Genomic DNA, 57,206 nt, shown 5'->3' on the forward strand with positions numbered 1-57,206 from the left:
AGACCATCCAGCCGCAGAGCAGCACCAGGACGGAGCCGGCGATCAGGAGCGCAGCCGCCGCCGGCCCAGCGCGCGGAGGATCGCGGCGGGCAGCGTGCGGCGCACGTAGCGGCGCTCGGTGGACAGCGCCGACCGGCTGCCCGCGTAGCGGGCGACGACGGCCTTGGAGCGGCCTTCCGCGTAGCAGCGGGAGCTGAAGTAGCGCCAGGTGGTGCGGGCCGGCGGGACGTGCTGGCGGACGACGGCGGCGGGCTCGTAGCGCAGCTCGGTGCCGGGGTGCCGGGCGGTGAGCCGCAGGCAGAGCTCGGTCTCCTCGCAGCCGAACGGGCTGGTGCCGATCCGGCCGAGGTCGCCGCGGAAGCCGCCGGCGGCGACCACCGCGGCCCGGCGGAAGGACATGTTGGCGCCGATGAAGTTGCGCACCGTGCCGGTGCTCCCGGCGGCCCCGGGGTAGGAGCAGCCGACCACCCAGTCGTACTCGGGCGGGAACCAGCCGGGCCGGCCGGTCTCCCACCAGGAGTCGACCCGGCCGCCGACGCCGAGCACCCGCGGGTCGCGGAAGCCGGCCAGCAGCCGTTCGGTCCAGTCGGGTTCGGCCACCGCGTCGTCGTCCAGGAAGGCGACCACCTCGCCGCGGGCGAGCGTGACCCCGGTGTTGCGGGCGCCGGAGACGCCCGGGCGTTCGGGGCTCTCGACCAGCCGCAGGCCGGGGCGGGCGGCCAGCCGGGCCGTCAGGGCGGGGCAGTGGTCGACCACCACGACGGTCTCGTCGGGCTGCCGGCGCTGGGCGCGGATCGAGTCGAGGGCGGCGCACAGGTCGTCCCAGCGGTCGAGGGTGTAACTGCAGACGACGACGGACAGGGTGGGCCCGGGGCCCGGTGCGGTGACGGGTCCGGCGTTCGGCACGGTGTTCATCACGATCTCCGATCGGACGACGGCAGCCAGCGCGGGAGGGCGACCAGCAGCGGGAGGGCGAGGACCGTCGCGGCGAGCAGCCACGCCAGCCCGACCCCGGTGAGGCCGAACACGGGCAGCAGTCCGGCGACGAGCGCGATCACGAGGACGGCGTAGACGAGTTGGAGCCCGATCATCCAGCCCAGGGCGCGGCGCACCCGGGCGACGTCGGTGGCCAGGCTCAGCACGACGGTGGGCAGGGCGGAGAGGGCCATCAGCCGCAGCACGGTGGTGCCGTGCTCGGCGTAGCCGGGCCCGAACAGGCGCAGCATCCAGGGGGCGAAGGCCACGATCACGGCCACCGCCGCGAGGACGAGCAGTCCGGTGTGCCACATCATCCGGCGGGCGTGTTCGGCGAGCCGTTCGGGTGCCCGGGCGGCCTCGACCACCAGCGAGCTGCCCATGCTGTAGGCGGCCATGTAGAGGCTGTCGGCGATCACCCAGGCGAGCGAGTAGTAGGCGTTCTGCTCCGCGCCGAGCACGGCAAGCACCATGAGCGGTACGACGCTGCAGGCGGCGATGCCGGAGATGTTGCCCAGGTAGTCCGCGACGGCGTAGCCGGCCACCCGCGGCGGGGCGGACGCGGTGGCGCCGGCCGCCCGCTGGTGGGCCGGGATCGCCCGGCGGAAGAGCACGACGTTGGTGAGCAGGACGGTGATGAGCAAGGCCGCCGCCCAGGAGACCAGGATCCCGGTGCCGACCGCGAGGACCGCGCAGACCGCCAGCGCGCCCGCCTTCGCCAGGGCGAACAGCGCGTTCTCGCCGAGCACCCAGCCGGTGCGCCGCAGTCCGGTCAGCGCGCCGTCCTGGAGGACGAAGAGCGAGTAGCCGGCCGTGACCACCACGAAGGCGACCGCCACCACCGGCTGCCGCAGGTAGCCGAGGCTCGGGGAGATCCACGGGATCAGCAGCAGGAAGAGCACCGCGGCGAACGCGCTGGCGGCGATGCTCGCCGCGTAGCAGCGGGCCACCAGCCGCCGGGTGTGCTGCCCGGCGCCGGGGATGAAGCGCACCAGGACGCTGCTGAGGTTGAACCGGCCGACCGCGGAGAGCAGCCCGGCGGCGGAGACGGCGGCGTAGCTGAGGCCGACCGTCTCGGCGCTGTACCAGCGGGTGGCGAACAGCCAGAAGATCGCGCCGAGCGCGGCCGCCACCATCGAACTCGCCAGCAGGATGTGGCCGTTGCGCAGCAGCGGTTCCCCGGCCAGCCGGGCCCGGCCGGCCCGGGCGCGGGCCCGCAGCAGGTCGCGGTAGGAGCACTGGCAGGGCAGCGGGCGCGGGCAGGAGCAGGGCCGGGCGGGCGCGGCCGAACGCGTGCTGAGCGACTGCATCACGACCAGTCCTCCGCCCGGAACCGGCGGTCCTGCCGCCGGCTGACCAGGTAGCTGAACGGTCCGCGCAGCAGGCCGCGCAGTTCGAGCCGGCCGAGCCGGGCCAGTCCCGGATCGCCGTCGCGCCCGCCCCGCCCGGGGCCGGCCGGGGCGGGCGCGACGGCCCGGCGCAGGGCGTACCGGGTGCCGGCCGGGAGGCGGCGCAGCAGCTCGGCCAGCAGGCCGGGGCGCTGCGAGACGGCGGCGGTCAGATAGGCGCCGAGGCCGGTGCCGAAGCCCTGGATCTGGGCGTCCAGCTCGGCCATGGTGCGCCGGTGGCGGTGCCAGACGACGGCGTCCGGCCGGTACGCGAGGGTGTGACCGGCGACCAGGACGCGCAGGAAGGCGAGCAGGTCCTCGCCGCCGCGGGTCGGCGTACCGGCGCCGGTCGCCGGGTCGAAGCCGCCGAGGTCGCGGATCACGGTGGTGCGGAAGGCCATGTTGGCGCCGGTGCCGAAGCGGCCGGCGGCGAAGGGGAAGAGCGGGTCGCGGCCGGCCGTGCGCGTCGACCAGTCCCGGGGGGCGAAGCCCTTGCCGAAGCCGCAGTACCGCTCGAAGACGGCCTGGGCCTCGGTGTCGAGTTCGGCGGGCACCACGAGACCGGTGACGCAGGAGACCCGGGGGTCGGCCCGGAAGGCCCCGGCGAGGGCGCTCACCCAGCCGGGGTCGGCCAGCGCGTCGTCGTCGGTGAAGGCCACGTACTCGCCCCGGGCGCCGGACAGGCCGCGGTTGCGGGCCCGGGCCAGGCCCGGCACCGGCTCGCGCAGGTACCGCAGCCGGTCCGGCCCGAGCGTGCGGATCAGGCGTTCGGTGGCGTCGTCCTCGGGGGCGTTGTCGACCACCAGGAACTCGGTGGCCGGGTAGTCGGTGCGCAGCAGTGCGCTCAGGCTGTCGCCGAGCAGGGTGGGCCGCCCGCGGGTGCAGACGATGACGCTGACCAGGGGTGCGCGGGCGCCGGGGGGCGGCGGGGCGGGGGCCGCCGGCCCGGTGTCGAGGTGGCGTTCGGCCGCCTCGACGAGCCGGCGGCGCAGCCGCCCGGCGTCCGGGCCGGCGTCCGGGCCCGCGCCACCGTCGGGACCTGGCCGGTCGGCGTCGACGGCGACCAGGCCGAGCGGTCGGCCGGCCCGGCGGACCAGGGCCACCACGGGCCCCTGCGGGCGGACCGGGGCCGTGAAGCCGGGCCGCCACGGCCCACCGGGCCGGTCGAGATCGAGTTCCACCACCTGGGCGGGCGCCCGCAGGACGGTGGTCATGACGCACCTCCGGTGCGCAGGCTCCGCTGGCGCCACACGCTGATCAGATAGCCGAACGGCCCGACCAGCAGCCCGCGGAACTCGCGGCGCCCCAGCCGCAGCAGCGCGGCCTCGCCCTCGGCCGGGCCGCAGCGGGCCCGGTGCCGGCGCACCCGCTGCCAGCGGCGCAGACCGGAGGGGACGCGCCGGACGAGCGTGGTGAGCAGCCCGGGCCGGTGGGCGACGGCGGCGGTCAGGTAGGCGCCGAAGCCGACGCCGAAGTTGAAGACCTGCCGGGTCAGCGCGTCGCCGGTGCGCGGGTGGCGGTGCCAGACGATGGCGTCCGGCTGGTAGGCGACGGTGTGGCCGGCGTCGAGCATCTGGAAGAAGGCCAGCAGTTCCTCGCCGCCGCGGGCGGGCGTACCGGCGCCGGTCGCCGGGTCGAAGCCGCCGATGCCGCGCAGCAGGGCGGTCCGGAAGGCCATGTTCGCCCCGGAGCCGAACCGGCCGACCGAGAACCGCATCAGCGGGTCGTCCGGGCGGTCGCGCAGCGACCAGTCGCGGGCCGCGAAGCCGCGGGAGTAGCCGCCGTACTGTTCGAGGGCGGCCTGGGCCGGGGTGTCGAGTTCGGCGGGCAGCACGAGGCCGGTGACGCAGCCGATCCGGTCGTCCGCGCCGAACGCCCCGGCCAGCGCGCCGACCCAGCCGGTGTCGATGATCAGGTCGTCGTCGGCGAACGCCACCACCTCGCCGTGCACCGCGGCCAGGCCGCGGTTGCGGGCCCGGGCCAGGCCCGGCACCGGCTCGCGCAGGTACCGGACGCGGTCCCGGTACCGCGTGGCGACGAGGCGTTCGGTGGCGTCGCTCCGCGGGGCGTTGTCGACCACCAGGACCTCCACGTGCGGATAGCCGGTCCGCAGGAGCGAGTCGAGGCAGCTCCGCAGCTGCTCGGTCCGGTCGCGCGTGCAGACCACCACGCTGACCGTGACCGGGCCCGCGGGCACCCGGGCGCGGCCGACCCGACCGGGACGCGCCGCGGGTGTCGCGGTGGACAGGGCGGGAACCGGGAGTTCCCGGTGGGCGACGTCGACCAGCGCCCGGCGCAGCGCGGCACTGTCGCCCGCTGTTCCGGTGGCCGTGACCAAGCCGAGCGGGTGTCCGTGCAGCCGCACCAACGCCAACACGCGGCCGACCGGGTCGGCGGTGCCGAGACCACCGGGCGAGCGCAGCTCGCTCGGATCGTCCAGGTCAAGGTCGACGACGCGGACGGGGGTGTAGAGCGAGTCGCGGGCGGCGGAGCGCGGGCAGGCAGCTGCGGTGCGCCGGTCGGAGCCATTCATCGTTGCTCCCCCGCGGAGGCTGCCGCCGAGGACCGGGCGCCGGGACGCTCGGTGATCAGGGTCCTCAGCACCCGGCGGCCGTCGGAGACGGCGTGCAGGTGGGATCGACCGCTGCGGCGGGGGAGTTCCAGGCTCGGCACCTCGGCCATCCGCAGTCCGGAGCGCAGCGCGTGCGCGATCATCTCGGCCTCGATCTCGAAGCCGGAGGAGCGCAGGTCGAGCGCGTCCAGGAAGGAGCGGCGGAAGGCGCAGTAGCCGTAGCACAAGTCGGTGAGGCTCGCGTCGTAGAGGCGGTTGACCACGGCGAGCAGCGCGCGGTTCCCGAAGGAGCGGACCTTGGTGAGGTCCAGCGAGCCGCCGCCGGCGATGCACCGGGAGCCCTTGACGAAGTCGAAGCCGTGGTCGAGGAAGTGGAGGAAGTGCGGGATCTCGCCGGGCCACATCGAGCCGTCGGCGTCCATCATGACGATGTACTCGCCACTGGCGGCGGCGAAGCCGGTGCGCAGCGCGTTGCCCTTGCCGGGCCCGCTCTGCTGGACGCTGCGGACGGTCGGCAGGCAGTGCCGGGCCATCGGGACGGTCGCGTCGTCGGAGGAGCCGTCGACCAGGATGACCTCGTCCACGCAGCGCGGGATCTGCTCGAACACCCAGGGGATGTTGCGGGCCTCGTTCTGGGCGGGGACGACCAGGGTGACGCTGTGCCGACTGGCGACGCCGTCCCCGGCCCGGCGCATCGGCCGACGGTCCGTGGCCCGGTCCTCGGCGCGGCGCATCGGCCGTCGGGGGGCGGCCCGGTCCTCGGCCCGGCGCTGCGGCCGGCCGTCGTGGTCCGGGGACGGAACGACGTGGGGGGGCAGGGTGGTGCTCATCGGGGGCGGCCTCTCGGAGGGAGGAGGCGGCGGGCGGCGCCGGGCACGGCGCGGCCCCTGTGACGGGGCGGGCCCGGTGCGCGACGCGGGGTGCGCGGGGCGGGGCCCCGGAGGGAAGTCCCCGGGGGGACTGCCGAAACGGTGGGGAGCGGCTAAGGGCGGCCCGGTCGGGGGTGCGCCGCCGGCTCCCGGGCGCCGAGGCGCCGGTCTGTCGAACTGGCCGAATGTGCTTCCCGCACCGGAGTGCGGGGTGTGCCAGGGCCTCATCGTGCCCAGGTGACCGCCGTCACGTCAAGTAGTTTGTCCGGATTTTGCCTGGTTCGACCGGGCGGATTTCACCTGGCCCGTCGGGCCGAGGCGCTCGCCCGGTCCGTCCGGCGGTGCCGGCGGCACCCGCCCGGGCCGGCCGGTCAGCCGACCGGCCGGCCGCCCGGCTCCTCGGCGATCCGGCGGGCGATCTCGGCCGGTCGCACCGGCCGCCCGAAGTGCCAGCCCTGCGCCCAGTCGCAGCCGATGCCGCGCAGCCGCTCGGCGTCCCGGAGGGTCTCCACGCCTTCGGCCGTGACCGTCAGGCCCAGCGCGTGCGACATCGACACCAGGCCGCTGACGATCCGCCAGCCGGTGGCCGCGTCCTTGGCCGGGTCGTGCAGGTCGCCGACGAAGGAGCCGGCGATCTTCAGCCCGGAGACCGGCAGGTCACGCAGGTAGGCGAGGTTGGACCAGCCGGTGCCGAAGTCGTCCACGGCGAGCGAGACGCCCTGGTCGACCAGCCCGTGCAGGGTGCGCAGCGCCTCGTCCTCCGGGCCGACCACGGTGGACTCGGTGATCTCCAGCTGGAGCCGGGCCGGGTCCAGCCCGGTGGAGTCGAGGATCCGGCCGAGATCGGTCACCAGTGCGGCGCTACGGGCCTGACGGACCGCCAGGTTGACGTTCAGCTGGGGCGCGTCGTCGCCGAACCGCTTGATCCAGTCGGCCGCCTGGCCGCAGGCCTGCTCCAGCACCCAGCGGCCGAGCGGCATGATCAGGCCGGTCTCCTCGGCGGTGGTGACGAACTCGTCCGGGCCCAGCACGCCCAGCTGCGGGTGGCGCCAGCGCACCAGCGCCTCGACGGCGGCGAGCCGGCCGTCGGCCAGCGCGTACAGGGGCTGGTAGTCGATGAAGAACTCGCCGCGGTCGAGGGCGGCCGGCATCCGGACCGAGACCGCGTAGCGGCTGACCGCGCGGGCGTTCTCCTTGGGGTCGAAGAGCGTCCAGCGGCCGCGGCCGGCCTCCTTCGCCCGGTATAGCGTCAGATCGGCGGCGCGGACCGCGGCGCCCGGCGTGGTGGTCGAGATGCGCCGCTCCAGCACGCCCACGCTGGCCCCGACGGCGAGCTTGTGATCGCCGATCAGGACCGGCCCGGCGAGCGCCTTCAGCACCGTCTTGGCGGCGGCGACGGCCTCCTGCTCGCCGCGGCAGTTCTCCAGCAGGACGACGAACTCGTCGCCGCCGAGGCGGGCCACCAGGTGGCCGAGGGGGGTGAGGGCGGCCTTCAGCCGGGCGGCGACAGCGGCCAGCAGCTGGTCACCGGTGTCGTGGCCGAGGCTGTCGTTGACCACCTTGAAGCCGTCGAGGTCGACGTAGCAGAGGCCGAAGCGGGCGCCCGGGTCCGGCTCCTCGAAGAGCTTCTCCAGCCGCTCGAAGAAGGCGGCCCGGTTGGGCAGTCCGGTCAGCGGGTCGTGGGTGGCCTGGTGGCGCAGCCGCTCCTGGAGCCGGTAGCGGTCGGTGATGTCCTCCAGCATGGCCACCTGGTACTGCGGCCGGCCGTCGTCGTCCCGGATCAGCGAGACCGTGAGGTGGGTCCAGACCACCTCGCCGTCGTGCCGGTAGTACGGCTTGTCGACCTGGAAGTAGTCCCGCTTGCCGCTGATCAGCTCCTCGTACGCCTCCCAGACGCCGGGGGTGTCCTCGGGGTGCACGAGGTCGCCGACCCGGCGGCCCCGCATGTCCTCCGGCGCGGCCCCGAACAGCTCCTGGAGCGCCTTGTTCACCGCGAGGATGTTGCCCTCGGTGTCGCCGATGCCGATGCCGATCGCCGCGCTCTCGAACAGCGCGCGGAACCGCGCCTCGGAGGCGCGCAGCGCCCGCTCGGCCTCCCGCCGGGCGCTGTCGGCGGCGGTCCGGATGGCCTCCTGCTCGCGCAGGGTCCGCTCGCGCAGGGCGGCCGCCCAGCCGGCCGCGAAGGCCCCGCAGAGCGCGGGCCCGCGGTCGTCGGCCGCGGGGTGCTCCTGGAGCAGTTCGAGGGCCCGGGCCAGCACCACCGGGTCGGTGAAGTGGGCGTCGACGAGTTCGGCGCCCGCCCGGGCGGCCAGCCCCGGGTCGAACGGCTCGCCCAGCTGGGCGCGGTGGAGCAGCGCGGCGGTCCGGGAGACCAGCCTGCCGAGCAGGCCGGGGTGGACCGCCGTGCCGTGGTCGCCGGAGAGCAGCCGCGCCCAGTCCTCGTGGAACCGATCGGCGCTGCCGGGTGCCGGCGCTTCGTTCACCGGCGGAACCCCACGCCCGCCATCCCGGTCATCCGCTCGGGGTGCCGGCCGACCGCCTCCGGCTGCTCGGGGCGCCACTCGGGGAGGTAGACCACACCGGGCTCGACCAGCTCGAACCCCGCGAACATCGCGGTGATCTGCTCGCGGGTGCGCATGGTCAGCGGGGTGGGCGTCATCCGGTACAGCTTCTGGTGGTCCTCGGCCTGGTCGGGCCGGCCCTCCAGGGAAGCGTGCGAGAGGATCAGCGCGCTGCCCGGCGGGAGCGCCTCGCGCAGCACCTCCAGCAGCTTCCACGGATCCTCGGAGTCGCTGACGAAGTGCATGACGGCGACCAGCAGCACGGCCACCGGCTCAGCGGGCGCGAGCAGCGCGGTCACCTCGGGGCGGCCCAGCAGGTCGTCGATGTCCCGGACGTCGGCCTGGACGACGGAGCAGCCCTCGTCCTCCGCCAGCAGCAGCCGGCTGTGCGCGACGGCGACCGGGTCGCGGTCGATGTACACCACCTCGGCCTCGGGGCGGATCGCCCGGGCGATCTCGTGCACGGTGCCGAAGGTCGGGATGCCGGAGCCGATGTCCAGGAAGCGGGTGATGCCCTGCTCGGCGGCGAACTGCACGCCGCGGCGCAGGAAGGCCCGGTTGGAGCGCATGATCTGCGGCAGCTCCGGCCAGAGCGCGATCGCCTGGCGGGCCATCTCCCGGTCCACCTCGAAGTTATGCGAACCGCCGAGGTAGTAGTCGTAGACCCGGGCGGCGTTCGGTTTGTCCAGGTCCGTACCTTCCGGTACCCAGTTCGGTCGCCGCATCCTCGGGACTCCTTCATTCCGGTTCCGGTGAACCAGTCGTCCCGTGGGACTGCTGGTTCTGATGAGACTACAAGCACACAAGATCCTCCTCTGCACGCCGAACGCGTGCAAGCGGAGTCGCCCCGTCCTGCCGAGGACGCGCCCCGGCCGGAGAATGGACCCGATGGCCGGACGGATCGAGGACTACGCCCTGATCGGCGACCTGCAGACCGCCGCGCTGGTCGGGCGGGACGGGTCGGTCGACTGGCTCTGCCTACCCCGGTTCGACTCCCCCAGCTGCTTCGCCGGCCTGCTCGGCGACCGGCAGCACGGCGCCTGGCGGCTCGCCCCGGCCGGCGGCGCGCGGTGCTCCGCGCGCCGCTACCGGGGCGACAGCCTCGTCCTGGAGAGCGACTGGCACACCGCCGACGGCACCGTCCGGGTGACCGACTTCATGCCCCAGCGCGGCCGGGGCGGGCAGCGCTCCCCGCAGCTGATCCGGATCGTGGAGGGCGTCGAGGGCAGCGTCCCGGTCCGCGGCGAGCTGCGGCTGCGGTTCAACTACGGCCGGATCGAGCCGTGGGTGCGCCGCACCGGCCGGCACCGGGTCGCCGTCGCCGGGCCCGACTCCGCCTGGCTGCGGGTGCCGCCCGAGGTCCACACCTACGGGGTGGACGGCGTCACCGTCTCCGACTTCACCGTCACCGCCGGCAGCCGGGTGCCCTTCGTCCTCACCTGGCAGCCCTCCCACCTGCCCACCTCCCCGCGCACCGACCCGGAGGAGGCCCTGCTCGCCACGCTGCGCGACTGGCAGCACTGGGCGGCCGGCTGCCGCTACCGGGGCGAGTGGCGGGAGGCCGTGCTGCGCTCGCTGCTCACCCTCAAGGCACTCGCCTACGCGCCCACCGGCGGGATCGTCGCCGCGCCCACCGCCGCACTGCCCGAGCGGATCGGCGGCACCCGCAACTGGGACTACCGCTTCTGCTGGCTGCGCGACTCCTCGATGACGCTCTCGGCGCTGCTCCGCGGCGGCTTCCGCGACGAGGCCGCCGCCTGGCGCCGCTGGCTGCTGCGCGCCATCGCCGGCGACCCGGGCGACCTGCAGACCGTCTACGGCGTCGCCGGGGAGCGCGTCCTCGGCGAGATCTCCGCCGACTGGCTGCCCGGCTACGAGGGCTCCCGGCCGGTCCGGTTCGGCAACGCCGCCGTCGACCAGCTCCAACTCGACGTCTACGGCGAGGTGGTGGACACCCTGCACCTGGCGCTGCTGGCCGGCCTGCCGATGGAGCGGCACGTCTGGACGCTGTTACGGACCCTGATGGCCTACCTGGAGCAGCACTGGCGCGAACCCGACGAGGGCCTCTGGGAGGTGCGCGGCGAGCGGCGCCACTTCGTCCACTCCAAGGTGATGTCCTGGGTCGCCGCCGACCGCGCGGTGCGGATGGCCGAGGCCACCGGGCTGCCCGCGCCGGTGGCCCGCTGGCGGGCGATGCGCGACGCCGTGCACGCCGACGTCTGCGAGCACGGCTACGACCGGCGGCGCGGCGTCTTCGTCCAGCACTACGGCGGGCAGGGCCTGGACGCGGCCACGCTGTTCGTCGTCAAGTGCGGCTTCCTGCCGCCGGACGACCCGCGCGTGGTCCGCACCGTGGACGCCGTCCGGGACGGCCTGGACCACGGCGGCCTCGTCCTGCGCTACCGGACGCACCGGCACACCGACGGCCTGCCCGGCGGCGAGGGCGCCTTCCTGGCCTGCTCGTTCTGGCTCGCCGACGCGCTCGTCGCCACCGGGCGGCGGGCCGAGGCCCGCGACCTGTTCGCCCGGGTGGTCGGGCTCGCCAACGACCTCGGCCTGCTCTCCGAGCAGTGGGACCCGCGCGCCCGCCGCCAACTCGGCAACACCCCGCAGGCGTTCACCCACGTCGCCCTGGTCAACACCGCCTTCGAACTGTCCGAGCCCGCCTAGGGCGCCCCCGGGGCCGGGGAACCGGTCAGCGGGGGTCCGCCCCCCGGGGCCGGGCGGACCCCCTAGAGTTCGGCCGTGGACCTCAACCACTACCGGTTCCGCGACGTGTGGCGGCTGGCCGCGCCGCCGGCCGCGGTGTACGCCGCGCTGGAGGACGTCCCGGGCTACCCCCTCTGGTGGCCCGAGATCCGCGCGGTGCGGCGGTTCGGCCCGGACGACGGCGAGGCGGTGGTGCGGGCGCTGCTGCCGTACCGGCTGGTGATCGGGCTGACCGTGGTGCGGCGCGACCCGGTGGCCGGCGTCCTGGAGGTCGCGATGCGGGGCGACCTGGTCGGCTGGTCCCGCTGGACGGTCGGGGCGGACGGCACCGGCGCCCGCGCCCTGTTCGAGGAGGACGCCCGGCCCGGGCGCCCGCTGCTCCGGCGCCTCGCCGTGCCGCTGCACCCGGTGTTCCGCGCCAACCACGCCGTCATGATGCGCCGCGGCCGCCGCGGCCTGGCCGCCCACCTGGCCCGCCGGGACCCGGGCGGCCGGCCGGGCGGCGCACCGGCCGACCGCCCGGCGTGACACCTAGACCCGGTCGGTGCGGCCGAACAGCCAGCCGCGCAGCAGCCGGGTGACCACCGGCAGGGCCGCGTACGTCATCAGCGCGCTGATCAGCGGTGCGGTGACCAGGGCGCGGACCGCCACCGGCAGGCCGGCCAGATGCGGGGTGAGCAGCAGCCCGGAGGTGACGGTGAGCGGCGCGATCGCCACCGTGGAGGCGACCGCCATCCGCCAGCGCACCGGCGGGCGGCCCTTCGCCGCCGACCGGGTGGTGGCGAACCAGCCCTCCATGCCGAGGATCTCGTGCCGGTGCACCTCGTGGTGGTGCCCGTCCGCCGCGGCGAAGCAGGCCGCCCGGGCCGGCGAGGCCTGCCAGGAACGGAACGCCCCGCCGTCACGGAAGTGCAGCAGCAGGTGCCAGGGGTCGTCCGGCCCGGCCGGGCGCAGCAGCCCGGTGCCGAGGTTGCCCTCGTGCCCGGCGGCCGCGGCGAGGATCCCCTTCGCCCACCGCTCGAACGCCTCCTCGTGGCCGGGCTCGACCCGCCGGGCCACGAACAGCGTGACCTCGTCGTCCGGCCCGCCCCGGTCCGCCGCCGGGGGCGCCGCCCGGCCCGCCCGTCCTCGCAGTCCCACCAGTCCCATCGGTCCCGCCCTTTCCGGGTCTCCCCGTGCGTCCCCGGTCGCAGCCGTCCCGCAGCGTAGGGCCCCGCCGGGCGGCCGCGCCCCTGCCGACCGCTCCTCGGGACGCGGGCCGGTGCCGGCGGCGGCCCGCCCGCGCCCTGGTGACCCGGCCCGCCCGGGCGGTTAGCGTGGCCCGGGACCGACCCCCACCGCCGCCCGGGAGGCGCCCGCCATGACGACCCCGTCGGACGACCCCGGCCACACCCCGGGCCACTCCCCCGACCGGCTCTTCGGGCGGGCCTTCGACCGGACCGGTACCGGGAGCAGCAAGTGGGCGCGGACGGCCGGCGCGGCCGGCGTGATCGCGATGGGGCTGGCCGACATGGACCTGCCCGGCCCGCCGGCCGTCGCGGCGGCGCTGGGCCGGCGCGCGCGGCACCCGGCGTACGGGTACACGGTGTGCGACCCGGCCGGCCGGGAGCTGGTGGCCCGCTGGTACCGGGACCGGCACGGGGTGGAGATCGACCCGGCGTGGGTGCTGCTGCTGCCGTTCGGACCGCGCACCGCCGTCCGGCTGCTGCTGGAGGCGGTGCGACCGACCGGGCCGGTGCTGTTCCCGGCGCCGGAGTGGGGCGGCTTCGCCCAGGTCTGCCGGGCCGCCGGACTGGCCCACCGGGAGCTGCCGCTGGCCCGGGACGCCGCCGGCTACCGGCTGCCGCTGGACGCCTTCGCCGGGCACCGGGCCGGGGCGGTGCTGCTGAGCAGCCCGCACAACCCGTCCGGCCGGGTCTGGACCGCCGCGGAGGTCCGCGCCCTGGCCGAGGCGGCGGCCCGGGGCGGCGGGGTACTGCTCTCGGACGAGGTGCACGGCGACCTCACCCACCCGGGCCACCGCCACCCGGTGGCCGTCGCGGTCGCGGGCCCCTACCGGGAGCGGACCGTCACCCTCAACTCGGTCGGCAAGACCTTCAACACCTCCGGCATCCCCAGCTGCTTCGCGCTCGTGCCGGACGCGGCGCTGCGCGAGCGGCTCACCGGGGTGATGGCGGGGTACGGCCTGTGGGAGGGCGGGCTGCTGGAGCAGGTGGTGCAGGAGGCGGCGCTGCGCGACGGCGGCCCGTGGCTGGACGCGCTGCTGGACCACCTGGCCGCCGCCCGGGACCGGCTGACCGGCGTGCTCGGAGAGGCCGTCCGCTCCGCGCCGGAGGCCTCCTACCTGCTCTGGCTGGACGCCGCCGCGCTCGGCCTGCCACCCGTGGGGGCCCGGGCGGCGCTGCTGGAGCGGTGCGGCCTGGAGGCCTCCGACGGCGCCGACTTCGGCCCCGGCGGCGAGGGCTCGCTGCGGCTGAACTACGCCCTGCCGGAGCCCGCGCTGGCGGCGGCCGTGGGCCGGCTGGAACGGCTCCGAAATCCCGCTATCACCCGATTGCACCGCCTCTGACCTGCGACGACATCTCTTCACCAGATGTTTGCGGAGCGCCCCGGCATGGTCCGTAGCAGACTGGGCAGGGTAGACCGGGCCGCAATCGTGATCCCGAGGATGGTGAGTCCGGTGATACCCGTTCGCCCGACCAGCCCGACCAGCCCGACCGACCGCCAGGGCACCGATCCGCCCACCGGGAGCGTCACCCCGCTCACCGAGTCGACGGCGCGCCGCCACATGGCCGGCGTCTGCTTCAAGATCGGGCCGCCCCGGCTGGTCGGCGTGGAGGTCGAGTGGTTCGTCCACGACGACCGATGTCCGACCGGCCCCGTGCTACCGGAGCGGCTGCACGCCGCACTGGAGTCACTGCCGCTGGGCGGCGCCGACGGGACGGTCCTGCCGTCCGGTGCCCGCCTCACCCTCGAACCCGGTGGACAGGTCGAGCTCAGCTCCCCGCCCGCCGACGGCATCGTCGCCTGCGTCGACGACACCCGCCGTGATCTCGCCACCCTGCGGGCCGCCTTCGCGGCCCAGGGTCTGCGGCTCACCGGCACCGGTACCGACCCCCTGGCCCGCCCCCGCACGATGGTGCTGGACCACCCGCGCTATCTCGCGATGGAACGGTTCTTCGACTCGGCCGGGCCCTGGGGCCGGATCATGATGACCGGCACCGCCTCCGTGCAGGTCTGCCTGGACGCGGGGGCCGCCGACGGCCCGCACGCGCTCGACCGGCGCTGGCGCCTGACCCACCAGCTCGGTCCGGTCCTGGTCGCCGCCTTCGCGAACTCCCCCCTGCTGGACGGGAAGCCCACCGGGCACCGGTCCACCCGGCAGATCGTCTGGTCCCGGATGGACCCCACCCGCACGCTCGCCCCGGCGCCCGACCACGGCGATCCGCGCGAGGCCTGGACCAGGTACGTGCTGGACGCCGAGGTGCTCTGCATCCGCCGCCCCGACGGCCTGCCGTGGACGGCGCCGGCCGGCCTGACCTTCCTCGACTGGCTGCGCGGCGGCGGCGAACGCCCGCCGACCCTCGCCGATCTGGACTACCACCGCACCACGCTGTTCCCGCCGGTCCGCCCGCACGGCCACCTGGAGCTGCGGATGATCGACGCCCAGCCGGGCGACGGCTGGATCGTCCCCGCGGCCCTGGTGACCGCGCTGCTGGACGACCCGAAGGCCGCCGACGCGGCGCTGGCCGCGCTGGAGCCGCTGGAGAGCGCCACCGGGCCGCTCCCGCCGCGCAGCGACGCCTGGCGCCGGGCCGCCACCCTGGCGGTCGCCGATCCCGCGCTGCGCCGCGCCACCCTCGCCTGCTTCGCCGCCGCCGACGCCGCGCTGGGACGCCTGCCCGGCGCCGAGCGACTGCGCACCGCCGTCGCCGAGTTCGCCGAGCGCTACCCCGCGCGCGGCCGCTGCCCGGCCGACGACCAGCTGGACGCCCTGCGCTCCGGCACCCGACGCACTCCCCCGGAGGAGGCCGCACCATGATCGACGACGCCCGCCCGACCGGCTCCCGCACCACCGGGGCGACCGGCCCCGGGTCTCCGCCCGCGGCCTCCCCCGCCCCGCCGGCCGGCCCGTCCCCCGAGGGCCTTCCCCCGGCGGCCCTGCGCGAGGCGATCGCCACCGAGCTGCTGGCCGCCCGGACCCGCACCGCCGCGCTGACCGACTGCGTCGAGGACCACGACCTCACCGCCCAGCACTCCCCGCTGATGTCCCCGCTGGTCTGGGACCTCGCGCACATCGGCAACCAGGAGGAGCTCTGGCTGCTGCGCAACATCGGCGGCCGGGAGCCGATGCGCCCGGAGATCGACCCGCTCTACGACGCCTTCGAGCACCCGCGCGCCGAACGCCCCAGCCTGCCGCTGCTGCCGCCGGCCGAGGCGCGCGCCTACGCGCACGAAGTCCGCGGCCGGGTGCTCGACCTGCTGGAGGCCAGCCCGCTGGAGGGCGCTCCGCTGCTCGACGCCGGCTTCGCCTTCGGCATGATCGCCCAGCACGAGCAGCAGCACGACGAGACCATGCTGGTCACCCACCAGCTGCGCCGCGGCGAGCCCGCGCTGGCCGCTCCCCCGCCGCCGCCCGCACCGGCGGACGCGGCGGCGCTGCCCGCCGACGTGCTCGTCCCCGCGGGCCCGTTCACCATGGGGACGGACACCGAGCCGTGGGCGCTGGACAACGAGCGCCCGGCGCACCGGATCGACCTGCCGGCCTTCCGGCTGGACACCACGCCGGTCACCAACGGCGCCTATCTGCGGTTCATCGCCGACGGCGGCTACGACGACCCGCGCTGGTGGACGGCCGAGGGCTGGGAGCACCGGCAGCGGGCCGGGCTGACCGCCCCGCTGTTCTGGCACCGCGAGGGCACCCAGTGGCTGCGGCGCCGTTTCGGCACGGTCGAGCCCGTCCCCGAGGACGAGCCGGTGCTGCACGTCAGCTGGTACGAGGCGGACGCCTACGCCCGCTGGGCGGGGCGGCGGCTGCCGACCGAGGCGGAGTGGGAGAAGGCCGCCCGGCACGACCCGGCCACCGACCGCTCCCGCCGCTACCCGTGGGGCGACGGCCCGCCCGCCCCGGAGCACGCCAACCTCGGCCAGCGCCATCTGCGCCCGGCCCCGGCCGGCAGCTACCCGGCCGGCGAGTCCCCCTACGGCGTACGGCAGTTGATGGGCGACGTGTGGGAGTGGACGGCCAGTGACCTCCACCCCTACCCCGGCTTCCGGGCCTGGCCGTACCGGGAGTACTCGGAGGTCTTCTTCGGGCCCGAGTACAAGGTGCTGCGCGGCGGCTGCTTCGCGGTCGCGCCGGTGGCCTGCCGCGGCACGTTCCGCAACTGGGACTACCCGGTCCGGCGGCAGATCTTCGCCGGGTTCCGCACCGCGGCCGACGTGGCGGCCGGCTGATGTGCCGCCACCTCGCCTACCTCGGCGCACCGGTGACGCCCGGGGAGCTGCTGGTGGAGCCGCCGTTCGGGCTCTACCGGCAGTCCTGGGCCCCCCGGGCGCAGCAGTACGGCACGGTCAACGCCGACGGCTTCGGCCTCGGCTGGTACGCGGACGGCGACCCGACCCCGGCCCGCTACCGGCGGGCGGGACCGATCTGGGCGGACGCCTCCTTCGCCGACCTCGCCCGGGTGATCCGCACCCGGGCGCTGGTGGCGGCCGTCCGCTCGGCCACCGAGGGCTGCGCGGCGGGCGAGGACGCGGCCGCGCCGTTCGCCGCCGGGCCCTGGCTGTTCAGCCACAACGGCGCGGTGGCCGGCTGGCCGGACAAGCTGGACGCGCCGGCCGGGCGGCTCTCCCCGGCCGAGCTGCTGGAGCTGCCGGCCCGGACGGACTCGGCGCTGCTCTGGGGCCTCGCGCTGCACCGGCTGCGCGCGGGCGCGGGCCTCGGCGATGCCCTGGCCGGCGCCGTCGCGGACGTGACCGCGCACACCACCGGCCGGCTCAACCTGCTGCTGACCGACGGCCGGGCGATCGCCGCCACCGCCTGGGGCGACACGTTGCACCACCGGAGCCTGCCGGGTGCGGGCGTCCTGGTGGCCTCCGAGCCCTACGACGACCACCCGGACTGGACCGTCGTCCCGGACCGCTCGCTGCTGCTGGCCGGCCCGGACGGTGTCGTGGTCCGCCCGCTCTGAAATCTCCCTCGCTCCTCTCACCTTCACTTTTTGAACAGAGGATCCATCTGTCATGAGCATCTTTGATCTCACCCGACTGCTGCCCGCCGACCACTTCAGCACCGCGCTGCGGCACGACGTGCGCGAGGGGCTGACCGCCGATCCCAAGTGGCTGCCGCCGAAGTGGTTCTACGACGCCCGGGGCAGCGAGCTGTTCGAGGAGATCACCCGGCTGCCCGAGTACTACCCGACCCGCGCCGAACGGGCCATCCTCACCGCCCGGGCCGGCGAGATCGCCGCCGCCACCCGGGCCCGCACGCTGGTGGAGCTGGGCTCGGGCTCCTCGGAGAAGACCAGGCTGCTGCTGAACGCGCTGCGCGACCTCGGCACGCTGGACAGCTACGTCCCGGTGGACGTCAGCGAGAGCGCCCTGACCGGTGCGGGCGAGGCGCTGGCCCTGGACTTCCCCGGGCTGTCCGTGCACGCGGTGCTCGCCGACTTCACCGCCCGGCTCGGCCTGCCGCCGGAGGGCGGGCCGCGCCTGGTCGCCTTCCTCGGCGGCACCCTCGGCAACCTGCTCCCCGCCGAGCGGGCGGTCTTCCTGCGCCGCCTGCGGGCCGCGCTCGACCCCGGTGACTTCCTGCTGCTCGGCACCGACCTGGTCAAGGACCCGCAGGTGCTGGTGGCCGCCTACGACGACGCGGCGGGGGTGACGGCGGAGTTCAACCGGAACGTGCTCAACGTGCTGAACCGGGAGCTGTCCGCCGACTTCGACCCGAGCGCGTTCGAGCACGTGGCGCTCTGGGACCGGGAGCGGGAGTGGATCGAGATGCGGCTGCGCTCGCTGCAGGAGCAGACCGTGAAGATCCCCGCGCTGGACCTGCCGATCCACTTCGAGAAGGGCGAGGAGCTGCGCACCGAGGTGTCGGCCAAGTTCCGCCGGGAGCGGGTGGCCGAGGAGCTGGCGGCGGCCGGCCTGCGGCTGAGCCACTGGTGGACGGACGAGGAGGGCCGGTTCGGGCTGTCCCTGGCCTCGCCGGTGGCCGAACAGGTTTGACAGTTCACTTTACTAATAGGCAAGGGGACTTGTCGGGCATCCCACGTACAACACTTGAACATTGACGGGTTACGATCGCGGCTACCAAGCTCAGCGTTGAGTATCAGGAGTCAAGATCGTGAGCGTCACCCAGCAGCCCTCGGAGCCCGTGGCGGCGGAGGTTCGACCCTCCGACCGCCTCGGCTTCGTCGTGTTCATCACCGCCGCCGCGGCCCTCGGCGGGTTCCTGTTCGGCTACGACAGCTCCGTGATCAACGGCGCCGTCTCCGGCATCCAGGAGAAGTTCGGCGTCGGGGACGGCGTCACCGGTCTGATCGTCTCGTCCGCGCTGCTGGGCTCGGCGGTGGGCGCCGCGCTGGCCGGCCGCTTCGCCGACCGGTACGGCCGGATCAAGGTGATGAAGGCGGGCGCGCTGCTCTTCGCGGTGAGCGCGGTCGGCTCGATGCTGCCGTTCGCCGCCTGGGACCTCGCCGGCTGGCGGGTCCTCGGCGGCGCGGCCATCGGCATCGCCTCGGTGATCGCCCCGACCTACATCGCCGAGGTCGCGCCGACCCGCTACCGGGGCCGGCTGGCCTCCTTCCAGCAGGCCGCGATCGTCCTCGGCATCGCGATCTCGCAGCTGGTCAACTGGGTCCTGGCGGACGCCGCCGGCGGTGACACCCGCGGCCGGCTGCTCGGCCTGGAGGCCTGGCAGTGGATGCTCGGCATCTGCGTCGTGCCGGCCGCCGTCTACTTCGTACTCGCCTCGATGATCCCCGAGTCCCCGCGCTACCTGATCTCGGCCGGCCGGCTGGACGAGGCCCGCACGGTGCTCACCGAGGTCGAGGGCGAGGGCTCCGACACCGACGCGCGGATCGCCGAGATCCAGGGCCTGATCGCCTCCGACCACCGGCCGCGCTTCGGCGACCTGCTCGGCGGTCGGTTCGGCCTGCTGCCGATCGTCTGGGTCGGCATCGGCCTCTCGGTCTTCCAGCAGCTGGTCGGCATCAACGTGATCTTCTACTACTCGTCGATCCTCTGGCAGTCCGTCGGCATCGACCAGAGCAACTCGCTGCTGATCAGCTTCATCGGCTCGGTCATCAACATCCTCGGCACCGTGGTCGCGATCCTGCTGGTGGACCGGATCGGCCGCAAGCCGCTCGCCCTGATCGGCTCGGCCGGGATGGCCGTCGCGCTGGCCGCCTGCGGCTGGGCGTTCTCCTCGGCCACCGGCACCGGCGACGACGTCGCCCTGCCCGACCTCCAGGGCACCGTCGCGCTGATCTCCGCCAACGCCTTCGTGCTCTTCTTCGCGATGTCCTGGGGCGTGGTGGTCTGGGTGATGCTCGGCGAGATGTTCCCCAACCGGATCCGGGCCGCCGCGCTCTCCGTCGCCGCCTCGGCGCAGTGGATCGCCAACTGGGCGATCACCGTGTCGTTCCCCTCGCTCTCGCGCTGGAACCTGTCGGCGACCTACCTGGTCTACGCGGGCTTCGCGGCCCTGTCGCTGGTCTTCGTGGCGAAGTACATGAAGGAGACCAAGGGCGTCCGCCTGGAGGACATGGGCTGATCCGACTGTCGGACCTTCGGCCCCCGCACCCTAGCGCTCCCGGCGCGGGTGCGGGGGCCGAATCGTTCACTCTCTGCGGCGGGGCGCCTACCTCCGGTACTCCTGTTCGGCAGGAGGGATGTGTCCTTGATCTTCAACCGGCTTCGCACCCGCAGCACCCGCCCGACCCGTCGCCCCGCACCGGCTCCGACGCCGGCCGCGGCACCGGCGCCGAGCGGCGGCTGCCCGTTCGCCCACGCCCACCCGGCCGCCGAGCCGCCGCACGGGCCCGACCCCCTGCCCACCACCGTGCACGGCACCGGCGTCCGGTACCTCGTCGACCCGGGGCGCGCCGAGGCCGGGCGGACCACCCCGGGGCGGCCCACCGTGGCCGAACGCACCACCGGCACCGATCCGTTCGCCGGTCTCCGCACCGAGCCGGGCATCGAGCCGTTCGGCGAGACGTTCACCGAGGCGTTCACCGGACCCTCGGCCGAGCCGTTCGCCGAGCCCTTCACCGACCCCGACGCGGCCGCCGACTTCGTCCGCCAGTTCCACCGCGAGCAGCCCGGCACCGGCGACCCGACCGGGCGGGTGCTGGCGGTCCTGGACGAGATCGACCGCACCGGCACCTACCAGCACACCCCCGCCGAACTCGCCTACGGCGCCCGGCTCGCCTGGCGCAACGCGGCCCGCTGCATCGGCCGGCTGTACTGGCGCAGCCTGGTGGTGCGCGACCTGCGGCACCTGGCCTCGGCCGACGACATCGCCACCGAGTGCTTCGAGCACCTGCGGGTGGCCTCCAACGGCGGCCGGATCCGCCCGGTGATCTCGGTGTTCGCCCCCGACCGGCCCGGCCGCCCGGCCGCCCGCATCCTCAACCAGCAGCTGGTCCGCTACGCCGGCCGGCCCACCGGGCACGGCTTCGTCGGGGACCCGGCGGGCGCGCGGCTGGCGGCCCGCGCCCGGGACCTCGGCTGGAAGTGCGGCGAGGAGCGCTTCGAGGTGCTGCCGCTACTGGTGCAGGAGCGGCCCGGTGCCCGCCCCGAGTGGTACGAACTGCCGGACGACACCACCCCCGAGGTCGAGCTCAGCCACCCCGACCTCCCGTGGTTCGCCGAGCTCGGCCTGCGCTGGTACACGGTGCCCGCGATCAGCGACATGACGCTGGAGATCGGCGGCGTGCGCTACCCCACCGCCCCGTTCAACGGCTGGTACATGGGCACCGAGATCGGCGCCCGCAACCTGGCCGACGCCGACCGGTACGACATGCTGGCGACCGTCGCCGACCGGCTCGGCCTGGACACCTCCAGCGACCGCACGCTCTGGCGCGACCGCGCGCTGGTGGAACTCAACGTCGCGGTGCTGCACTCGTTCCAGGAGGCCGGGGTGACGATCGCCGACCACCACACCGAGTCGGAGCGGTTCCTGAAGCACATCGCCCAGGAGAAGCGGCTCGGGCGGCCCACCCCCGCCGACTGGAGCTGGATCGTGCCGCCGGTCTCCGGCGGGCTGACCCCGGTCTACCACCGCTACTACGACCCGGTGGACCCGTCACTGCGCCCCGCCTTCGTGGTGCGCGAGCCCTGGTGAGGCCGCGGCGCCGCCCCGTCGACCGTCCGCTCGTACCGGAGCAGCAGCCCGTCGAGCAGCGCTTCGAGACCGGTCTCGAAGGCGCCCTCGTCGATCGCGCCCCGGTGTTCGGCCAGCCGGTGGGCCTCGCCGAGGTGCGGGTAGTCGGCGGCGTCGTACAGCCCGGCGTCCTCGGGGAAGCCCGCCGCGAAGGAGGCCAGCGCCGAGCCGGTGACGAAGTACCGCATCAGCGCGCCGATCCGGGTGGCCTGCCCGCGCGGCCAGCCGGCCTCGACCAGGCAGCCGAAGACGGCGTCGGCCAGCCGCAGCGCGTTCGGGCGGCGGCCGGGGCCCTGGGCCAGCACCGGGACGATGTTGGGGTGCGCGGCCAGCGCGGCGCGGTAGGAGCGGGCCCAGTCGCGCAGCGCCCGCGGCCACGGCGCGCCGGCGGTGAACATCGACAGGTCGACCTCCCCCATCACGCTGTCCACCACCGCGTCCAGCAGCTCGTCCTTGGTCGCGACGTGGTTGTAGAGCGACGGCCCGCTGACCGACAGCTCGGTGGCCAGGCGGCGGGTGGAGAGGGCGTCCAGCCCCTCGGCGTCGATCAGCCGCAGCGCGGTGGCGACGATGAGCTCGCGGCTGAGCAGGGGTGTGCGCGGGCGGGCCATCGTCGCGGTTCCTCCGGTCGAGTGGGGTGAGGACCGATTCTGGCAGGCGCCTCTTCCCAGCGCGGCCCGGTCGGGGCTACAGTCCCGGTAAAACTTGCACCGCTAGTTTACCGGAGCCCGACGAGGTGGCGCGATGAATCTGGAGCTGACCGAGGAGCAGGCCGCCCTCCGGGACCTCGCGGCGGCCTTCACCGACCGCGAGATCGTCCCGCACGCGGCCGCCTGGGACCGGGCCGAGTCCGTCGACCGCGCGGTCATCGGCAAGCTCGCCGGCATCGGCCTGCTCGGCCTCACCATCCCCGAGGAGTACGGCGGCAGCGGCGGCGACCACCTCGCGTACTGCCTGGCCCTGGAGGAGCTGGGCCGGGGCGACTCCGCCGTGCGCGGCATCGTCTCGGTCTCGCTCGGCCTGGTCGCCAAGTCGGTGAACGGCTACGGCACCGAGGAGCAGAAGCGGCACTGGCTTCCCCGGCTCACCTCCGGCGAGTCGCTCGGCTGCTTCGCCCTCACCGAACCCGGCACCGGCTCGGACGCCGCCAACCTGACCACCCGGGCGGTCCGGGACGGCGACGACTGGCTGATCAGCGGCGCCAAGATGTTCATCACCAACGGGACGTGGGCCGATGTCGCGCTGGTCTTCGCCCGCACGGGCGGACCGGGCCACCGGGGCATCACCGCCTTCCTCGTCCCCACCGACCTGCCCGGCTTCACCCGCACCGAGATCCACGGCAAGCTCGGCCTGCGCGGCCAGGCCACCGCCGAACTCGCCTTCGACGCCGTCCGCGTCCCCGACCGGGCCCGGCTGGGCGAGCTCGGCAAGGGCTTCACGGTGGCGATGGCCGCCCTGGCCAAGGGCCGGATGTCGGTGGCGGCCGGCTGCGTCGGCATCGCCCGGGCCTGCCTGGAGGCCGCCGTCCACTACGCCGGCGAGCGCGAGCAGTTCGGCCGGCCGATCGCCTCGCACCAGCTGGTCCAGGAGCTGCTCGCCGGCATCGCCGTGGACGTCGAGGCCGCCCGGCTGCTCACCTGGAAGGTCGCCGACCACATCGAGCGCGGCCTGTCGTTCGCCACCGAGTCCTCCGTCGCCAAGCTCTACGCGAGCGAGGCCGCCGTCCGGGCCGCCAACAACGCGCTCCAGGTCTTCGGCGGCTACGGGTTCATCGACGAGTACCCGGTCGGCAAGTACCTGCGCGACGCGCGGGTGATGACCCTCTACGAGGGCACCAGCCAGATCCACAAGCTGCTCATCGGGCGTTCGCTCACCGGCGTCAACGCCTTCTGACCGCCACTCACCGGACAACCCCACCGGATAAGGAGCCCGACGACGTGCGTCCTGTCTACTTCGCCGCAGCCCGCCGCACACCCATCGGCCGACTGCGCGGAGCGCTCGCCACGGTCCGCCCGGACGACCTCTCGGCCACCGTGCTGCGCGCCCTGCTCGCCGATGTCCCCACCCTCGACCCGGCCCGGATCGACGACGTCTACTGGGGCGCCGCGAACCAGGCCGGCGAGGACAACCGCAACGCCGCCCGGATGGCCGTGCTGCTCGCCGGCCTGCCCGACAGCGTCCCCGGCGCCACCGTCAACCGGCTCTGCGCCTCCGGCCTGGAGGCCGTCACCCAGGCCGCCCGGGCGATCGGCTCGGGCGAGGCCGACGTGGTGCTGGCCGGCGGCTGCGAGTCGATGACCCGCGCCCCCTTCGTCCTCCCCCGGCCCGACGAGGCACTGCCGCACCGGATCGAGACCTTCGACACCCGGCTCGGCTGGCGGCTCACCAACCCGCGGATGGCCGAGCTGCACGGCGTGCTCTCGATGGGCGAGACCGCCGAGGAGGTCGCCGCCCGCCACGGCATCACCCGGGAGCGCCAGGACGCCTTCGCGCTCCGCAGCCACCGGCTGGCCGCCGCCGCCCGCAAGGACGGCCACTTCGACGCCGAACTGGTCCCGGTCGAGCGGCCGGACGGCGTGACCGTCCACCAGGACGAGAGCATCCGGGAGGACACCGGCCCGGAGAAGCTCGCCCGGCTGAAGCCGGCCTTCCGCGCGGGCGGCACGGTGACGGCGGGCAACGCCTCGCCGATGAACGACGGGGCGGCCGGCCTGGTGCTGGTCAGCGAGGAGGTCCTGGGCGAGCTGGGCCTGCGGCCGCTCGGCCGGTACGTGGCCGGCGCCTCGGCCGGGGTGCACCCGGACGTGATGGGCATCGGCCCGGTGCCCGCCACCCGCAAGGCGCTCGCCCGGGTCGGCTGGTCCGTCGCCGACCTGGAGGAGGCCGAGCTCAACGAGGCCTTCGCCGCGCAGGTGCTCGCCAGCGTCGACCAGTTGGGCCTCGACCCCGAGCTGGTCAACCCGACCGGTGGGGCGATCGCGCTCGGCCACCCGCTGGGCGGCTCCGGCGCGCGGATCCTCACCACCCTGCTGCACCGGATGCGCCGCAACGGCACCCGGCGCGGGCTGGCCACCATGTGTGTCGGAGTCGGCCAGGGCAGCGCCGTCCTGGTCGAATCCCCCTGAGCGCCGGCCGCCGTCCCGTCCTCCGGATCGAGGCCGACCGCGAGGCCGACCTCACGGTCGCAGGCGCAGTCGCAGTCGCAGTTCCCGTCGCAGCCGAAGTCGAAGTCGAAGTCGAAGGAGTTGTCGTGACCCGTTTCGCAGGAAAGGTCGCCGTCGTCACCGGTGCGGCCCAGGGCATCGGCGCGGCCACCGCGCGGCTGCTGGCCGAGGAGGGGGCCGCCGTCGCGGTGGTCGACCTGACCGCCGAGCGGGCCGCCGGCACGGTCGAGGAGATCACCGCCAAGGGCGGCACCGCACGGGCGTACGGCTGCGACGTGGCCGACTACGACGCGGTGGAGGCGGTCTTCGCCGAGGTCGCCGGGGACTTCGGCGGGGTGCACATCCTGGTGAACAACGCCGGGATCACCCGGGACAACCTCTTCTTCAAGATGACCAGGCCCGACTGGGACGCGGTGCTGACGGTCAATCTGACCAGCGCCTACAACTGCAGCCACGTGGCGCAGAAGTACATGACGGCCCAGAAGTACGGCAAGATCGTCTCGCTCAGCTCGCGCTCGGCGCTCGGCAACCGGGGCCAGGCCAACTACGCCGCCGCCAAGGCGGGCATCCAGGGCCTGACCGCCACGCTGGCGATCGAGCTGGGTCCGTTCAACATCAACGTCAACGCCGTCGCCCCCGGCTACATCGCCACCGCGATGACCGCCGCCACCGCCGAGCGGGTCGGCGCGACGGCCGAGGACCACCAGGCGGAGGTCTCCGCCCGGACGCCGCTGCGGCGGGTCGGCCGGCCGGAGGAGATCGCCTCGGTGGTCGCCTTCCTCGCCAGCGAGGACGCCTCCTACGTCAGCGGGCAGACGCTGTACGTCAACGGTGGGGCACGCTGAGATCTTCTGACGTTTCGTCAGATAGCCGTCCCGGGTGGTGGGTTACCTTCACCTGGGACGGCCTTTACCCTTTCCGGTGGCCTGCGCGAGCATGCCGACGGGTACGGAATGACTATGGCATGATCATGCTGCTGTCGATGGGATGGCCGGACCGCCCCGACCGGTCCAGGTCGGGCCCTGCGTCCCAAGGAGTCCCATGGGCAGCCCCGCCACCCTCCGCCGTGCCCTGGCCCTGCTCGCCGTGGGGGCCACCGCCCTGACGGCCGGCACGCTCGGCGTCCCGGCCGTCCACCCGGCGGCCGCCGCCGGCCTCGCGGGCGTCCACGTCCGCCCCGCCTCGACGGGCCACATCAGCGCCGTCGGCCGGGACGCGCCCCTGCCCACCTCCCAGTGCGTCAGCCAGATCGGCATCCACTGCTACTCCCCGCTCCAGTACCGGACCGCCTACAACCTCGACCCGCTGTACCGCGAGGGCATCACCGGCAAGGGCCGCACGATCGTCATCGTCGACTCCTTCGGCTCCCCGACCATCCAGCACGACCTGGAGGTCTTCGACAAGCAGTGGGGCATCCCGGACACCCAGGTCGAGGTGGTCAAGTGGGGCGACGTCCCGGTCTTCGACCCGACCAACCCCGATCACACCGGCTGGGCCGGCGAGAGCACCCTCGACGTCGAGTACGCCCACGCCGTCGCCCCCGGCGCGCACATCATCCTGGTCGAGACCGGCGTCTCCGAGACCGAGGGGACGACCGGGCTGCCCGAGATGATGGACGCCGAGAAGGCCCTCATCAAGTCCGGCCGCGCCGATGTGATCTCGCAGAGCTTCGGCGCCACCGAGAACACCTTCCCCGGCTTCGACAAGGGCGACTTCAGCTCGCTCACCGGCCTGCGGTACGCCTTCCAGGAGGCCGCCGCGCACGACGTGACCGTACTCGCCGCCTCCGGCGACACCGGCGCCACCGACTACCAGGCCAACGGCGAGGACCTCTACCCGGGCAGGGTCAACTCCTGGCCCTCCGCCGACCCGCTGGTCACCTCCGTCGGCGGCACCCGGCTCAGCCTGGACGACGCGGGCCGGCGGACCGCCCCCGACCAGGTCTGGCACGACAACTGGGGCGCGGGCGGCGGCGGGACCTCCGCCGTCTTCGCCCGCCCCTGGTACCAGGCCGGCGTCGCCCGCGTCACCGGCAACCACCGCGGCACGCCCGACCTCAGCATGAGCGCGGCGGTCGACGGCGCGGCCTGGACGTACGAGTCCTACGACCCGGCGACGGCCGGCTGGCACATCACCGGCGGCACCAGCGAAGCGACCCCGATCTTCTCCGGCGTCGTCGCGCTCGCCGACCAGCTCGCCGGGCGCCGGCTCGGCCAGCTCAACGGGCGGCTCTACGGGCTCGCCCTGCTCCCGCAGCAGTGGAGCGGCCTGGTCGACGTGACGGCGGGCGACAACTCCTGGGACACGGTGACGGGTTACCGGGCCGCCAAGGGCTACGACCTCGCCAGCGGGCTCGGCACCATCGACGCCGCCAGGTTCGTGCACGCCCTCGCCGGCCGGTAGCGCCGGTCCGGGAGCCGGGAGCCGGGTGCGGCGGAGCGGGCGGCCGGGTGGGCCGCCCGCTCCGCCGTGCCGGGACATCGGTGCGGCGGTGCGTCTGGGCGCCGACTCAGGCGGGGTCGGGGCGGGGGGCGGCGAGCTGGGCCAGGTGGCGTTCGGCGGCGCGCAGCTTGCGCCCGTCGGGGCCCGGGAGGTGGGCCCGCATCTCGATGATCTCGGGGGCGATCCGGATCGCCTCCGCGCGGTCCGCGATCGCCCGCCAGCAGGCCTCGGCGTTGGTGGCCGCCTGCTGGGTCTCCGGGTAGTCCGGGCCCTGGGAGCGCAGCAGCGTCAGGGCCACCTCGCGGTAGATGTCCGCCGCCTCGACCGACTTCCCGGCCAGCCGGCAGACGTGCGCGCGGACCTGCCGCACCTGGAGCACGGGCGCGGAGACGGCGCCGTGCTCGGCGATCGCCTCCAGTTCCAGGGCGAAGGCGAGGTCGGTGGCGGCGGCGTGGTCCCCGGCGTCGGCGCTGCGAACGATGCGGCCGATCACCTCGCGGTAGTCGTCGCGGGGGCGGGGCGCCTCGGGGGCGGGGGCTTCGGGGGCGGGGGCGGGCTCGGGAGCCGGTTCGGGCTCGGGCGCAGCGGCGGGCTCCGGCTCGGGCGCGGCGTCCTTCGGCTGCGCCGCCGCGGGTCCGTCCGCCGGCGGCACCTCGGCCGGCCCGCGGTCCGCGGGCACCGCGTCGGCGGGTGCAGCGTCGGCGGGTGCAGCGTCAACGGGTGCCGCCTGCGCGGCCGCCTCGTCCGCCGGGCGCGCGTCCGTGGACGGCGCCTTGCCCAGGGTCACGCCCGACGTCACCGGCGGGCGCCAGGCGTAGGCCTTCAGCAGGTCGACCGGCCGCGCCGGGGGCGGGGGCGTCGGCGGCACGCCGGGCTTCAGCAGGTTCACCGGTCCGTCGGACGGCGCCACCGCGGCAGGTCTCAGCGGCACGGGCGCGGGTGCCGAGCCGGGCGCGGGTGCCGAGCCGGGTGCCGGGAAGACCGGTGCGGCGGCCTTGTCGAGGGTCACGGCGGGCCGGGCGGCCGGGGCGGCGTCGCGCTGGACCGGCGGACGGGGCAGCAGCGCGGCGGGGCGCGGGCCCTCGTACGGGACGGCCTCCGGCAGCACGCCGTCCGTCCGCCGGGCGGTGTTGCGGAAGAACGGCCGGTTCGGCGCGTGGGTGGCGAGGATGACCACGTCCGGGCGCAGTACCGAGTACACCTGCTGGCGCAGTTGTTCGGGCGCGAGGACGGCCTCGCCGCCCGGACGTCCGCCGTGCAGGGCCTCGATCAGCGCGCGGGTGAAGGTGCCGATCTGCTCCGGGTCCGGGCTGACCACCGCCCAGAGCGGAAGGCCGTCGGCGAGCGGCGAGACGGTGCCCTGGAGGTAGGGCCAGGCGTTCTGATCGGCGCTCAGGTCGGCGATCACGAGTGTCTGCCAGTCGGCGGGCCGGTGACGCAGCTCGGCGGCGACGGACTGCCAGGCGATGCCGTCCTGGCGGATGCTCCCCGACTTCGAGTCCCGCAGGGTGAGGTGGAGTTGGCCGCCGCGCTTGTCGGCGAGCAGGTGGCCGCCGAGGTGCACGAGCAGCGGACCGGGGTGCCGGGCGGCGGCGCGCAGGTGGGCGAGCACGGTGTGCGGGTCGCTCGCGCCGGGGAGGTGGACGGCGTCCACCGCGTCGGCCGCGAGGAGCACCTGGGGCGAGACGGCGGCGAGCATCGCGGAGAGGACGGGCGCCTGGGCGGGTCCGCCGCGCCCCCAGGTACGGCGGCCGGCGTTGCCGTAGCCGCCCTCGACCACCAGGATCCGCCCGCGCGGCGCGGACCCGAGACCGCCCGGTCCGGCGCCGAAGCCGTGGGCGGGGGCCGTGCCGTGCGCGGGGGTGGTGCCGTGCGCCGGGGTGCCGCCCGGGACGGTGAACGGCAGCGGGGTGGCGGTGGACGGTGCGGCGGGCGGCGGGGCGACGACGGACATCCCGGTCATGGTCCAGCCGGTGGGCGGCGCCATCGGCGCGGCCGGGGCCGGGACGGGCGGCTCGTACAGGGCCGGAGCCGGGACGGACACCGGCGCGGCGGTCTGCACGGCGGCCGGGACGGCCGCGGGCGGCTCGTAGAGGGCCGCGGGACCGGGCGGGTGCTCCTCGTACGGATTGCGCGGCGGCCACGGCGGTACGGCATCCCCGGGGCCCTGGTCCGCACCGGGATCGGGGCCTCCCGGGACAGCTGTCGACTCCGCCATCTCTGGTCACCGCCCCGCCCCGCCGCTGAGCGGCGTCTGCTGCCCTTGCCCGTGGCGCCTGCGACCACGTCCGTCAGCGCCACCCTACGAGATCCCGGCACACCCGAGCCAGGCCGGGTGGGCGATCACCGCCGCGCCGCCGGGGCCCGCCGCGTCGCCGCTGCTCAGCCACCGCGCCCGGGCGTCCGCCGGGCGGGCCCGCACGCACGTACGCGCCCGAACGGCCGTGGGCGGACGGCACGGTCGGCGCTCCGCCCGCCGCGCGGGCGGCCCTGCGCCCCGGGGCTTCTGACGGCCGGTGACCGCAGGGCCGCCGCCCCTGACGCGGACCGCCGCAGGTCGGCGGGCTGCCCTTCCGACCCCGTGATCCGACCCCATCGTGCAACGGGCCGCCCCGGTGACGGGGCGTCCGCCCCGGCGAAGCCGCGGGCCTCAGGCCGGGCCCGCGGCGACGCAGAACTCGTTGCCCTCCGGGTCGGCCATCACCACGTGGTGCCCGTCGAACTCCGCGAGGACGCTCCCGCCCGCCCGCACCAGCCGCCCGGCCTCCGCCCGGATCCGGGCCCACCGCTCCTCGGGGCTGCCGTGCCCCGGGACCCGGACGTCGACGTGGAGCCGGTTCTTCGCGGTCTTGGGCTCGGGGACCTTGAGCAGCGTGAGCCGGGGGCCGACCCCGTCGGGGTCGCAGAGCCAGGCCCCGTCGTCCTCGGACTCGTCCTCCGGCAGTTCGAACTGCGCGAGCCACTCCGCCCTGGTCGCGAAGGGGGCGGGCGGCGGCTCGTCGACGTAGCCCAGCGCCGTCTTCCAGAAGGCGGCGAGGAGCTGAGCGTCCCCGCAATCGAGGGTCAGGTCGATTCTGGCTGCCATGACAGGACCGTACCGCCCGCCACCGACACCGGCAGGCGCACCGGCCCGCGCCCGTCACCGGCACCGGCACCGGCCGTCACGGGATCACGGGACCGGGAGCCCCGGCGGCACGGCTGTTCCGTGCCGCCCGGGGCACCGGCGGCCTCAGGCCCCCGAGAGCAGGTCCCGCAGCAGGGCGACGGTGTCGGCGTCGAGGTCCCGGCCGGTGCGCCGGCTCAGTGCGTCCAACCGGTTGACGGCGCGCAGGAGCTGGTCCCGGGCGCCGGCGGAGGCGTAGGCGTAGAAGAGGTCGCGGTGCAGGAGTTCGACGTCCGGGGCGACGGCGAGGCCGCGGAAGACGGCGGCCTCGGCACTGCGGTGGTCGCCGTACTGGAGGCGGCGGGCGGCGAGTTCGTGGGCGGTGTCGACGATCGCCGCGATCATGTCCTGCCGCTCGGCCTCGGCCCAGCCGTAGGCGGCGGGCGGGGCCTCCGCGAACGGCGCCCCCCGGACCAGGGCGAGCGCGTGGGCGAGCGCCGCGTCCGCGGTGGCACTGGTGCTGCGCATGCCGCGCCGGTACAGGCCGCGGAACTCGTCCCAGTCACAGGTGACGGTCGGGGCGAAGGCGTAGCCGTCGGTGGTGTCGGTGGGCAGGAAGGCCCGGCCCTCCGCCGAGGAGCCGAACCAGGCGGCCAGATCGGCGAGTTTGCCGGGCAGCGGGCTCTTCGCGTCGGCGACGGTGGGGTGGGTGTCCAGGTGGGCCGCGCCCGGGTGGAGGTCGTGGTCGAGCGCGGCGTGGTCGGCGCCGGAGCGCAGCGCCAGGTAGGCGGCGAGCTCGGTGAGCCGGGGCAGGTTCGCGGGCTCGACCGTGCCGGCGGCGCCGGCCACGTCCACCGGGCCGAGCAGCCGGATCCGCGGGGCGGTGCGGACGGCGTGCGCCTCCGGGGAGCGGAGGATGGCGAGCAGGTCGTCGCTGTCGCTGCGCACCGGGGTGGTGCGCGCCACCGGGGCGGGCTCCGGCTCGACGTCGGGCTCCGGGGCCGGCTCCGGGCGGCCCGGGACCCTGGGGGCGCCGCCGCTGGGCGCCGGCGCGGGTTCGTGCGTCGGGACCGGTTCCGGCACCGGCGCGGGCTCCGCGGCCGGCTCCGGCCCGGGAGCCGCCGGCGGCACCGGCTGGACCGGGACGACCGCCTCGACGGCCCGGGTCTCGGCCGCGGTCGGCAGCCGGAGGTTCTGGGTGGTGTCGTCGGCGTCCCCCTCGGGGGCCTCGCCCTCCTCGGCGACCGCCGGGGTGGGCGGCAGCGCGGGCGGCGCCGCCGACAACGCGGCCGGGCTGCTCGCCTGCCGGCCGAGGCCGTTGACGAGGAAGCGGGACCCCGGTCCACCGGCGGCGGGCGCGGCCGGGTCGGTGCCGGCGAACGGGCTGGCACCGGTGCCGATCACCCGGGCGAGCAACCGCGGACCGGCCGCTTCGGTGCCGTCGGACCGGGCGGCGGAAGCGCTGTCAAAGCCGCCGCCGAGCGACCCGCCGAGGGCACCGTCCCCGAACGGCGCCGAGGCCCCGACCGCCGCCAGTACCGGTACGGGCGCCGGGAGTTCGGCCGGTTCGAGGTCGATGCCGGGGCCGTCGAGCGTCCAGGCGGGGGCGGGGTGCTGGGTGGTGTCGTCGGCGGCCCGGAGCAGCTCGGAGACCTGCTCGTACTGCCCGTCGCTGAGGCGCTGGAGTTCCACCGTGACGTGCAGGCCGGGAATGGTGGCCTGGCCGGTGGCGGGCAGCGTCCAGCGGGCGACCGGGCCGGTGCCGCGCTCGGGCGCGCGGGTGACCACGGCGACGCAGGTCCGCGGCCGGGCGTCGAGCAGGCGGCCGAGCTCGGCCGGGACGTCGCCGCCGGGCTGCTGGGCGCAGAGCACGATCTCCGGCACCCACGACTCGTCGGCCAGGCCGCGGCTGCGGGCGTCCCGCGGGCTGGCGGCCTCGGCGGCGACCAGCGTGGCGCGGGCCTTGGCGGTGCGCGGGCCGAGCGCGCCGAGCGCCGCCTCCAGCGTGGCGTGCCGGTGGATCCGCTCGGCGGCCGGCCCGCTGATCGGCAACTCCTCGGCGAGGTCGACCAGGTGCAGGTGGAGACGGTCGGCGAGCGGGCTGTGGGCCAGCTCGATGGCCAGGGTGCGCAGCACGTCCCGGGCGTCGTCCGGGTGGCCGGAGAGGTGGAGCAGCCGGACGGTCTCCAGGTCGGCGAGGACGACCGAGCCGTCCGGTGCGCCGCCGAGGGTGACCAGGGCCGGGTAGGGCGAGGCGGTCTTGCGCGCCTGGGAGGGCGAGAGGAGTTCGCCGGAGTCGTCCGCGCACCACCAGACGTTGGGGGCGTGCGCGGCCCGGAACGGCGCGATCGGGGCGGCCGGCCCGGAGAGGTGCAGTTCGACCGTGTGGCCGGGGGTGATCCGGGCCGCGACGATGGCGGGCAGGCGCTTGCCGCCGCGCACGGTGTTGCGCGCCATGGTGCGCAGGGCGCGGTCGAGCAGGTCCAGGCCGCGGTCGTCCTGGCGGACCCTCAGTTCGGCCTCGAACGCGGCGGCGGGGGCGGCCGGGAGCGCGATGCGGTGGCGCGGCCGGCGGGCGCGCAGCTGCGTGCCGCGCTTGTGGGCGACGGTGCCGACCATCATCGCGGCCAGCAGCACGCCGACGGTGGAGGCGGTGAGGGCGACGGTGTAGTCGTCGCCCTGGGCCTGTTCGGCGTGCGCGGCCGGGGCCTGGGCGTCGGCGGGCACCGGTGCCGGGGTGGAGGGCGCCGACGGGGCCGGAGCCTGTGGGGCCGGAGCCTGCGAGGCGGGCGCCTGGTCGGCCGGGGCGGGGGCCTGCGGAGCCGGGGCGGGCGCCTGGTCGGCCGGGGCGGGAGCCGGGGTCGGCGCCGGTACGGGCGCGGGAGCCGGGGCCGGAGCACCGGGCAGCGTCAGCACCATCCCCGGCACGACCACGTCCGGATCGGTCAGCCGTTCACCGTCCGGCGCCTGGGCGCCCTGGTTGGCCTCGAACAGCTTCGGCCAGGCCTCGGCGTCCCCCAACTCCCGCTCGGCGATGGCCGACAGGCTGTCACCGGCCGCCACCGTGACGGTGCCGCGGCCGCTCCCGGCGCTCCCGTCCGTGCCCGTCTGCGGCGCGCTCGGCGCCGACGGCACGGGCGCGGGCGCCGGGGCGGGCGCCTTGGCCTCGTCGGCCTTGGCATCGCCGGGCATCAGCAGCTCCCAGCCGGGCTGGATGGGCCGCTCGGCGTCGAAGCGCAGACCCGAATCCCCCATCGTCCGGCCGTCGTTGAGCTTGGCGATCTCCACCCACCGCTCCCCCGAGCCCAGTTGGCGCTCGGCGATGGACCAGAGGCTGTCGGCCGGCCGGCTGTCCCGGACGGTGTAGGTGGGCTGCTGGTCGGCGGCGGGGGCGAGCGCGGGCGCGGCCTGGGCCGCGGGCAGCGCGGCCCGCTGCACACCGGCCGCCGGCTGGATCTGCGCGACGGCCGGCGCCCGGTCGGGCACCGCGGCGAAGGCCGAACCGGCCACCGGCAGCAGCGCGATCACCGAGCCGACCAGGCCGGCCGCCATCCGCTGGCTCCAGCCGAAGGCCGGGATCCGCCGGGCGATCCGCCCGCGCAGCTGGGCCGGGACCTCCAGCAGGACGGAGAGCGCGAAGCAGGCCCAGCCCAGCCAGCCGACCACGACGAGCAGCCAGAGGAAGAGCCGCCCGTCGTCGGGACTGGTCAGCAGTTGCCCGACGCCGTCCGGCGCCACCTCGCCCATCGCGGCGACCGCCCCGGTGCCGTACACCAGCAGCGCGGGTACGCCGACCAGCAGGACGAGCAGGGTGACCAGCGCGGCGAGGGCGCCGAGCAGCGCGCCGCCCCGCCCTCGGCGCGGTGGCAGCGGTGCCGGCCGGTGGCGGGCTCCCGCCGCGGCGGGCACGCCCCGGGCCGGGCGTCCGGCGCGGGCTTGGTCCTTGGCACGTGGCGCGACCATCAGTCGGTCTCCGCTTTCTCGACTCCGTGGACGAGGGTGGCACTGCCCTTGCCCGTGACCTTCTGTTTGCCGAGCTCGCCCAACAGGGCCGGCCTGTAGTCGGCCTGCACCGTGACGGTCACGGACGAACCGTCGTCCGAGAACGCCACGTCGTGGACGGCGAGGTGGTACAGGGCGAGGTAGCTGTTGGCGGCGTCCTTGACGTAGTCCTGCTTGACCTTGTACCCCTCGCCCCGGAGCACGGCGGCCTCGTCGAGCTGCTGGCCGCCCACCCGGGCGGCCTCCTGGGCGTAGCCGTCGGTGCGCTCGGCGACGCGCAGCCGGCCGCCGGCGTCCACGACGAGCGCGATGACCAGGACCAGGAACGCCGCACAGATCGCCACGAAGATCGCGATCGCGCCGCGGTCCGACCGGTCCCGGCCGCGCCGGCCCCCGGTCCGCCGTCGGACGGCCTGGCCGCCCCACCGTTCCCCCCCGGGTCTGCGCACCGTCACGCCCCCTCCCGCACCTTCGTCTCCCTGGCGGTCCCACCCGGGACCGCTCCGCCTCGTCCTGCCGTCCCCCGGGAGCTCTCCGCTTGCGTCTCCCCCGCGCGGGCCGTCCCCAATCCCCGCCCGGAGCCCTCGTCGGCACCGGCCGTCCGCCCCACCGCCATCGGCCGGCTCACCCGGCCCGGTAGTGGTCGACCACCGAGACGAACCGGCCCACCAGCCGTTTCGTCCCGGGCATGCCCGGCCCGGCCAGGAGGTCGCTCAGACCCACGTCGCACCGGACCGTCACCTCGACCGTCGCCAGCGTCACCCCGTGGCTGGTCAGCTCGCCGTGCTTGACCGCGGTGTCGCTGTCCCGGCAGCTGACGCCCTGCTGCCGCAGGGTCTCGGCGGCGGTCTTCCGGACCAGTTCGTCCATCCCGTCCACGCTGCGCGCCAGCGAGGCCGTCCGGGCCGCCGAGCGGGCGGCCGCCTCCACCGTGCCGGCCGCCGTCTGCACCCGCCCGGCGGCGATGGCCACCAGCACCAGCGCGACGACGCCGGGGGCGACGATCGCGGCCTCGATCGCCACCCCGCCCCGGTCCCGCCCGCGCGCCGACCGGGCCGGGCGCAGGCTCACAAGCCCGCGCCCCCACCGGACGGGCCACCGGGGTCGGGCCGGGTGCGGGACCCGCCTCACGGCGCGGCCGCCGGTGGGACGAAGCGCTCGCGCGGCGCCTCCGCGTGCTGCGTGATGGTCGGCGGCGTGATGCCGGGGATCAGGACCGGCGGCGTGAGCTCCACCGTGACCCGGATCAGCTCCGGCGTACTCCCGTCGGTCCGCACCCGGTAGCCGGGGCCGTCCTGCCGTCGCAGGAAGTCCTCGGCCTGCCGCCTGGCCGCGGCGTCCTTCACCTCGTCGCTCCGGTTCCCCTGTACGCGGCCGGCGTCCACGCCCTCCCGGGCGGCGGTGAGCGCGAGTTGGCGGTTGTACCACCAGATCGAGCCCTGGACGACGAGCAGCACGAGCAGCAGGACGACCGGGAAGACGATGGCCAGGCTCAGGCTTATCGCTCCGCGGTCGCGACGGCGACGGGGTCGGTGCCTCACGGGGTGGCCGCACCGCCCCCGCCGGGCAGGTTCGGGTCCTGCTCGACCTTCTTCACGACCTTGTCCTTCAAGGCGTACAGCGCCACCGCGACCGCTCCGGCGACGAACACCAGCGCGATGATGGCGAGCGCGAGTTCGATGCTGATCGCGCCGCGGTCGCCGCGCGCCCGGGCGGCCTTCAGCCGGCCGACGCGGAACTGGAAGAGCAGCAGGGCGAACTGCACGGGCAGCAGGGTGGGCCGGATCAGTCGGCCTGCCAGGGATTTGAGCTGGTCGGACATCGGAGGACTCCCGGGGTTGGGTGTGGTGACAGGCGCTCACCGGCACCAGGACGGTGTCAGGCGAGCATCTGGTGGAGCGCGGGGAAGACGATCAGGGCGGTCATCAGCAGGGTCAGCGCCGCCCCGGGCGCGACCATCCGTTCGCTGTCGGCGTTGGCCCGCGCGAGGTCCTCGGCGAGCAACTCGCCCCGCAGGCCCTTGGCCCGGGCACGCAGGGTGTCGTACACGGCGGCGCCGTCGGTACCGGAGAGCCGCATGATGTCGGCGACGTCCTGCAACGGCGTCAGCCCGAGTTCGGCGGCGAGCGCGTCCAGCCCCGCCCAGGGCGGCAGCCGGTCGGTCGCGGCGCGGTCCAGGGCGTCCCGGATCCGGCGGAAGACGGGGCCGCGGCCGACCGCGGCGGCCCGGCGCAGGGCCTCGGCGGGCCCGAGGTCGGCGGCCCGCTCCAGCGCGACCAGCTCCAGGTAGGCGGCGATGCCGTGCAGGTACTCCGTCCGCGCCTCCTTGGCCTCGCCGCGCACGATGGCGTCCGGGACGAACCAGAGCAGCCCGCCGAGCAACGGCCCGACCAGCAGCGGCAGCGCGAACGGCAGGCCCATGTCCAGCAGCACCGCCATCGCCGACAGGTAGGCCGGCAGGACGAGGCCGATCACGGCGAACAGCAGCTTGTGCGCCATGAACCGGGCCGGGGCCCGGCCGATCAGCGACAGCTCGCGCTGCGGGACGCGCACCCCGCGCAGCCCGATCGAGCGCTCGCCGATCCGGTCGAACCAGCGCGGCCGCTCGTCCGGGTCCGGCGCCCGGTCGGCGGGCGTGCGGTGCAGCCGGTCCAGGGCCTGGCTCAGGTCGGGCGGCGCGGGCCGGAGCTCGGAGATCAGCAGGGCGACGCCGCCGGCCGCGACCGCGCCGGCCAGCACGGACCAGGGGGAGATCATCGGACCTCCCCGAGGAGTCGCCGGTCGTCGCCGGTCTCCTGCGGCTCGCCCTCGGCCGGCGCATCGGCGGCGCGCCGCCGGCCCCCGCCGCGGCCGCGCCGTTCGGGCTCCAGCAGACGCGGCACCGGCGGGTGCGCGGCGAGCGCGCGCATCCAGGCGATGATCGCCACGAAGAGCGCGGCGACCACCGCGAGCACGATCTGGCCCAGCGCGGTGCTGTAGGGCCGGGTGTAGTCGGTGTTGAACGAGCCGATCACGACGACCAGCACGATGATCCCGACCAGCCAGCGGATGGTGGTGCGGTGCTTGGCCCGGTCGGCCTCGATCGTGCGGCGCTGACGGACCTCCTCGCGGACCGACTCGGCCATGTCCGAGAGCGCCCGGGCCAGGCCGGGGCCGCTGTCCCCGGCGCGCAGCAGCAGGGCGGCGAGCACCTTGTCCGCGGTGGCGTCGGCGAGGCTGTCGGCGAAGGCGCGCAGCGCCTCCTCCGGCCGCCAGCGGGCCTGCAGCCGGGCGGCCAGCTCGCCGACCTCCTGCTCCAGGGCGGCGGGCGCGGTGCGGCGGCTGGTGACGATGGCCTGGTTGAGGCCGACGCCGAGCAGCAGCACGTCGGCGATGCGCTGGGTCCACTCGGAGAGCGCCTCCAGCCGTTCGATGCGGTGGGTGTCCGAGCGGGTGGTGTCGAAGAGCCAGGGCAGGCCGAACACGGCCAGCGGCACCAGCAGCGCGGTGAGCGGGATGCCGGTGAAGAGCCAGCCCAGCGGCGCGGCGACGAGCGCGACCGGCAGCTGGATCCGGCGCAGCCGCGCCGTCCGGGCGGAGGCGGTGCCGGGCGCGCCGTACCAGAGGACGTGGCCCCGGGAGGCCAGCGGGCTCCGGCCGTCCTCGTCCGGGTCGCCGGTCTCCTCGCTGCCGAGCGCCCAGAACACCAGGGTCACCAGGCCGGCCGTGACCAGCAGGCCGCAGAGCACGAAGAGCAGGGTCATTGCGCCCCACCGCCGATCCGCAGTTGCAGCGGCTGGCCCCAGCTCCCGTAACGGGAGCCGAGCAGCGCGGCGTCGAAACCGGCCCGGCGCAGGTCGTCCAGGCAGTTCGGCGGGGTGTGCGGGACGGCGCGGGGCTCACCGAGCTCGGGGCGCGGGCCGAACACGGTGTTCAGCGCGGGCCGGCCGCTCTCGCCGAGGCCGGCCACCTCCAGGACGTGCGAGACGAAGCGGTGGCGGCGGCCGCCGACGGCCGTCTCGTCGACCATCGCGACGTGCACGATGAGGTCCACCGCGTTGGCGGTGAGCCGGTAGGCGAGCGTGTCGGTCATGTGCGAGCCGTACTCCAGGCAGAGCTCGGCGATGCGGTCGACCACCATGTGCGGGCCGCGGGCGTGCAGGGTGCACATCGAGCCGCCCTCGCCGTTGGTCATGACGCGCAGCATCGGGACGACCTCGCCGGAGCGGACCTCGCCGACGATGATCCGGGAGAGCGTCATCCGCAGCGCGGCGGGGATGAGGTCGCCGATGCTCAACTCGCCCGCCAGCCGGCCCTCGACGCGCTCACCGTTGCCCTCCCTGGCCTCCATCGGGACGACCTGGCGCAGGTGGCCGAGGGTGTGCAGCCAGAGCTCGAACTCCGACTCCAGGGTGCCGATCCGCTCGTCCGGCGGGATCTCGGCGGCCATCGCGCGCAGCAGGCTGGTCTTGCCGACGCCCTGGGTGCCAGTGATCATCACGTTCTTCCGGGCCCGGATCGCCGCGGCCAGGAAGGCGGCCAGGGTGGTGTCCAGGGTGCCGAGTTGGACCATCTCGGACAGCGTCGCCGAGGCCACCCGGTGGCGGCGGATCGCCACGTACGGGCGCGGGGTCACCTCGGTGAGCGCCTGGAGGCGCATCCCGCCCTCCAGCCGGAGCGCGAGGGTCGGGCTGGAGGTGGAGAGGCTGCGCTCGCCGCCGCCGTGCTGGCGGGCGAGGTCCTGGAGCAGTTCGATCAGCTCGGCGTCGCTGTCGGCCACCGGCGGTACCTGGCGCAGGGGTTGGTGGACCCGGGAGACCCAGACGTCGTCGCAGCCGTTGATCAGGATGTTCTCGATGTCCGGGTCGTCCAGGTAGGGCTGGAGCCGCCCGGCCCGGAACAGCAGGTCGAAGACGGCCTCGGCGAGCGAGCGGTCCTGCTCGCGGGTCGGCGGGATGCCGTGGGTCTGCGCGTAGGCGTCGGACCAGCGGGCGACCGCCTCCTCGATCAGCGCCCGCCCGCGCTGGCGGCGGGTGGCGCGGTCCGGCTCGACGCCGGAGGTCGCGGTCAACCGGGCGATCTGCTGGTGCAGTTCGGCCGCCACCTGGCGCTTCAGCTCGCGCGCCACCTGCGGGTCGACGGCCGGCCGGGCGCCGGCGCCGCGCAGGTCCAGCGCGGGCAGCGGGGCGGGCACGGCGGTCGGGGTCGCACCGGCCTGGTACCCGTCCGGGTACGGCGCGGCGGCCGGCCCGACCGGGCCGGGGGTGACGGGGCCGGGCCGGGGCGCCGACGGGGGCTCCGGCTGGGGAGCCGTCCAGGGCAGTGCGGCCGGGTCGGCCGCCGGACGCTGGTGCAGGGGGCTACCGCGCACGGAGCACCTCCCCGTAGCTGACGTGGGACTCCGGACCGGCGGACGGGTGCCGCGGCCCCTGGGCCAACGGCGGCTGGGGCTGCGGTGGTTGAGGCTGCGACTGCGACTGCGGCTGCGGCTGCGGCTGCGGCTGCGGCTGCGGCGACGGCTGGGGCCCGTACGAGGCCTGCCCGTACTGCTGCTGCCCGTACGGCTGCTGCCCGTACTGCTCGGCCCCGCCGTACTGCTGCTGCCCGTACTGCTCCGCCCCGCCGTACTGCTGCTGCCCGTACTGCTGCTGGCCGTACTGCTCCGCCCCGCCGTGGGCCCCCGGGGCGTCGGACCGCGGCGACGGCCCCTGCTGCGGCGGCTGGACGTGCGCCGGGAACGGCGCGGGCGCGGCCGGCTGCGGCGCCAGCCCGGCGAGCGGGGCCACCGGACCGGTGGTGATGACCGGAGCCGGCGGCACCGGCCCGTACGGCTGGGGCGCCGCCGGGTACCCGGGGGCCGTGCCCTCCCCGTCCGGCACGGGCGCCGGACCGACCTGGGCGGGCGCCACCGAGGGCGCCAGCCGCTGCCTGCGGCGGCGCACCAGTCGCTGCACTTCGTCGGCCGCCGACCGGGCGGTCCGCATCAGCTCCGAGCGGATGAACCGCCGGTCGGTGATGTCCCCGCCGTCCGAGAGCACCCGCGCGGTGCGGGCCGCGTACGGCAGCAGTCCGAGCACCGGAAGGCCGTACTCGCGCGAGACCTCCGCGCCGGAGTAGGGACCCTCGGCGACCAGCAGCAGCCCGAGCGCGTCGGCCCCGGTGCCGGCCGCCGTGAGGTCCTCGGCGAGCGCGGACAGCCGCGGCCGGGCCGCGCTCAGCCCGCGCAGGGTGGTCCGCACGGTCACCGCGACCACGTCCGCCCGGCGGGCCAGCACGGCGCTGGTCCCGGCGGCGCCGGAGCGTCCGAGGTCCAGGATGACGTCGTAGCCCTGCGGTTCCAGCCCGTGCAGCACCTCCATCAGCGGCTCCCAGGTGTAGGCGAGCCCGGGTGCCTGGGTCGGATCGGTCAGGCCGGGCAGCAGCAGCCGTTCGGCGTTGCCCTCGGGCGAGAGGTCGATCAGCTGCTCCCAGAGCGTCTGGGCGAGCAGGCCGCGCCGGTCCGCGACCGCCAGGTTGCGCAGCCCGTAGACCGCCTCGACCCGGCCCTCCAGGGCGCCGGCCAGCACGGCTCCGCCGTCCGGGTCGCACTCCACCAGGACGATCCGGCGCCCCGGCGGAAGCGGCCAGGCCAGCAGCAGCGCCAGGGCCGTCGTGGTCGCGCCCGGAGCTCCCGGGCCGCCCACCACCGCGATCACCGCCATCTCAGCCCCCACCCGCCCCGGAGGGCGTCGCGGAGCCGGACGGCGCGGCGGAGGCCGTCGGCGCGCCCGTGCCCGAAGGTGCCCCCGAGGGCGCCCCGGCCGGCGCGGCCGCGCCGCGCGGCGCCAGCACCACCTGGATCCGCCCGCTGGCGACCCAGGAGGCCAGCCGGGGCGCGTCGGTCGCCGCCACCGCCACGTCCACCACTTGGCTGCCGTCGGTGTCCACCCGGCCGACCGTGACGACGAGCGCGGACAGCGAGTCCGGCCGGCCGCTGTCGGGCGTGTAGACGACGACGACCGACACGCCGGGGGTCAGCCGGGCCGCCGGCAGCTGGGTGCGCTTGGCCGACACGCCGACCAGCAGCTGGCCCGGCTGGACGGTCAGGGCCTGCGCGAGGTCCGCCGTCAGCAGCAGCGCGCCGCGCCTGAGGTCGGTGCTGGCCCGCATCCCGACCGCCTTGCCGCGTTCCGCGGCCGCCAGCGGTTTCAGCGCCGGATCGGTCGCGATCCGCGCGACCACCAGGTCCGCGTCGGTCACCACCTGTCCGAACGGCACGTCACGGGCCAGTGCCAGGACGGCGACCCGCTGGCCGGTGCTGTTGTAGAGCACCGCGCCGCCCAGCCCGCCGGCGGCTATCAGCGCCACCGCCATCGCCAGCACGGCCGGCCGCCGGCGTCGTGCCCGCAGGTTCCGCCCGGGGGCGTGCGGCGCCCCGCGCCCCTGCTCCGGCACCGCCACGGACACCGCCGCGGCCCCGGCCGTACTGGCCCCGGGCGTCGCAAATGTACGGTTCTCCACCGGGTTCCGGCCTTCCCACGTCGTTCGGACATTGCTGCGTACGCGCCGGTGCGGCGGGGGTCGCCCCCGCCGCACCCGCGTCAGTTGAGGACCTGCACCTCGCCCACCCGCAGCTCCAGCGGAGCGAAGGTGAGCGGGACCTTGATCGGATCGACCTTCTGGGTGCTGCCGGTGACGGTCACCACGCCGACCCAGTTGGCCTGGATGCTCCCGACGAAGGTGCCGCGCGGCTTGCCGCCCGAGCCGGTGGTGAACTCGTGGCCGCAGGTGGGCGACTTGGCGGCGCCGTACCTGGCCTCGTAGGGCGTGCCGGCCGCGGCGCCCGGCTTGTCACAGGTCTCCTTCCGGCCGTCCCCGAGGTCCCAGACCACCGAGTCCAGCCGCGGGGTGACGGTGACCGTGATCCCGCCGCCGCTCACCGACTTGGCCGCCGGCGCCTTGGCGTTCTCCAGCCAGAGCCAGACCGGCACCCCGACCACGGCCGTGTCCTTGGGCGCCACGCCCGGCTCGGGGAACGGCAGGACGATGGTGTCCATGATCCTGCGCGCCTCCGCGACCGGATTGAGCGGCGGCGGCCCGGCGGGCGCCTGGGCGAAGAACCTGGGCGCGGGCGCGCCGATGCCGCCGTCGGTGAAGCGGCAGGTCACCGCGTAGACCGTGCCCTCGGAGGGCTGGTGCCCCTCCCAGGCCTCGGAGCCGGCCGGCGGCTGCGGGGAGACCTCGCGGTAGTAGCAGCCGGTCGAGCCGCTGAACCAGCCCAGCTCCGGGTCGTGGCAGGGCCAGTCCTGGCCGTTCCAGCGGCAGATCTGCGGGCCGCCGGTGCTCCCGCCGCCGGTCCCGCCGCCGCCCGGGGAGGGCGTGCCGCCGGGGATGGTGCCGCCCTCGCAGATGACGTTGACGGCGCAGTGCGTGACGTCCCCGCCGATCGGTGGTTCGTCCGCCATCGCAGGCGCGGCCGGGGATAACAGCAATCCCGCGACCAACAGCGTGCGGATCACGAATCGCCGTACCGGTTTCAGCATGTTCGGTCCACCTCCCGCTTGAACTCGTAGATCAGCCAGCGCGTCTGGAACTGTCGCAGGGAAACGGTCGCGATGTACCGGGTGAGCCGCCGCGGTGGATCCTTTACCGCGCGGGTGGTCGCATCGGCCTGGTGCCAGTCGGTCACATCGAGGCAGTCCTCGATGACGGCGGCCTGCGGGTCCGCCTTCAGATCGACGCTCTTCACCACGGGTGAATTCCGCGGGGCGCCGATCATCACCAGTTTGGCGTCATGGAGCTGACGGAGATTGACGAGGGCGTCGGCCAGTGCCTTCCCGGACGAGTACGTCTCCAACTGGGAGCCGTCCGAATCGGCCCGGGCGAAGTCCGCCGCCTGGGTCTGCCACCAGTCCTGATAGGTGCTCAGCGCCAGGCGCCCCGCCGCGCCTTCGGGCCCTTCGGTCGGCGCGATCCCGACGTTTGCCGAACCACCCGAAGGAGTTACCGGGTTCACTCCCGCAACACTGGGCGCAGCCGTCCCGAGATGATCGACGGAACCGGCGCCACCACCGCTCCCACAGGCGGTCAGGAGCATCGCCAAAACCAGCCCAGCGACCCCAACCGCCCCAGGGCGCAATACATTTCCGCGCCGCCGCATCGCCCCACCTCGTCGCGACCGACCCCGTCCGTGGTCTGTGGTCGCCAGAAGAATTCCGCTGTCCCGCCGGTGTTGCCGCGAGAGCATCGATTCTTCGCCAAGCCACCCCTTCACGGCAACACCCCGGGCCACCTGACCTTACGTGGAAGGTGGATCCGTCGGGGCACTTTCACGCCACAGGACGGCCAACAGTTCTTCGGAAAGCGACAATCCGGCCAATGCGCCCCGCACCGCGGCCCGATTGCGCATCAGGAGGCGCCCGCCCGGCGGCGGTACGAGCAGGCGCGCGCCCGGCGCACCGGCCGGATCACCGCCGTCGAGCAGACCGGCGACGGCCGGCTGGAGGTCGAGCGGGGCGACGGCGGCCGGTGCGCCGGGGAGCCCCTGCCGGAGCACCCCGGTCAGGGCCCGGCTGAACGACCCCTCGCCACCCGGCAGTACGGCGTCCCGCCCGCGTCTGCCGGGGGTGTAGCGGCCGATCCGGCCCCAGAGCGGGACCCGCGAGTAGCTGAGCAGCTCGCCGACGCCGTCCTCGCCGCCACCGCGTTCGAGAGCCGACCAGGTGTCCCGGTCCACGACGGCGTCGACCAGCAGCAGCGCCTCCTCCTGGTCGCCGTGGACCATCGCGCTGACCACCCAGTCCCAGGCGAGCCCGCGCCGGTACGCGTTGTCGGCGGTGCTGCCGCCGGTGACCAGGGCCAGCCGCCGGCCGCGCGGATCCGCCACCAACTGGCCCACCAGGCAGACCAGCAGCCACCGGCCCGGCCGCGCGGCCGCCTCCCGCACCGTCGTGAGCATGGTGTTGGCGTCCGCGCCCGGCTCCACCACGGCCACCCGGCAGCCCGCCGATCCGGCGTCGAAGCACATCCCGGGCAGCACGTCGGCGAGCAGCCGGGCGCCGTCCGCCGCGAGCGCCGAACCGCCGAAGCCGCGGTCCGGCCCGCCGTCCGCCCCGATCACCACAAGGTCGACCCCACTGACCACCCGCACCGCCCCCTCCTCGCCGGCCCCGGCAACCCGGGACCGCCCGCCGCGCCCGTGTACCGCCGCGGCCCCTGTCCTGCCCTGTCCTGCGTGCGCCGCCGGGCCGCCCGGCCCCGGTCGCCGGGTGCCGCCCGTGCCGGCGGCACGTTCCACCCGCCGCCGGACAAGCTACCGCCCCGGGCCGCGGCGACGGGGCTCCCGGCCCGGCCGCTCCGGGACCATGGGCCCTATCGGCCGCACACCGGCGGGGGCACGATCGGACCCATGGACCGTGACGACCGGGTGGAGACCCTGTGCGAGGCCGAGTGCCTTCGGCTGCTCAGCACCGTGCCCGTCGGACGCGTGGTGTACACCGAGCACGCGCTGCCGGCCGTGCTGCCGGTCTCCTTCGACGTCACGCCGGACGGGCGGCTGCTGCTGGCGGTGCGCCGGAGCAGCACCACCGCGCGCGGGCTGGACGGCACCGTCGTCGCCTTTCAGGCCGACCGGCTGGACGCGGTCACCCGGACCGGCTGGAGCGTCCTGGTGCACGGCCGGGCGGACGTGGTGCGCGACCCGGAGCTGGTCCGCCGGGCGCTGCGCAGCGGGCTGCGCCCCTGGGTCGGCGATCCCGACCCGATGTTCGTCGCACTGGTGCCCGAGCTGGTCGGCGGCCGCCGGCTGCTGCCCGCCGGCCGCACGGTGCAGCGGTCGTAGGGGTGTGCTCGTCCGACCGGCCCCGAAGCTCGCCGGACCGGTGACCGGCCCGCCGTGGACGGCGGAGCGCCCGCCGTGGACGGCCCCCTGACAGGTGACCGGCGAGTAGGCATACTCTCCCGGAGTTCCCCCACCTCCGCCTGCCACCAGGAGCGCACCGTGACGACCTTCGCCTCCCTCGCCGACCTGACCGCCGCCGTCGGCACCGAACTCGGCACCAGCCGGTGGCACACCGTCGAGCAGGAGCGGATCGACCTGTTCGCCCAGGCCACCGGCGACCACCAGTGGATCCACGTCGACCCGGAGCGGGCGAAGGAGAGCCGGTTCGGCTCGACCATCGCGCACGGGTACCTCACGCTCTCGATGATCCCGGTGCTGGCCAAGGAGTGCTACAGCGTGGAGGGCGTCCGGATGGCGCTGAACTACGGCTCCGAGAAGGTGCGCTTCCCGGCTCCGGTGCCGGTCGGCACCGCGCTGCGGGCCACCGCCGAGCTGGTCTCCGCGACCGAGGTGCCCGGTGGCGTCCAGGCGGTGGTCCGGTTCACCATCACCAGCGCGGAGAGCGAGAAGCCGCACTGCGTCGCCGAGACGATCACCCGCTTCTACGCCTGAGCCCAGGGGGCCGGGCCGGGCCCGCCCGCACGTGCCGTTCGGCCCGGCGTACGCCGAACGGCACGCGTGGGGCCGTCCACCGGGTCCGGACCGCCCACTGCGAGTAACCTCCGACGAGATGGTCGTCGTACCGCTTCGGTCTCACCGCCGTGGGTACGCGCCCCGGCATGCCCGGTAGCCGCAGCCCCCTTGGAGGTGCCGTGCCCCGCCCCGTCCCGTGGTTCTCCCGCGTCGCCGCTCTGGCCTCGCAGTTCTCCGTCCCCTCAGCGACCACGACGGCGCCGGGCCTGGCCGGACTCCCCCGCGCGGCCTGGCAGCGGGTCCGGACGGACGCCTTCGGGGCCGACCCCCGGGGCGAGCGGCTGGCCCGGATCCACCGCTCCCCGCAGTTCGCGGACGGCGCGTTCCGCAACCCGCTGCCGACCCGCCGACTGGTGTACGAGCGCAGCCCGCTGGAGATCACCCGCGCCCAGCTCGCCGCCGACAGGACCCGCCGGGTGCCGACCGCCGCCGTGCCGCTGCACCGGCTGCTCCCGGTCGACCTGGCCCGGCCCCCCGCGTCCGGACTGCGGCTCAGCTGGCTCGGCCACGCCACCGTGCTGGCCGAGATCGGCGGCCGCCGGGTGCTCTTCGACCCGGTCTGGGGCGAGCGCTGCTCACCGTTCGGCTGGACCGGTCCCAAGCGGCTGCACCCCGTCCCGCTGCCGCTCGCCGAACTCGGCCCGGTGGACGTCGTGGTGGTCTCCCACGACCACTACGACCACCTGGAGATGGCCGCCGTCCGCGCGCTGTCCGCCACCGACGCGGTCTTCGCCGTCCCGCTCGGGGTCGGCGCGCACCTGGAGCACTGGGGCGTGCCGGCCGACCGGATCGTCGAGCTGGACTGGTGGGAGTCGGCCGAGGTGGCGGGCCTGACGCTGACCGCCACCCCGGCCCGGCACTACTGCAGCCGCGGCCCGCGCACCAGCGCGCTGTTCCTCTGGGCGTCCTGGGTGGTGTCCGGCGGCGGGCACCGGCTCTTCCACAGCGGCGACACCGGCTACTTCCCCGGGTTCGCCGAGATCGGCCGCCGGTTCGGGCCCTTCGACGCGACGATGATGCAGGTCGGCGCGTACAGCGACTTCTGGCCCGAGGTGCACATGACGCCCGAGGAGGGCGTCCGGGCCCATCTCGACCTCGGCGGCGAGCTGCTGCTGCCGATCCACTGGTGCACCTTCAACCTGGCGCCGCACCCCTGGGAGGAGCCCGCCGAACGGGTGGTCGCCGCCGCCCAGGCGCTCGGTGCCCGGCTGGCGGTGCCGCGCCCCGGCAAACCCTTCGAGCCGGCGGACCCGCCCGCCCCGCGGCTCTGGTGGCGGGCGGTCGCGGCGCTGCCCCGCGACGACCGCGAACTGCTCGTCCCGGACGGCCTGGCCGGGGCGGCGGGCCACCCCCCGGTCCGCCCCCAGGGCGCCGCGGAGGACGACGGCGTACCGGTCTGAGCCGCGGCGGCCCGGCGTGCGTCAGCCCGCCGCGCCGTCAGCTGCCGCCGTCAGCTCGCCGCCTCCTGCTTCGCCCGGCGGCGGATCACCCGCCAGGCACCCTGCTGCACCAGCAGCGTCAGCACCCCCGCCACCACGATGCCCAGCATGTTCACCAGCAGCTGCCAGCTGGAGCCCCAGAACTGGTTCAGGTCGCCGTAGCCGAGCGCGACCGCCGCGTTGGCGGCCGCCGGTACGGTGGTCACCGAGATCGCCACGCCGACCAGCATCCCGGCCTTCGCCGAGGTCAGCGAGAGCAGACCGGCGACACCCGCGAGCAGGGCGACCACGAAGGAGGTCGCGTCCGGCTGCCAGATGAACGAGGTGTTCGGCCGCGCTCCGTCGAAAGCCGCCTGGCTGAACAGCCCGAGGGCGTCCATCAGCAGGGAGAACAGGACGGTCAGCGCCATCGCGACCGCGAAGCCGGCCACCAGCGCGTTCAGCGACCGCAGGGCGGGCCGGGCCCGCCGCTGGACCAGCGCGACGCAGAACCCGGCCAGCGGCCCGAACTCCGGCCCGACGGCCATCGCGCCGACCACCAGGATCGCGCTGTCCAGCACGGCCCCGCACGCGGCCAGCATGGTCGCGACGGTGAGGAAGGCCAGGTAGACGGCGGTGAGGGTGGACTCCTCGTGGGTGATCTCGGAGACCGCCTCCCAGACCAGCGCGTCCGCTCCCTCTCCCGGCGCGAGCCGCTCGGCCTCGTCGGCGGCGGCCGAGAGGGTCAGCGCGACCTCCTCGGCGCTGATCGCCCCCCGCTCGGAGAGCCCGGTCTCCCGCAGCGCCCCGAGCACCTCGTCCGCCGACTCGCGCGGCACGTCGCAGAGCACCACGTCCCCGGCGGGCCGGACGGCGGCGTCCGGCAGGACCACCACATGGGTCACGCCGACGAAGCCGTCCAGGCTGTCGAGGACGGCCTTCCGCAGGTCGTGGGGGACGATCAGGCGCAGGTGCAGCACGGGGGCTCCGGGCAGTGGTCTCGGCGAGGAACGGACCGGCTCACCCTAGGGCCTGCCGCCCGGGCCCCTGCGGCCCGGGCGGCAGGGGCGGGCGGCCGGGCTCCACGGGTCACCCCGGGCGTCACCCCGCCAGGATGTCGCGCAGGGCGCGGGCCTCCTTCACCAGGCGGGCGGTACCGGGCCGGGCCGCCGCCTCCGTCACCTCGGGGATCGGGCCCCGGGCCGAGCTGCGCCGGGCGCAGTCGGCGGCCAGCGCGACCAGCTCACCGGTGCCCCGGCCCGCGGCGCCCGCCAGCACGGCCGGCAGCGCGGGCGCCAGGACCGACCAGACCGTGCCGTACGCGCCGGTGTCGGCGGCCGCGGTCAGCGCCTGGGCCAGCCGGTTGGGCTTCACCGTGCCCTCGGTGACCAGCTCCCCCAGCTCACGGCCGAGCAGCCCGCCGTCGAGGCACCTGCGGGCGGCGAGGACGAGCAGGGCGTCCACCGCGGCCGTGCGGTCCTCGGGGAAGCGGGCGCCCAGCCCGTACGCCAGCGCCAGGTGCAGCGCGGGACCAGCCGGTCCGCCGGCCTCGGCGAGGACGGGCAGCAGCCCGGCGGCGCCGCGCTGCTCCCGGTCGGCGCCGTCGGCGAACCCGTCGAGCCAGCGGGCGGCCAGCTCCTCCCGGTGGTGCGGCAGGACGGCGGCCCAGTGCGCGGTCGGCTGCCAGAGCCACTCGTCCTGGGCCGACGCCCGCGCCACGCTGGGCTCGGTGGCCGCCAGCAGCGCCCGGAACTCGGCGCCCAGCCGCTCGCCGGCCGGGCCCGCGGGGCCCGCCCCGACGCCGGGCTGGGCGACGCAGATCCGCTTGACGCCCTCCCACTGGTGCTCCCGCCGGCGCTCCCAGAAGAACGACCGGGCGCCGGCGTCCCGGGCGGGCGGCGCGAACCGCACCCGTTCGGAGGGCTGGCCCGGCAGACCCCCCTCGCGCAGCCAGCGGGCCGTCCAGCGCCCGGCCGGCGAGGTCAGCCGGTCGGCGGCGGCCAGCACGGCCTCGTCCGCGGTCACGGTGAGCCGCAGCAGCGCCGCGTGCAGATCGGCCTCCCCCGGCTCGACCCCGGCCTCCTGGTAGCGGCCCAGCCGGTCGACCAGGGCCTGCGCCGACAGCGCGCCGGTGGTGTCGGTCGGGGTGGCGAGCAGCAGCGGCGGCCGGTCGGCCGTGACCCGCTCGGCCGCCTCGGTCAGCCGGACGGCGAACACGTTGCCGTACACCGTGTTGTGCCCGCCGCGCAGCGGCACCGAGTTCCTGTCCCGGAAGACGGCGCCGCGCAGGCGCGGGTCGGCCGCACCGGCGATCACGGCCGCGACGTACAGCACGTCCTCCGGCCCGCAGTCGTGCCACCGGCCGAACCCGGTCCACGGGTGCACCCGCAGCACCGGCGCCAGCGCCTCGGCGAGCGCCGCGCGGTCGAGGTGCGCGTGCCGGACGAGACCGTCCAGGGTGCGCTCGAAGTCCGCGACCTCGGGCTGCGCGGCGGCCAGCAGCACGGACAGCTCCTCGGCGACCTCGGCGGCCGTCGCGATCGGCTCGCCCAGCGGCCTCGGCACCGGAGCGGGCGGGAGCAGCTCGCTCCAGCCGGTGTCCGGGTCGTCGCCGCCGACCGGCGCGCCCAGCAGCTCGCCCGCGCGGGCGTGGTGGGCCGGGTTCAGCCCCTCGGCGGCGAGGCGCAGGTCGGGCAGCACCGCCTCGCCCGCCGCCCGCAGGTGGCGGGCGACCACGGCGAGGGCCCGCTCCTGGAGGGCGGAGTCGGGGTGGCCGAAGGCCTCGGCGGCCGCCAGCACCACCGGGCCGGCGCGTTCGGGCGAGCGCTTCGCGGCCTTGTCCAGCCAGCCCAGCTGGGCGCGCACCAGCTTCTTCTCGGTCCGGAACAGCACCACCGCCGAGGCCTCCGCCAGCACCTCGGGCTCGACCAGCCCGGCGGCGTCCAGCTCGGACAGCACCTGCTGGGCGTGGCCGGCGATCACCGAGAGCGCGTCCAGCATGGCGACCAGACTCCGGACCTGCTTCGCGTACTCGTCCGGGCTCGGCGCGAGTGCCGCCAGGACGCCCAGGAAGGCCCGCTGGTCACCCGGCTTGCCGCCGCGCACCAGCCGGGCCAGGCAGCGGTCGATCAGCTCGGCGCGGTCCACCCGGCCCTCGGCCGCCAGCGCGGTGAGGGCGGCGGGCCAGGAGTCCCCGGGCCGCTCGGTGCGCCGGTGCTCGAACCGCCAGCCGATGTCGGCGAGTTCGAACACCCGGGGCGCCAGCACCGGAGTGAAGGCGTCCTCGCGCAGGTGCTCCAGCAGCGTCCGGCTCCGGTCCCGGCGGCCGTCGTCGGCCCCGACCCGGTCGAGCCACTCGCCGGTGAAGGCCTCGGTGGCCGGCACCGGGCAGCCGGTCCGCCGGACGGTCCGCTCGATCAGCGGGTAGAGGTCCCAGCTCCAGCCCGAGCCGCGGCGGGCCGCCAGCCGGTTGACCACCTCGATCTGCCACTCGACCGGCTGGGCCTCGACGACCGTGCCGAGCGCCGGGTGGCGGGCGCAGGAGCGGCCGGCGAAGTCCCGCCCGCCGATCCAGGCGGCGGCGCCGGCCGGCCCGGCGTGGCAGCCCGCGCCGGCCACCAGCACCGCCCCGGCCCGCGCGGTCGCCGCGTTCGACCACTCGCCGCGGAGCTCCTTGCGCAGCTCCTTGAGGGCCGGCAGACAGGCCCGCCGCTCGGCCGGGCCGAGCGCCGCGACCAGCGCCGGCACCTGCGGGGTCCGCCCTTCGCGAACCGCCCGCAGCAACTCCTCGACGCCGCTCACGCGCCCGCCTCCCGCCCGCTCGCGACCCGCTCCCGCACCACGGCGACCGCCAGCGCGTGCTTGCACGGACCGCGTCCGCCCCGGTACTTGGCCCACCAGAGGCAGGTGCAGCTCACCCGGCCCGCCTCGTCCGTGCGCACCCGCTGGTGGTGGTCGTCCACGGTGACCTCGGCGAGCGCGCCGCCCGGCTCCAGCCGTACCGCGCCCGCCGCGACCAGCGCGTGCGCGGCCCGCAGCCGCGGGTTCCGCGCCTCGGCCCGGCCGGCGTCGTACGGCAGCTGGCGGTGGAAGTAGGCGGCCTCGGCGGTGTCGTAGCCGATCTGCCCGGCGGTGCCGAGCCTGGTGAGGGCGGCCCGGACCCGGGCCGGGGTGAGCCCGGACTGCTCGGCGAGTTCGGCGACGTCGATCCGCGGCTCCCAGGCCAGCAGCACCGCGACCAGCTCGGCGTCCTGCTCGGCGGCGCCGGTGGCCAGCGCGCCGAGCACGCCGCCCTCCCCGGAGAAGCCGCGTGAGGCGTCCGGCGAGAGGGTGAGGGTGAGGCGCATGCCGGGCAGCACCACCTCCCAGGCGGAGGCCGCCGGGGCGTCGCCCGCGACCGGGCCGTACACCCGCAGGGCCAGCGCGTGCCGCAGCACCCGCTGGAGCGCCACCAGCCGCTCCGGGCCGGGCAGGCAGACCGCGCCGGGGACGGGCCGGGTGGTCGGGCGCAGCGTCCGGCCGGCCGGGACGACCCAGCCGGCGGCGGACCGGGCCCGCCCGCCGCCGCGCGGCAGCGAGCGCAGGAAGCGGACCGCCTCGGCGGCGGGCAGCTCGGCGCGCAGGTCGAAGGCGGCGGCCGTCACCTGGGTCTCGGCGAAGCCGCGCACCCAGCGCTCGGGCAGCGGGACCTTCTTCTCGACGACCGGTCCGTCGAAGGTGGTGACCTCCAGTGCGTCGGGCCCCACCGCGAGGTGCAGCGGCTCGGCCGGACCGATCCGGGTGAGCGCCTCCCGCAGCGGGTTGTTGACGTCGACGTTGGTGGTGCCGTGGCCGATGTCGTCGCCGTCGAGCCCCGCCCGGAGCACGTCGAGCCGGGCGTAGACGCCGCAGCAGCCGGAGAAGGACTCGAAGCGCAGCCGGTCGCCGTTGGCGGTGACCACCGGGTCGAGCGAGGCGCGCAGCAGCGGCTGGTAGTAGCGGGCGGCGGCCACGTCGGCGACCGCGAGCAGCGCGGCGGCGGCCGGGGCCGGGTCGGCCAGGAAGCCCGCGAAGAAGCGCGGGTTGGCGACCGCGCCGAGCGGCGTGGCGCCGCCGGAGGTCTCCAGGGCGAGGCGTGGGCCGTCGGCCCCGTCGAGAACGGCGGACGGGCGCAGATAGGCGTACGCGTGTGCGGCTTGCGTCATGCGGAGCACGCTAGGAGGGGCGACTGACAATCCGTCGGAGAGCGCCCGGACCGGGGCCAGTAATGGAACAGGTTCTATCCGGCTCCCCCGCTCCCCCGGGTTACCCCGGTCACACCGCCGGACGGCGGCTTCTGCCACTATGTCCCCGTGACCGACCTGACCGAGAAGGAGAGCCCGGCCGCCGACACCGCCGGCTCGTTCGCCGAGCTGCTGCGGATCGAGCGGCTGGACGAGAACACGTTCCGGGGGCGCTGCCACGCCGGCGCCCCGATGCGCGCCTTCGGCGGCCAGGTCGCCGCGCAGGCGCTGACCGCCGCCGGGCACACCATCGGCGACGACCGGGACGTGCACTCGCTGCACAGCTACTTCCTGCTCCCCGGGGACCCGTCCCGGCCGATCCGCTACGAGGTCGACCGGGTCCGCCAGGGGATGTCCTACGCCACCCGCCGGGTGACCGCCGTCCAGGGCGGCGAAGCGATCTTCACGCTCTCCGCCTCCTTCAAGCGGCCCGAGCCCGCCGCCGACCGCCACCGGGAGATGCCGGCGCTGCCCGGCCCGGAGGAGCTGCCGGACGCGCTGGCGGGCTGGGACGCCGAGGCCCGCGCCGCGCTGACCCGCACGGGCGGCTTCGGCTCACTGGACCTGCGGTTCGTCCCGCCGGACGCGCCCGGCGTGCCGCCGGCCGTCCCGGGCATGCCGCAGCAGTTCGTCTGGCTGCGCACCGCCTCCCCGCTCCCCGCCGGGGACCGGCTGCTGCACGTCTGCGCGCTGACCTACCTCTCGGACCTCACGCTGGCCTCGACGGCCGGGCTGCACGTCCAGCCGAACTTCTTCCAGCGCACCGAGCCGCCCCGGCTGATCATGGCCTCGCTGGACCACGCGATGTGGTTCCACCGCCCGTTCCGGGCCGACGAGTGGCTGCTGTTCGCCCAGCGCAGCCCCTCCTCCTCGGACGGCCGGGGGCTGTCGCTCGGCGAGTTCTACGACCGGGACGGCCGGCTGGTCGCCTCCGCCGTCCAGGAGGCCCTGATCCGCGACCGGGCACCCCGGGCGCACTGACCCCGGTTCCGCGCCGCCGTCCGCCGGCCACCGGTGGACGGCGGGCGAACGCGGGGCGACCGGTCGGCGTCATACTCCTGAGCGGTTCCGAGCCGTATCATGGTGCGGGTGACCAAGGTTGACCTGTCACCACGACCGGTGGAGGCGATGTCTCCACGTCAGCTCGAACGCCGCGAGTCCCTGATCGCGGCCGCGCTCGCCCTGGTGAACGAGATCGGTGTCGAGCGGCTGCAGATGAAACAGGTCTGCGAGCGGTCCGGAGTCGCCCTCGGGACGGCGTACCGCTACTTCTCCTCCAAGGACCACCTGCTGGCCGCGGCCATCGCCGAATGGCACCGGCTGCTGCTGGCCGACCTGGTGGCGGAGCTGCGCGGACCGCGGGCCGGGCTGGGGGCCACCGACCGGGTGGTGCGCTTCGTGCGCGGAGGCATGCGCGCCTACCAGCGCCAGCCCGAACTGGCCCGGCTCCGGGTGGCCGTCGCCGCCTCCACCGACCCCTTCGCCAGCGAGGCGCTGCAGGGCATGGCCCGGGCCGACAGCACCGCGCTCCAGGCGGTGATGGCCGAGGTGCCGGCCGCCGCGAGCGACCTGGTGCGGCACATCGTCGGCCACGCCTGGCAGGGCGAGCTCACCGCCTGGGTGACCGGCCGCACCACGCTCGGCGACGCCCGGCGGCGGCTGGAGGACGTGGTGCGGCTGGTGCTGACCCCGTACGAGACGCCGTACGGGGCGCCGTACGAGGCCAGCCCCACCGGCTGAGCGGCGTCAGGCGACCGTCACCGGGTGGACCACCACCGCGTCGAACAGGTAGCCCTCGCGGTTGAACACGGACGTCGCGGGCTGGGTGTTGCCGCGGCGGTCGGTCGCGCGCGCCCGCAGCTCGTACGGGCCGGTCCGGTCCGGGCGCCAGTCGAGGCTCCAGCGCGTCCAGTTGTCGGCGCGCGGCTCGTCCCGCAGCTCGGCGCGGTGCCAGCGCCGGCCGCCGTCGGTGCTCACCTCGACCCGGCGGACCGGCGCCGCGCCCGACCAGGAGCGTCCGTACAGGCGGTGCTCGCGGCCCGCCGCCAGCACCGCGTCACGGGCGAGTTCGAAGGCGCTCTTCACCACCTGGGTGGTGACCGGCGCACTTCCGCCGGCCGGGTAGTCAGGACCGAACATCCGGTAGAAGTCGGTGTTCCAGGGCGAGTACAGCGGCTGGTCGGCGACCTCGATCGAGCCGACCCACTTGATCGAGGCGATCCCGATCCAGCCCGGCACCACCAGCCGCAGCGGCGCACCGTGGTCGGGCGTCAGCGGTTCGCCGTTCATCTCGTAGGCGAGCAGCACGTCGTCCAGCGCCTTCGCGACCGGCAGCGGGCGGCGCACCCGGCCGAAGTCGACGCCGCCGCTCACGTACGCCGGGTCGAGGCCGCTGGGCAGCACGTCCACCGCGTCCCGGGTCAGTCCGGCCCGGTGCAGCACCTCGGCCAGCCGCACGCCGCGCCACTGGGCGGAGCCGACCCCGCCGAGCGTCCAGGGGGTGCCGGGCACGGGCTGGTTCTGCTGGGTGGCGTAGAAGCTGCGGCCGTTGCCGGCGCACTCGATCAGGGCGCTGATCCTGGTCGAGGGCAGGGCGCGCAGGTCCGCCAGGCCGAACTCGACCGGCCGCCCGGCGTCCGGGCCGCCGCGCAGGCCGCTGCCGAAGAGCCGCAGCCGCCAGCTGTCGGCGTCGATGACCGGGGTACTGGTGTGGTTGCGGACGAAGAACCGCTCCACCGGGACGTGCCGACCGATCGCGCCCGCCGCGTCGCGCAGCGCGTCCCAGCGCATCTCGGCGTTGGTCCCGCGCGGGAGGAACCACTCGGCGGGCAGCGGCTTCACGATGCCGGGCACGGGGGACACCGTACCCGCGAGGGCCGTGGGCGGCTCGGCAAGCGCTCCCGGCGCGGCGGTCGCGGTCCGCGCCCGGGCGCGGTCCGGGACGACCAGCCCGCCGGCGGCGGGTGCGGCGAGCACCCCGGCGGCGGTGAGCATCCGCAGCAGGGTCCGGCGCTCGACGCCGTCGGCGCGGGCCTCGCCGGCCGACCACTGCCGGCGGCGGAGCCGGTCGTAGGCGGCCTCGCCGGGGATCGGGCTCGCGGGGGTGGTCCGAAGGGGGTTCGCGGTGGGCACGGGCACACTTCCGTTCGGTTGCGGCGGACGGTCGGGCGGGCCGCGCGGCCGGGCGGGCGGGGACGGGGCGCCGACGGCGCGGGCCCGCTCCGGCCCGGCGCGGGGCGCGCGGGCGGGGCTCAGCGACAGCGGTCGGTGCGTCTGGCGCGGCGGGCGACGGCCCGGCGGGCAGCGGCGCTCCGGACCGGGGCGGCGGTCCGCCCGGTCGGTCTCGCGGCGCTCGGGCCTCCGGTCACGCCCGGATCATACGATCGCGAACCGTGTCGCGTCCGCCGATCCCGCCGATCGACGCCGCGCGGACGGTTCGGCCCGCACCGGACTTGACCTTCACACCGGTGTGAACTCCTAGCGTGCCGGTCACCGAGCCATCCAGGTGAACAGGAGCCCCGCCATGACCGAGCCGTCCCCCGCCACCCCGCCCGCGCTGGCCCGGATCGTCCGGGGCTCCGGCCCGGGCCTGCTGCTCGCGCACGGCGCCGGCGGCAGCGCCCGGGACAACTGGGGGCCGCTGCTGGACGACCTCGCCGCCCACCGCACCGTCGTCGCACCCGACTTCCCCGGCTCCGGCGACACCCCGTTCGAGCCGGCCGGGCCCTCGCTCGACGAGCTGGCGGACCGGCTGGTCGCCGCCGCCGTCGAGGAGGGCCTGGAGAGCTTCGACCTGGCCGGGTACTCGCTCGGGGCCGCCGTCGCCGTCCGCGCCGCCACCCGGCACCCGGCCCGGGTCCGCTCGCTGCTGCTGCTCGCCGGGGTGGCCGGCGGCGACCACCGGCTCCGGCTCACCGCCGAGCTGGCCGCCGGCCTGGCCGACCACCCGGAGCTGCTGGCCCGTTTCGTGCTCGCGGTCGCCTTCGGCGAGACCTGGGTCGACGCGCTCACCGCCGAGCAGCTCGCGGACCTGCGCGCCGCCCTGCTCGCCCCCGTCCCGGCCGGCTACCGCCAGCAGTTCGGCCTGGCCGGCCGGGTGGACGTACGCGGCGACCTGGCCCGGGTCACCGTGCCGACGCTGGTGATCAGCACCACCGAGGACATGCTGGTCGCGCCGAGCCAGCACCGCGCCCTGGCCGAGGGCATCCCGGGCGCCCGGCTGGTCGAACTCGCCAGCGGGCACCTCCCGGTGGTCGAGCGCCTGCCCGAACTGCGCGCGCTGCTGATGGACTTCGTGACCGGTCGGCCGGCGTAGCGACGGCCCCGCCGCGTCCGGGCCGGGAACAGCCCGGCCCGGACGGGCGTTCGCCCGGTCATGCGCATCGGAGAACTCGCCCGCCTGACCGGGGTGTCCACCCGCCTGCTGCGGTACTACGGGGAGCAGGGGCTGCTCGAACCGGACCGGTCGGCCGCCGGCTACCGCGAGTACCGCGAGGGCGACCAGATCCGGGTGCGGCAGATCCGCGGCCTGCTCGCGGCGGGCCTGTCCACCCGGGTGATCGCCGAGATCCTGCCGTGCGCGAGCGGCCCCGTCCCCGCCCTGGAGGCCTGCCCCGACCTGCTCGCCACCCTCCGCGGCGAGCTGGCCGAACTCGACACCCGGATCGCCGAGCTGACCCGCAGCCGGCAGGCCCTGGCCGGGTACCTGGACACCGCCGCCCCGGCCACCGGGCCCTCCGCCCGCGCGTACGCGGCCGCCTGACGGCCCGTCCGCCCGGCGCGCCGGCCCTCGCCCTGACGGCCCGTCCGGTCGCCTCTCCCCGGCGTGCCCTCCCCCCGGCACCCCCGAGGAGTGGACATA

General features: G+C 76.0%; 48 protein-coding genes. 20 read left to right on the forward strand and 28 right to left on the reverse strand.

The features are described 5' to 3' along the window. Nucleotides 1–42: 42 nt before the first annotated feature. The 7 genes from ABT263_RS26815 to ABT263_RS26845 form a co-directional block, all read right to left on the reverse strand. Nucleotides 43–915: a glycosyltransferase family 2 protein gene (locus ABT263_RS26815; protein WP_352294108.1), complete on the reverse strand. Its 873-nt coding sequence runs from the start codon at nt 913–915 to the stop codon at nt 43–45. Next, nucleotides 915–2,285, reverse strand: coding sequence for a lipopolysaccharide biosynthesis protein (locus ABT263_RS26820; RefSeq protein ID WP_352294110.1), 1,371 nt, complete (start codon nt 2,283–2,285; stop codon nt 915–917). Before ABT263_RS26820 ends, ABT263_RS26815 begins: the two co-directional genes overlap by 1 nt. Continuing rightward, complete coding sequence (locus ABT263_RS26825; protein WP_352294112.1) at nt 2,285–3,577, reverse strand: glycosyltransferase family 2 protein; 1,293 nt, start codon at nt 3,575–3,577, stop codon at nt 2,285–2,287. Before ABT263_RS26825 ends, ABT263_RS26820 begins: the two co-directional genes overlap by 1 nt. Then, nucleotides 3,574–4,896: a glycosyltransferase family 2 protein gene (locus ABT263_RS26830; RefSeq protein ID WP_352294114.1), complete on the reverse strand. Its 1,323-nt coding sequence runs from the start codon at nt 4,894–4,896 to the stop codon at nt 3,574–3,576. Before ABT263_RS26830 ends, ABT263_RS26825 begins: the two co-directional genes overlap by 4 nt. Continuing rightward, the gene (locus ABT263_RS26835) at nt 4,893–5,765 is read right to left on the reverse strand and encodes a glycosyltransferase family 2 protein (protein ID WP_352294116.1); all 873 of its coding nucleotides are present in this window, start codon (nt 5,763–5,765) and stop codon (nt 4,893–4,895) included. Before ABT263_RS26835 ends, ABT263_RS26830 begins: the two co-directional genes overlap by 4 nt. Before the next feature lie 410 nt (nt 5,766–6,175). After that, a complete protein-coding gene (locus ABT263_RS26840; RefSeq protein WP_329490672.1) occupies nt 6,176–8,287 on the reverse strand; it encodes a putative bifunctional diguanylate cyclase/phosphodiesterase in 2,112 nt (703 codons plus the stop codon). Beyond that, nucleotides 8,284–9,090: an SAM-dependent methyltransferase gene (locus ABT263_RS26845; RefSeq protein ID WP_352294118.1), complete on the reverse strand. Its 807-nt coding sequence runs from the start codon at nt 9,088–9,090 to the stop codon at nt 8,284–8,286. The genes ABT263_RS26840 and ABT263_RS26845 overlap by 4 nt, the downstream gene beginning before the upstream one ends. A gap of 163 nt (nt 9,091–9,253) precedes the next feature. Here ABT263_RS26845 and ABT263_RS26850 point away from each other — a divergent pair, with 163 nt between their 5' ends. Together ABT263_RS26850 and ABT263_RS26855 are read left to right on the forward strand one after the other, a co-directional pair. After that, nucleotides 9,254–11,035, forward strand: a complete 1,782-nt coding sequence (locus ABT263_RS26850; protein ID WP_329490670.1) for a glycoside hydrolase family 15 protein — start codon at nt 9,254–9,256, stop codon at nt 11,033–11,035. Between the two features lie 75 nt (nt 11,036–11,110). Then, a complete protein-coding gene (locus ABT263_RS26855) occupies nt 11,111–11,602 on the forward strand; it encodes an SRPBCC family protein (protein ID WP_352294120.1) in 492 nt (163 codons plus the stop codon). 3 nt (nt 11,603–11,605) lie between these two features. Here the strand turns inward: ABT263_RS26855 and ABT263_RS26860 are convergent, their stop codons facing one another. Continuing rightward, entirely contained in the window at nt 11,606–12,223 is a 618-nt protein-coding gene (locus tag ABT263_RS26860) for an antibiotic biosynthesis monooxygenase (RefSeq protein ID WP_352294122.1), read from the reverse strand. 211 nt (nt 12,224–12,434) lie between these two features. On the opposite strand from ABT263_RS26860, the gene ABT263_RS26865 reads away from it, so the two are divergent. From ABT263_RS26865 to ABT263_RS26895, 7 genes are all read left to right on the forward strand, one after another. Beyond that, nucleotides 12,435–13,643: a MalY/PatB family protein gene (locus tag ABT263_RS26865; RefSeq protein WP_352294124.1), complete on the forward strand. Its 1,209-nt coding sequence runs from the start codon at nt 12,435–12,437 to the stop codon at nt 13,641–13,643. 111 nt (nt 13,644–13,754) lie between these two features. Next, nucleotides 13,755–15,116: an ergothioneine biosynthesis glutamate--cysteine ligase EgtA gene (gene egtA / locus ABT263_RS26870; RefSeq protein ID WP_352294126.1), complete on the forward strand. Its 1,362-nt coding sequence runs from the start codon at nt 13,755–13,757 to the stop codon at nt 15,114–15,116. Next, nucleotides 15,113–16,531 carry an ergothioneine biosynthesis protein EgtB gene (gene egtB / locus ABT263_RS26875; protein WP_352294128.1) on the forward strand — a complete coding sequence of 473 codons (1,419 nt, stop codon included), beginning with the start codon at nt 15,113–15,115 and terminating at the stop codon, nt 16,529–16,531. Before egtA ends, egtB begins: the two co-directional genes overlap by 4 nt. Further along, nucleotides 16,531–17,268 carry an ergothioneine biosynthesis protein EgtC gene (gene egtC, locus ABT263_RS26880; RefSeq protein WP_352294130.1) on the forward strand — a complete coding sequence of 246 codons (738 nt, stop codon included), beginning with the start codon at nt 16,531–16,533 and terminating at the stop codon, nt 17,266–17,268. Before egtB ends, egtC begins: the two co-directional genes overlap by 1 nt. A gap of 52 nt (nt 17,269–17,320) precedes the next feature. Further along, nucleotides 17,321–18,304 carry an L-histidine N(alpha)-methyltransferase gene (gene egtD, locus ABT263_RS26885; RefSeq protein ID WP_352294132.1) on the forward strand — a complete coding sequence of 328 codons (984 nt, stop codon included), beginning with the start codon at nt 17,321–17,323 and terminating at the stop codon, nt 18,302–18,304. Between the two features lie 118 nt (nt 18,305–18,422). Further along, on the forward strand, nt 18,423–19,853 hold the full coding sequence (locus tag ABT263_RS26890) for a sugar porter family MFS transporter (RefSeq protein WP_352294134.1): 1,431 nt from the start codon (nt 18,423–18,425) through the stop codon (nt 19,851–19,853). A 423-nt stretch (nt 19,854–20,276) separates the two neighbouring features. Continuing rightward, on the forward strand, nt 20,277–21,425 hold the full coding sequence (locus tag ABT263_RS26895; RefSeq protein ID WP_502885871.1) for a nitric oxide synthase oxygenase: 1,149 nt from the start codon (nt 20,277–20,279) through the stop codon (nt 21,423–21,425). Here ABT263_RS26895 and ABT263_RS26900 read toward each other — a convergent pair. Further along, a complete protein-coding gene (locus ABT263_RS26900) occupies nt 21,368–22,075 on the reverse strand; it encodes a TetR/AcrR family transcriptional regulator (protein ID WP_352294138.1) in 708 nt (235 codons plus the stop codon). The two genes, ABT263_RS26895 and ABT263_RS26900, sit on opposite strands and share 58 nt — an antisense overlap. 133 nt (nt 22,076–22,208) lie before the next feature. Here ABT263_RS26900 and ABT263_RS26905 point away from each other — a divergent pair, with 133 nt between their 5' ends. The 4 genes from ABT263_RS26905 to ABT263_RS26920 all read left to right on the forward strand — a co-directional run bounded on the left by ABT263_RS26905 (nt 22,209) and on the right by ABT263_RS26920 (nt 27,031). Next, entirely contained in the window at nt 22,209–23,357 is a 1,149-nt protein-coding gene (locus ABT263_RS26905) for an acyl-CoA dehydrogenase family protein (RefSeq protein WP_352294140.1), read from the forward strand. 44 nt (nt 23,358–23,401) lie between these two features. Further along, complete coding sequence (locus tag ABT263_RS26910; protein WP_352294142.1) at nt 23,402–24,589, forward strand: thiolase family protein; 1,188 nt, start codon at nt 23,402–23,404, stop codon at nt 24,587–24,589. A 125-nt stretch (nt 24,590–24,714) separates the two neighbouring features. Then, a complete protein-coding gene (gene fabG / locus ABT263_RS26915; RefSeq protein WP_329490658.1) occupies nt 24,715–25,473 on the forward strand; it encodes a 3-oxoacyl-ACP reductase FabG in 759 nt (252 codons plus the stop codon). 196 nt (nt 25,474–25,669) lie between these two features. Continuing rightward, nucleotides 25,670–27,031: a S53 family peptidase gene (locus ABT263_RS26920; RefSeq protein ID WP_352294144.1), complete on the forward strand. Its 1,362-nt coding sequence runs from the start codon at nt 25,670–25,672 to the stop codon at nt 27,029–27,031. A 106-nt stretch (nt 27,032–27,137) separates the two neighbouring features. On the opposite strand, the gene ABT263_RS26925 is transcribed toward ABT263_RS26920, so the two are convergent. The 15 genes from ABT263_RS26925 to ABT263_RS26995 form a co-directional block, all read right to left on the reverse strand. Continuing rightward, complete coding sequence (locus ABT263_RS26925) at nt 27,138–29,288, reverse strand: hypothetical protein (RefSeq protein WP_352294146.1); 2,151 nt, start codon at nt 29,286–29,288, stop codon at nt 27,138–27,140. A gap of 432 nt (nt 29,289–29,720) precedes the next feature. After that, on the reverse strand, nt 29,721–30,155 hold the full coding sequence (locus tag ABT263_RS26930) for a VOC family protein (protein ID WP_352294148.1): 435 nt from the start codon (nt 30,153–30,155) through the stop codon (nt 29,721–29,723). A gap of 144 nt (nt 30,156–30,299) precedes the next feature. Beyond that, nucleotides 30,300–34,136, reverse strand: a complete 3,837-nt coding sequence (locus ABT263_RS26935; RefSeq protein WP_352294150.1) for a BTAD domain-containing putative transcriptional regulator — start codon at nt 34,134–34,136, stop codon at nt 30,300–30,302. Next, nucleotides 34,136–34,630 carry a hypothetical protein gene (locus ABT263_RS26940; protein ID WP_352294152.1) on the reverse strand — a complete coding sequence of 165 codons (495 nt, stop codon included), beginning with the start codon at nt 34,628–34,630 and terminating at the stop codon, nt 34,136–34,138. The genes ABT263_RS26935 and ABT263_RS26940 overlap by 1 nt, the downstream gene beginning before the upstream one ends. 169 nt (nt 34,631–34,799) lie before the next feature. Continuing rightward, nucleotides 34,800–35,246, reverse strand: a complete 447-nt coding sequence (locus ABT263_RS26945; RefSeq protein WP_329490652.1) for a TadE/TadG family type IV pilus assembly protein — start codon at nt 35,244–35,246, stop codon at nt 34,800–34,802. Between the two features lie 56 nt (nt 35,247–35,302). After that, nucleotides 35,303–35,716, reverse strand: coding sequence for a TadE/TadG family type IV pilus assembly protein (locus ABT263_RS26950; protein WP_329490651.1), 414 nt, complete (start codon nt 35,714–35,716; stop codon nt 35,303–35,305). Then, nucleotides 35,713–35,997: a hypothetical protein gene (locus ABT263_RS26955; RefSeq protein ID WP_329490650.1), complete on the reverse strand. Its 285-nt coding sequence runs from the start codon at nt 35,995–35,997 to the stop codon at nt 35,713–35,715. Before ABT263_RS26955 ends, ABT263_RS26950 begins: the two co-directional genes overlap by 4 nt. Before the next feature lie 56 nt (nt 35,998–36,053). Beyond that, a complete protein-coding gene (locus ABT263_RS26960; RefSeq protein WP_329490649.1) occupies nt 36,054–36,932 on the reverse strand; it encodes a hypothetical protein in 879 nt (292 codons plus the stop codon). Then, complete coding sequence (locus ABT263_RS26965) at nt 36,929–37,918, reverse strand: type II secretion system F family protein (RefSeq protein ID WP_352294154.1); 990 nt, start codon at nt 37,916–37,918, stop codon at nt 36,929–36,931. Before ABT263_RS26965 ends, ABT263_RS26960 begins: the two co-directional genes overlap by 4 nt. Further along, complete coding sequence (locus ABT263_RS26970) at nt 37,915–39,525, reverse strand: TadA family conjugal transfer-associated ATPase (RefSeq protein ID WP_352294156.1); 1,611 nt, start codon at nt 39,523–39,525, stop codon at nt 37,915–37,917. The genes ABT263_RS26965 and ABT263_RS26970 overlap by 4 nt, the downstream gene beginning before the upstream one ends. Continuing rightward, nucleotides 39,515–40,855: a CpaE-like family protein gene (locus ABT263_RS26975; RefSeq protein WP_352294158.1), complete on the reverse strand. Its 1,341-nt coding sequence runs from the start codon at nt 40,853–40,855 to the stop codon at nt 39,515–39,517. The genes ABT263_RS26970 and ABT263_RS26975 overlap by 11 nt, the downstream gene beginning before the upstream one ends. Before the next feature lies 1 nt (nt 40,856). Continuing rightward, on the reverse strand, nt 40,857–41,654 hold the full coding sequence (locus ABT263_RS26980) for an SAF domain-containing protein (RefSeq protein WP_352294160.1): 798 nt from the start codon (nt 41,652–41,654) through the stop codon (nt 40,857–40,859). A gap of 80 nt (nt 41,655–41,734) precedes the next feature. Beyond that, the gene (locus tag ABT263_RS26985) at nt 41,735–42,598 is read right to left on the reverse strand and encodes a hypothetical protein (RefSeq protein WP_352294162.1); all 864 of its coding nucleotides are present in this window, start codon (nt 42,596–42,598) and stop codon (nt 41,735–41,737) included. Nucleotides 42,599–42,669: 71 nt separating this feature from the next. Then, nucleotides 42,670–43,230 carry a hypothetical protein gene (locus ABT263_RS26990; RefSeq protein ID WP_352294164.1) on the reverse strand — a complete coding sequence of 187 codons (561 nt, stop codon included), beginning with the start codon at nt 43,228–43,230 and terminating at the stop codon, nt 42,670–42,672. A gap of 201 nt (nt 43,231–43,431) precedes the next feature. Beyond that, nucleotides 43,432–44,283: a hypothetical protein gene (locus ABT263_RS26995; protein WP_329490642.1), complete on the reverse strand. Its 852-nt coding sequence runs from the start codon at nt 44,281–44,283 to the stop codon at nt 43,432–43,434. Between the two features lie 258 nt (nt 44,284–44,541). On the opposite strand from ABT263_RS26995, the gene ABT263_RS27000 reads away from it, so the two are divergent. The 3 genes from ABT263_RS27000 to ABT263_RS27010 all read left to right on the forward strand — a co-directional run bounded on the left by ABT263_RS27000 (nt 44,542) and on the right by ABT263_RS27010 (nt 47,066). After that, a complete protein-coding gene (locus tag ABT263_RS27000; RefSeq protein WP_329490641.1) occupies nt 44,542–44,973 on the forward strand; it encodes a pyridoxamine 5'-phosphate oxidase family protein in 432 nt (143 codons plus the stop codon). Nucleotides 44,974–45,132: 159 nt separating this feature from the next. Next, a complete protein-coding gene (locus tag ABT263_RS27005; protein WP_329490640.1) occupies nt 45,133–45,585 on the forward strand; it encodes a MaoC family dehydratase in 453 nt (150 codons plus the stop codon). Between the two features lie 287 nt (nt 45,586–45,872). Then, complete coding sequence (locus ABT263_RS27010; protein WP_352294188.1) at nt 45,873–47,066, forward strand: MBL fold metallo-hydrolase; 1,194 nt, start codon at nt 45,873–45,875, stop codon at nt 47,064–47,066. A 50-nt stretch (nt 47,067–47,116) separates the two neighbouring features. On the opposite strand, the gene ABT263_RS27015 is transcribed toward ABT263_RS27010, so the two are convergent. The 3 genes from ABT263_RS27015 to ABT263_RS27025 all read right to left on the reverse strand — a co-directional run bounded on the left by ABT263_RS27015 (nt 47,117) and on the right by ABT263_RS27025 (nt 52,267). Continuing rightward, nucleotides 47,117–48,064: a DUF389 domain-containing protein gene (locus ABT263_RS27015; RefSeq protein ID WP_352294166.1), complete on the reverse strand. Its 948-nt coding sequence runs from the start codon at nt 48,062–48,064 to the stop codon at nt 47,117–47,119. Between the two features lie 121 nt (nt 48,065–48,185). Next, entirely contained in the window at nt 48,186–50,885 is a 2,700-nt protein-coding gene (locus tag ABT263_RS27020; protein WP_352294168.1) for a DUF7824 domain-containing protein, read from the reverse strand. After that, nucleotides 50,882–52,267: an SWIM zinc finger family protein gene (locus tag ABT263_RS27025; RefSeq protein ID WP_352294170.1), complete on the reverse strand. Its 1,386-nt coding sequence runs from the start codon at nt 52,265–52,267 to the stop codon at nt 50,882–50,884. Before ABT263_RS27025 ends, ABT263_RS27020 begins: the two co-directional genes overlap by 4 nt. A gap of 147 nt (nt 52,268–52,414) precedes the next feature. Between ABT263_RS27025 and ABT263_RS27030 the strand changes: the two genes are divergently transcribed. Both ABT263_RS27030 and ABT263_RS27035 read left to right on the forward strand, forming a co-directional pair. After that, entirely contained in the window at nt 52,415–53,326 is a 912-nt protein-coding gene (locus tag ABT263_RS27030; protein ID WP_352294172.1) for an acyl-CoA thioesterase, read from the forward strand. Between the two features lie 108 nt (nt 53,327–53,434). Next, on the forward strand, nt 53,435–54,085 hold the full coding sequence (locus tag ABT263_RS27035; RefSeq protein ID WP_352294173.1) for a TetR/AcrR family transcriptional regulator: 651 nt from the start codon (nt 53,435–53,437) through the stop codon (nt 54,083–54,085). A 6-nt stretch (nt 54,086–54,091) separates the two neighbouring features. On the opposite strand, the gene ABT263_RS27040 is transcribed toward ABT263_RS27035, so the two are convergent. Further along, entirely contained in the window at nt 54,092–55,477 is a 1,386-nt protein-coding gene (locus ABT263_RS27040) for a sulfite oxidase (protein ID WP_352294175.1), read from the reverse strand. A 391-nt stretch (nt 55,478–55,868) separates the two neighbouring features. On the opposite strand from ABT263_RS27040, the gene ABT263_RS27045 reads away from it, so the two are divergent. Both ABT263_RS27045 and ABT263_RS27050 read left to right on the forward strand, forming a co-directional pair. Next, on the forward strand, nt 55,869–56,660 hold the full coding sequence (locus ABT263_RS27045; RefSeq protein WP_352294176.1) for an alpha/beta fold hydrolase: 792 nt from the start codon (nt 55,869–55,871) through the stop codon (nt 56,658–56,660). 60 nt (nt 56,661–56,720) lie between these two features. Beyond that, the gene (locus ABT263_RS27050; RefSeq protein WP_352294178.1) at nt 56,721–57,107 is read left to right on the forward strand and encodes a MerR family transcriptional regulator; all 387 of its coding nucleotides are present in this window, start codon (nt 56,721–56,723) and stop codon (nt 57,105–57,107) included. Nucleotides 57,108–57,206 lie beyond the last annotated feature (99 nt).

It is taken from the genome of Kitasatospora sp. NPDC001603 (genome assembly GCF_040298365.1).
In the GTDB taxonomy this organism is placed as follows: Bacteria; Actinomycetota; Actinomycetes; order Streptomycetales; family Streptomycetaceae; genus Kitasatospora.

Coding starts and splice junctions, on each gene's coding strand:
- ABT263_RS27000 (WP_329490641.1), top strand. CDS start 44,542: ATGGACCGTGACGACCGGGTGGAGACCCTGTGCGAGGCCGAGTGCCTT.
- ABT263_RS26965 (WP_352294154.1), bottom strand. CDS start 37,918: ATGACCCTGCTCTTCGTGCTCTGCGGCCTGCTGGTCACGGCCGGCCTG.
- egtC (WP_352294130.1), top strand. CDS start 16,531: ATGTGCCGCCACCTCGCCTACCTCGGCGCACCGGTGACGCCCGGGGAG.
- ABT263_RS26815 (WP_352294108.1), bottom strand. CDS start 915: ATGAACACCGTGCCGAACGCCGGACCCGTCACCGCACCGGGCCCCGGG.
- ABT263_RS26985 (WP_352294162.1), bottom strand. CDS start 42,598: ATGGCGGACGAACCACCGATCGGCGGGGACGTCACGCACTGCGCCGTC.
- egtB (WP_352294128.1), top strand. CDS start 15,113: ATGATCGACGACGCCCGCCCGACCGGCTCCCGCACCACCGGGGCGACC.
- ABT263_RS26900 (WP_352294138.1), bottom strand. CDS start 22,075: ATGGCCCGCCCGCGCACACCCCTGCTCAGCCGCGAGCTCATCGTCGCC.
- ABT263_RS26990 (WP_352294164.1), bottom strand. CDS start 43,230: ATGCTCCTGACCGCCTGTGGGAGCGGTGGTGGCGCCGGTTCCGTCGAT.
- ABT263_RS26930 (WP_352294148.1), bottom strand. CDS start 30,155: ATGGCAGCCAGAATCGACCTGACCCTCGATTGCGGGGACGCTCAGCTC.
- ABT263_RS26920 (WP_352294144.1), top strand. CDS start 25,670: ATGGGCAGCCCCGCCACCCTCCGCCGTGCCCTGGCCCTGCTCGCCGTG.
- ABT263_RS26905 (WP_352294140.1), top strand. CDS start 22,209: ATGAATCTGGAGCTGACCGAGGAGCAGGCCGCCCTCCGGGACCTCGCG.
- ABT263_RS26835 (WP_352294116.1), bottom strand. CDS start 5,765: ATGAGCACCACCCTGCCCCCCCACGTCGTTCCGTCCCCGGACCACGAC.
- ABT263_RS27025 (WP_352294170.1), bottom strand. CDS start 52,267: ATGACGCAAGCCGCACACGCGTACGCCTATCTGCGCCCGTCCGCCGTT.
- ABT263_RS26975 (WP_352294158.1), bottom strand. CDS start 40,855: ATGGCGGTGATCGCGGTGGTGGGCGGCCCGGGAGCTCCGGGCGCGACC.
- ABT263_RS26850 (WP_329490670.1), top strand. CDS start 9,254: ATGGCCGGACGGATCGAGGACTACGCCCTGATCGGCGACCTGCAGACC.
- ABT263_RS26925 (WP_352294146.1), bottom strand. CDS start 29,288: ATGGCGGAGTCGACAGCTGTCCCGGGAGGCCCCGATCCCGGTGCGGAC.
- ABT263_RS27045 (WP_352294176.1), top strand. CDS start 55,869: ATGACCGAGCCGTCCCCCGCCACCCCGCCCGCGCTGGCCCGGATCGTC.
- ABT263_RS26960 (WP_329490649.1), bottom strand. CDS start 36,932: ATGATCTCCCCCTGGTCCGTGCTGGCCGGCGCGGTCGCGGCCGGCGGC.
- ABT263_RS26860 (WP_352294122.1), bottom strand. CDS start 12,223: ATGGGACTGGTGGGACTGCGAGGACGGGCGGGCCGGGCGGCGCCCCCG.
- ABT263_RS26955 (WP_329490650.1), bottom strand. CDS start 35,997: ATGTCCGACCAGCTCAAATCCCTGGCAGGCCGACTGATCCGGCCCACC.
- ABT263_RS27050 (WP_352294178.1), top strand. CDS start 56,721: ATGCGCATCGGAGAACTCGCCCGCCTGACCGGGGTGTCCACCCGCCTG.
- ABT263_RS26865 (WP_352294124.1), top strand. CDS start 12,435: ATGACGACCCCGTCGGACGACCCCGGCCACACCCCGGGCCACTCCCCC.
- ABT263_RS26820 (WP_352294110.1), bottom strand. CDS start 2,285: ATGCAGTCGCTCAGCACGCGTTCGGCCGCGCCCGCCCGGCCCTGCTCC.
- ABT263_RS26935 (WP_352294150.1), bottom strand. CDS start 34,136: ATGGTCGCGCCACGTGCCAAGGACCAAGCCCGCGCCGGACGCCCGGCC.
- ABT263_RS26825 (WP_352294112.1), bottom strand. CDS start 3,577: ATGACCACCGTCCTGCGGGCGCCCGCCCAGGTGGTGGAACTCGATCTC.
- ABT263_RS26830 (WP_352294114.1), bottom strand. CDS start 4,896: ATGAATGGCTCCGACCGGCGCACCGCAGCTGCCTGCCCGCGCTCCGCC.
- egtD (WP_352294132.1), top strand. CDS start 17,321: ATGAGCATCTTTGATCTCACCCGACTGCTGCCCGCCGACCACTTCAGC.
- ABT263_RS26845 (WP_352294118.1), bottom strand. CDS start 9,090: ATGCGGCGACCGAACTGGGTACCGGAAGGTACGGACCTGGACAAACCG.